36 protein-coding genes and 1 pseudogene are annotated in these 46,207 nt (G+C 47.9%); 20 read left to right on the top strand and 17 right to left on the bottom strand.

Annotation, left to right across the window (positions count from 1 at the left end; genetic code table 11):
• The coding region (locus ACOJS8_RS02315; RefSeq protein WP_420146913.1) for an IPT/TIG domain-containing protein at positions 1-1,534 on the top strand (1,534 nt) is incomplete at its 5' end.
• A 52-nt stretch (positions 1,535-1,586) separates the two neighbouring features.
• Here the strand turns inward: ACOJS8_RS02315 and ACOJS8_RS02310 are convergent.
• Positions 1,587-2,528, bottom strand: a complete 942-nt coding sequence (locus ACOJS8_RS02310; RefSeq protein WP_420146912.1) for an NAD(P)-dependent oxidoreductase — start codon at positions 2,526-2,528, stop codon at positions 1,587-1,589.
• Between the two features lie 155 nt (positions 2,529-2,683).
• Between ACOJS8_RS02310 and pdxA the strand changes: the two genes are divergently transcribed.
• From pdxA to ACOJS8_RS02295, 3 genes are all read left to right on the top strand, one after another.
• Positions 2,684-4,189 carry a 4-hydroxythreonine-4-phosphate dehydrogenase PdxA gene (pdxA, locus tag ACOJS8_RS02305; protein WP_420146911.1) on the top strand — a complete coding sequence of 502 codons (1,506 nt, stop codon included), beginning with the start codon at positions 2,684-2,686 and terminating at the stop codon, positions 4,187-4,189.
• A gap of 112 nt (positions 4,190-4,301) precedes the next feature.
• The gene (locus ACOJS8_RS02300; protein ID WP_420146910.1) at positions 4,302-5,189 is read left to right on the top strand and encodes a YicC/YloC family endoribonuclease; all 888 of its coding nucleotides are present in this window, start codon (positions 4,302-4,304) and stop codon (positions 5,187-5,189) included.
• 6 nt (positions 5,190-5,195) lie between these two features.
• Positions 5,196-5,831, top strand: coding sequence for a DNA-3-methyladenine glycosylase (locus ACOJS8_RS02295; RefSeq protein WP_420146909.1), 636 nt, complete (start codon positions 5,196-5,198; stop codon positions 5,829-5,831).
• A 62-nt stretch (positions 5,832-5,893) separates the two neighbouring features.
• On the opposite strand, the gene ACOJS8_RS02290 is transcribed toward ACOJS8_RS02295, so the two are convergent.
• Positions 5,894-7,738, bottom strand: a complete 1,845-nt coding sequence (locus ACOJS8_RS02290; protein ID WP_420146908.1) for a pseudouridine synthase — start codon at positions 7,736-7,738, stop codon at positions 5,894-5,896.
• 252 nt (positions 7,739-7,990) lie between these two features.
• On the opposite strand from ACOJS8_RS02290, the gene ACOJS8_RS02285 reads away from it, so the two are divergent.
• Both ACOJS8_RS02285 and ACOJS8_RS02280 read left to right on the top strand, forming a co-directional pair.
• A complete protein-coding gene (locus ACOJS8_RS02285; protein WP_420146907.1) occupies positions 7,991-10,000 on the top strand; it encodes an acetoacetate--CoA ligase in 2,010 nt (669 codons plus the stop codon).
• A gap of 285 nt (positions 10,001-10,285) precedes the next feature.
• A complete protein-coding gene (locus tag ACOJS8_RS02280) occupies positions 10,286-13,735 on the top strand; it encodes a pyruvate carboxylase (protein WP_420146906.1) in 3,450 nt (1,149 codons plus the stop codon).
• Between the two features lie 65 nt (positions 13,736-13,800).
• On the opposite strand, the gene ACOJS8_RS02275 is transcribed toward ACOJS8_RS02280, so the two are convergent.
• Together ACOJS8_RS02275 and ACOJS8_RS02270 are read right to left on the bottom strand one after the other, a co-directional pair.
• Positions 13,801-14,520 carry a sterol desaturase family protein gene (locus ACOJS8_RS02275; RefSeq protein WP_420146905.1) on the bottom strand — a complete coding sequence of 240 codons (720 nt, stop codon included), beginning with the start codon at positions 14,518-14,520 and terminating at the stop codon, positions 13,801-13,803.
• 69 nt (positions 14,521-14,589) lie between these two features.
• Positions 14,590-15,156, bottom strand: coding sequence for a Crp/Fnr family transcriptional regulator (locus ACOJS8_RS02270; protein WP_420146904.1), 567 nt, complete (start codon positions 15,154-15,156; stop codon positions 14,590-14,592).
• Between the two features lie 80 nt (positions 15,157-15,236).
• Between ACOJS8_RS02270 and ACOJS8_RS02265 the strand changes: the two genes are divergently transcribed.
• From ACOJS8_RS02265 to ACOJS8_RS02245, 5 genes are all read left to right on the top strand, one after another.
• On the top strand, positions 15,237-15,620 hold the full coding sequence (locus ACOJS8_RS02265) for a DUF4870 domain-containing protein (RefSeq protein WP_420146903.1): 384 nt from the start codon (positions 15,237-15,239) through the stop codon (positions 15,618-15,620).
• Positions 15,621-15,743: 123 nt separating this feature from the next.
• On the top strand, positions 15,744-16,067 hold the full coding sequence (locus ACOJS8_RS02260) for a DUF3467 domain-containing protein (protein ID WP_420146902.1): 324 nt from the start codon (positions 15,744-15,746) through the stop codon (positions 16,065-16,067).
• 166 nt (positions 16,068-16,233) lie between these two features.
• Positions 16,234-16,656 carry a 30S ribosomal protein S12 gene (gene rpsL / locus ACOJS8_RS02255; protein ID WP_171741633.1) on the top strand — a complete coding sequence of 141 codons (423 nt, stop codon included), beginning with the start codon at positions 16,234-16,236 and terminating at the stop codon, positions 16,654-16,656.
• Positions 16,657-16,786: 130 nt separating this feature from the next.
• On the top strand, positions 16,787-17,254 hold the full coding sequence (gene rpsG, locus ACOJS8_RS02250; protein ID WP_420146901.1) for a 30S ribosomal protein S7: 468 nt from the start codon (positions 16,787-16,789) through the stop codon (positions 17,252-17,254).
• Positions 17,255-17,343: 89 nt separating this feature from the next.
• A complete protein-coding gene (locus ACOJS8_RS02245; protein ID WP_420146900.1) occupies positions 17,344-18,213 on the top strand; it encodes an aldose 1-epimerase family protein in 870 nt (289 codons plus the stop codon).
• Between the two features lie 54 nt (positions 18,214-18,267).
• Here the strand turns inward: ACOJS8_RS02245 and ACOJS8_RS02240 are convergent, their stop codons facing one another.
• The 5 genes from ACOJS8_RS02240 to ACOJS8_RS02220 form a co-directional block, all read right to left on the bottom strand.
• Positions 18,268-19,830 carry a hypothetical protein gene (locus ACOJS8_RS02240; protein ID WP_420146899.1) on the bottom strand — a complete coding sequence of 521 codons (1,563 nt, stop codon included), beginning with the start codon at positions 19,828-19,830 and terminating at the stop codon, positions 18,268-18,270.
• Between the two features lie 314 nt (positions 19,831-20,144).
• Complete coding sequence (locus tag ACOJS8_RS02235; protein WP_420146898.1) at positions 20,145-20,813, bottom strand: OmpH family outer membrane protein; 669 nt, start codon at positions 20,811-20,813, stop codon at positions 20,145-20,147.
• Positions 20,810-21,403 (bottom strand): OmpH family outer membrane protein, encoded by a 594-nt coding sequence (locus ACOJS8_RS02230; protein WP_420146897.1) that lies wholly within the window; start codon positions 21,401-21,403, stop codon positions 20,810-20,812. Before ACOJS8_RS02230 ends, ACOJS8_RS02235 begins: the two co-directional genes overlap by 4 nt.
• Before the next feature lie 116 nt (positions 21,404-21,519).
• On the bottom strand, positions 21,520-24,111 hold the full coding sequence (gene bamA / locus ACOJS8_RS02225; RefSeq protein WP_420146896.1) for an outer membrane protein assembly factor BamA: 2,592 nt from the start codon (positions 24,109-24,111) through the stop codon (positions 21,520-21,522).
• A gap of 118 nt (positions 24,112-24,229) precedes the next feature.
• Positions 24,230-24,967, bottom strand: a complete 738-nt coding sequence (locus tag ACOJS8_RS02220; RefSeq protein ID WP_420146895.1) for an isoprenyl transferase — start codon at positions 24,965-24,967, stop codon at positions 24,230-24,232.
• 224 nt (positions 24,968-25,191) lie between these two features.
• Here ACOJS8_RS02220 and ACOJS8_RS02215 point away from each other — a divergent pair, with 224 nt between their 5' ends.
• The 3 genes from ACOJS8_RS02215 (at position 25,192) to ACOJS8_RS02205 (ending at position 28,176) form a co-directional block, all read left to right on the top strand.
• Positions 25,192-26,148, top strand: a complete 957-nt coding sequence (locus ACOJS8_RS02215; RefSeq protein WP_420146894.1) for a fasciclin domain-containing protein — start codon at positions 25,192-25,194, stop codon at positions 26,146-26,148.
• A gap of 93 nt (positions 26,149-26,241) precedes the next feature.
• Entirely contained in the window at positions 26,242-27,168 is a 927-nt protein-coding gene (locus tag ACOJS8_RS02210) for an FKBP-type peptidyl-prolyl cis-trans isomerase (protein WP_420146893.1), read from the top strand.
• A 90-nt stretch (positions 27,169-27,258) separates the two neighbouring features.
• On the top strand, positions 27,259-28,176 hold the full coding sequence (locus ACOJS8_RS02205; RefSeq protein WP_420146892.1) for an FKBP-type peptidyl-prolyl cis-trans isomerase: 918 nt from the start codon (positions 27,259-27,261) through the stop codon (positions 28,174-28,176).
• A gap of 61 nt (positions 28,177-28,237) precedes the next feature.
• Here the strand turns inward: ACOJS8_RS02205 and ACOJS8_RS02200 are convergent, their stop codons facing one another.
• The 6 genes from ACOJS8_RS02200 to ACOJS8_RS02175 all read right to left on the bottom strand — a co-directional run bounded on the left by ACOJS8_RS02200 (position 28,238) and on the right by ACOJS8_RS02175 (position 33,658).
• On the bottom strand, positions 28,238-29,032 hold the full coding sequence (locus ACOJS8_RS02200) for a 3-hydroxyacyl-CoA dehydrogenase (protein ID WP_420146891.1): 795 nt from the start codon (positions 29,030-29,032) through the stop codon (positions 28,238-28,240).
• 33 nt (positions 29,033-29,065) lie between these two features.
• A complete protein-coding gene (locus tag ACOJS8_RS02195) occupies positions 29,066-30,607 on the bottom strand; it encodes an FAD-dependent oxidoreductase (RefSeq protein ID WP_420146890.1) in 1,542 nt (513 codons plus the stop codon).
• 18 nt (positions 30,608-30,625) lie between these two features.
• Positions 30,626-31,318 carry a YjjG family noncanonical pyrimidine nucleotidase gene (locus tag ACOJS8_RS02190; RefSeq protein WP_420146889.1) on the bottom strand — a complete coding sequence of 231 codons (693 nt, stop codon included), beginning with the start codon at positions 31,316-31,318 and terminating at the stop codon, positions 30,626-30,628.
• Between the two features lie 79 nt (positions 31,319-31,397).
• Positions 31,398-31,703, bottom strand: coding sequence for a (2Fe-2S) ferredoxin domain-containing protein (locus tag ACOJS8_RS02185; RefSeq protein ID WP_420146888.1), 306 nt, complete (start codon positions 31,701-31,703; stop codon positions 31,398-31,400).
• 123 nt (positions 31,704-31,826) lie between these two features.
• Positions 31,827-32,594, bottom strand: coding sequence for a LytR/AlgR family response regulator transcription factor (locus ACOJS8_RS02180; RefSeq protein WP_420146887.1), 768 nt, complete (start codon positions 32,592-32,594; stop codon positions 31,827-31,829).
• On the bottom strand, positions 32,591-33,658 hold the full coding sequence (locus ACOJS8_RS02175; RefSeq protein ID WP_420146886.1) for a sensor histidine kinase: 1,068 nt from the start codon (positions 33,656-33,658) through the stop codon (positions 32,591-32,593). Before ACOJS8_RS02175 ends, ACOJS8_RS02180 begins: the two co-directional genes overlap by 4 nt.
• Positions 33,659-33,911: 253 nt before the next feature.
• Between ACOJS8_RS02175 and ACOJS8_RS02170 the strand changes: the two genes are divergently transcribed.
• From ACOJS8_RS02170 to ACOJS8_RS02155, 4 genes are all read left to right on the top strand, one after another.
• The gene (locus ACOJS8_RS02170; protein WP_420146885.1) at positions 33,912-36,545 is read left to right on the top strand and encodes a TonB-dependent receptor domain-containing protein; all 2,634 of its coding nucleotides are present in this window, start codon (positions 33,912-33,914) and stop codon (positions 36,543-36,545) included.
• A gap of 127 nt (positions 36,546-36,672) precedes the next feature.
• Positions 36,673-37,275 (top strand): YceI family protein, encoded by a 603-nt coding sequence (locus tag ACOJS8_RS02165; RefSeq protein ID WP_420146884.1) that lies wholly within the window; start codon positions 36,673-36,675, stop codon positions 37,273-37,275.
• Positions 37,276-37,377: 102 nt separating this feature from the next.
• Entirely contained in the window at positions 37,378-38,346 is a 969-nt protein-coding gene (locus ACOJS8_RS02160) for a sugar phosphate isomerase/epimerase family protein (protein ID WP_420146914.1), read from the top strand.
• 47 nt (positions 38,347-38,393) lie between these two features.
• On the top strand, positions 38,394-41,291 hold the full coding sequence (locus ACOJS8_RS02155; RefSeq protein WP_420146883.1) for a PQQ-dependent sugar dehydrogenase: 2,898 nt from the start codon (positions 38,394-38,396) through the stop codon (positions 41,289-41,291).
• 93 nt (positions 41,292-41,384) lie between these two features.
• On the opposite strand, the gene ACOJS8_RS02150 is transcribed toward ACOJS8_RS02155, so the two are convergent.
• A complete protein-coding gene (locus ACOJS8_RS02150; protein ID WP_420146882.1) occupies positions 41,385-42,425 on the bottom strand; it encodes a sugar phosphate isomerase/epimerase family protein in 1,041 nt (346 codons plus the stop codon).
• Positions 42,426-42,515: 90 nt separating this feature from the next.
• Positions 42,516-43,244, bottom strand: coding sequence for a 3-keto-disaccharide hydrolase (locus ACOJS8_RS02145; RefSeq protein ID WP_420146881.1), 729 nt, complete (start codon positions 43,242-43,244; stop codon positions 42,516-42,518).
• A gap of 230 nt (positions 43,245-43,474) precedes the next feature.
• Between ACOJS8_RS02145 and ACOJS8_RS02140 the strand changes: the two genes are divergently transcribed.
• Positions 43,475-45,832, top strand: coding sequence for a DUF7133 domain-containing protein (locus tag ACOJS8_RS02140; RefSeq protein WP_420146880.1), 2,358 nt, complete (start codon positions 43,475-43,477; stop codon positions 45,830-45,832).
• An 85-nt stretch (positions 45,833-45,917) separates the two neighbouring features.
• A pseudogene (locus ACOJS8_RS02135) lies at positions 45,918-46,207 on the top strand (hypothetical protein); the annotation flags it as partial.

The raw sequence follows: 46,207 nt of genomic DNA, 5'->3' as shown, positions 1-46,207 counted from the left end.
TATTCTCTTTCTTTTTTTACTTGGTGAATCAGGTTGTCGGCTTAAGAGCAACCCGCCTGAACTTACGGGTTTATCAGTAAGAGAGGCCAGTGTGGGGGATGAGCTTATCTTGACGGGACATCAGTTTGGTTCTAATCCTACCGTACTATTCGGCGTAAGCACGTCGGCAGTATCGGCGTCGGTTATCAGCAGTGATGATAAGACGATAAAAGTGAAAATACCTTACATTACTCCCGGTATTACACAAATTCGTGTCCAAAATGATCAGGGAATCACCGACCCACTCCCATTTACGGCCAGGCAACCAGGCCCTGTTGTAACAGACGTAGCGCCCAAAAATGGCCTGTCAGGTACGCCAGTTGTAATAACAGGAGATTTTCTTAATCAGATCAGACGAATAAGGTTTGCCGATATTGATGCGGTCATACAGGATAGCGTCGCTCAAAAATTAACCGTGCTCGTTCCACCTAACGTACCAAGAGGCCCAGTATTTCTAACCATAGAAACAAAAGGAGGCTTATATAATAGTGATTTCATAGTAGCCGGAACGCCCCAGATCACCAGTTTATCTCCTTTAAAAACAAAACCTGGAGCGCAGTTGATCATCAAAGGGACGAATCTGCTGGATGGACAGGTTCAGGTTAATGGAAAACCAACAGAAAAAGCTCAGACAACGATAACGGATACTGAGATCCGCACCATTATACCAGCCGAAGCCACGTCGGGCAAAGTAACGGTAACTGTTTTTGAAAAATTAATAGCTACCAGCACCGATACGCTTCAGATTTTTCAGGCTCCAATTATTGCCCGCGTGCTAGCTCAAGACGCCATAGGCGGTGACAAAGTAATTGTGGAAGGCCGCAATTTAGGGGCCGTCAGTAGCGTAACGATCGGTAATTTTATCGCTACGTTCCGGGTTATCAGCGATACTCAGCTCGAAGTTGTCGTGCCAACCCCAGCTTCGTCAGGCCCCGTTCGTGTTTCCGTCAGCAGCCTGGGAGGTAACTTCAGCAGTATAGACCCTTTGTTTGTTTACATAGCGCCGTCGGCCATTACGGTTGCGCCGACGCGGCAATTGCGTGGCCAGTTTGTTACCATTACGGGCAAAGACCTTTATCGCGTAACGGAAGTCCGATTCAATGGTATTTCAACCACATATCTTGACCGTACGGAAGGAAGCAAAATAGTGGTTGGCGTTCCCGAAAATGCAACCACCGGTCTGGTCTCAGTAGTCAATCGAGCAGGCATGGGTTCAACAACCGTTCCGCTGGTGATCGTTCAGCAGGCAACGGTCTCGTCCGTTCTCCCGACAAGAGCGCAAGTCGGCCAGCGCGTAGTCATTCAGGGAAATTATCTACAGGATGCAAAAATTTTCTTTTGGGGCGCGGCTTCTCCGGCCGTCGATGATGGCAAAAATACTGAAACAGAGCGGTGGGTCCGTGTCCCGGCAGATGCCCAGACAGGACCACTACGTATCACGAACCTGACCAATCTTACCACCGAAGCGACATCCTTCACGGTAATAAACCCTTGAAAAACAAGCATAGCGGTAACGCATCGTTAATCGGTACGTTTTGCTGAAAAGCTTATGCCTGATTTGCCAACTGCCTTACCAACACCTCATTGATACGTACATAGCTTTCGTGCGTCCAGCCCGCTACGTGTGGTGTCAGGATCACCCGGTCCGATTGGCGGAGGTAGTCGAAAGCGGTTTGCTGATCGGGGGTCAGTTTGGCAAGTTTTTCATTTTCCAGCACATCCAGACAGGCACCTCGCAGTTTTCCCTTTTCCAGCCCACGTACAATACTGGTCAGTGAAGCAATTTCGCCACGGGCGATATTGACCAGATAAAAGGGTTTCGACATTTCTTCGATGAACGTATCATCGACCATCATCCGCGTCTCATCGGTCAGAGGAATATGCAGGCTTACTACGTCAGCTTCAGCCATGATCTGTTCCATTGATGCTTCCGTAGCGAACGTATCGCCATAATTCGTCAGAAACTTATCGTAAGCCAGCACTTGGCAGCCAAATCCGCTGAGTCGGCGGGCGGTTGCTTTTCCATTGTTACCATAACCGATCAGACCTACCGTTAATGCGCCTAGTTCGTAGCCCCGGTTGCCTTCCCGATCCCAGATGCCCTGACGAACCTCCCGGTCAGCTTTCAGAATATTGGCCAGCAAAGCCAGCAGCATTCCGACAACGTGTTCGGCCACAGCATCCCGGTTCCCTTCGCCTGCATGAAACACACGAATGCCCCGTCTTTCTACGGCATCAAGATCAATTAAATCGAGCCCGGCTCCAGCCCGGCCAATAAATTGCAGGTTTGGAGCCATGGTTAGTAATTCTTCATCGACCGTTGTTTTACTCCGAATAATCAGTCCTTGGAAGGGAGTAAGCTGGTCCATTAACTGCGCTCGCGTGATTTTGGGCTGATAAACATAAGTAAAGCCTGCTTTGTCGAGCATGCCAAAGAGGGACGTATGCATCTCATCAGCAATTAGAATAGAGGGGTGATTCTGGGACATCCGTAGGTTTTCGTAACTTGCAGCTATATTAACTAATGAATAATGGGGAATGAACACTAGATAATGGCTAATGACGCTCTTAACTTCGATTCAACCCGTCTATATTCATTCTTCATAATCCAATATTCATTTTTTGGCGAAACTACAAAAAGTGCATGGAACAACGCCAACCCGACGAACCAAGTCAGCAAGATAATAGCCAGACAACTGGGGAAGTGGCCGACATACAGCCAGCTAACAACCGAACGCCCGACTCGCAACAACCGGCGAGCCAACCACCTGTGAACCAACCCGTTGCCCCTAAGCAAAACGCACCGCAACGTAACAACCGACAGGCTAGCACGCCGAATACGAACGTAGCAGAGGTTACGTCAGCAGAACAGCGACCGGAGGAGAATCAGCAAAACAATGAACGTAACAACGGACAGAAGGGAGGCAATCAGCGCGAGAATCGGCAGCAAAATAATGGGCAACGTCCTACCGAAGCGCGTCAGCGAGAAAATGGTCGCCCGGATCGCGAGCGTGCGAACAATGAGAACCGGACCCAACCACGTGAGTCTGTAGCGAATGAAGCAGCGGTCCGGGATGCAGGGCAGCCGAACAACCCTCCGGCCGAACAGCCCGGGCGTAGCGAAGATCGGTTGGTCATCGGTATTTCGCTGGGCGATTATAATGGCATCGGCCCTGAAGTAATTCTGAAGGCGTTGCAGTACAACCGTTTGCAGAAAATCTGTACGCCCGTCATTTATGGCTCAATGCGTATCCTAAACCGATACCGCAATCTGCTGAATATGAAGGACTGGAACCTCAACGGCGCTCAGAGTATCGGCCAGATCAGTCATAAATTAACGAACGTCATTACCTGCTGGCCTGACCAGAATCAGGAAATTCAGCCCGGACGCGTAACGCCCGAAGCAGGTCAGGCGGCTTTTGCCTGTTTACAACGAGCGGTTGACGATCTGAAAGCCGGAAAACTGGATGCGCTGGTAACAGCACCGATCAATAAATACAACATCCAGTCGGACGAGTTTAAATTCCCCGGGCATACCGAATATCTGGCTCAGGAGTTTGGCGTACCGGACAATCTGATGTTTATGGTGAGCGAAACGCTACGTGTTGGCGTTGTAACGGGGCATATTCCGCTGGGCCGCGTCCGGCAGAACGTAACACGGGAACGTATTGCGCAGAAACTAGGCCTGATGATGCAGTCGCTCCAGCAGGATTTCGGTATTGAAAAACCTAAAATTGCCGTTCTTGGCCTGAACCCGCACGCGGGCGAAGAAGGCTTGCTGGGCAATGAAGAAAATGATGTGATTAAGCCATTACTGAACGACTTACGTAGCAAAGGCCAATTGGTATTTGGCCCCTACCCTGCCGACGGTTTCTTTGGCACACGCAGCTATAAAAAATTTGATGCCGTGCTGGCTATGTATCACGATCAGGGACTGATTCCATTTAAGTCGATTGCGTTTGAGGAAGGCGTCAACTTCACAGCCGGTATGCCCGCCGTTAGAACCTCTCCCGACCACGGTACAGCTTATGACATAGCCGGAAAGGACATGGCCGACGAAACCTCCATGCTGCAAGCCATTTACACCGCTATCGACGTAGCACGTAACCGGAAAGAATATCTGGAACTGGAAGCGGGCGCCCTTCGATGAGTTGTAGCGTTATAAAGTTGTACAGTTATAAAGTTGGCTGACGCATCCAGCAACTGTACAACTCTGCAACTCTCTAACTCTACAACTCTCTAACTCTACAACTTCATTATACATGTTAAAATCAATGACTGGCTTCGGCAATGCTACAGTAGAAGCAGATGGCTTATCGGTAACGGCTGAAGTCAAAACGCTGAATTCTAAATTTTTAGATATTTACTGCCGTATTCCCCGCCAGTTTTCCGATAAAGAGATTGAACTACGTGCCCTGCTGACGCATCAGTTAGAACGGGGTAAGGTTGAGCTTTCGCTTAACCTCATCCGCACCAATGCCATTCGACCGGGCGTAACAATCAACCGCCCGCTGGTAGCTGCTTATGTCAACGACCTGAAAGAAACGGCAAATACCATGCTTATGAGTATTCCGGACGGCGAAGTGTTGCAGCTGGCCTTACAACAGCCTAATGCTTACCTCACCGAACCGGCTGATACGACGGCTGATACGTCCGACTGGACTACGGTTCAGGCGGCTGTGCAGGAAGCGATTCGGCGGTGTGATGCATTTCGGCGGCAGGACGGCGCTGTACTGGAAAGTAAATTTCAGGAATATATTCAGATCATTTCCGACCGATTGGTCGATGTAGAGGAACAGGATACCCGGCGAATACCCGCCGTCCGTGACCGGATGCGCAACTCCGTCAAAGAATTACTGGACAGCGAAACGTTCGATCAGAATCGCTTCGAACAGGAGCTCGTTTACTACGTTGAGAAGTTCGACATTTCAGAAGAAAAAGTGCGGCTCAAAAACCATCTTACCTACTTTCTGGAGGTGCTGGCTACGGAGGAAGCGAACGGCAAAAAGCTAAATTTTATCTCGCAGGAAATTGGTCGCGAAATTAACACCATCGGTTCTAAAGCTAACGACGCGGTGATTCAGCGCTACGTTGTGCAGATGAAAGACGAGCTGGAGAAGATAAAGGAACAAACCATGAACGTGATTTAAACAGTCATGTCCAGATTTCCGCTTAGCTTTTACGAACAACATGATACGCTGACGTTGGCCCAATTACTACTCGGCTGCGAGTTGGTGCATGATAGTGTGGAAGGTACAACAGCCGGTATAATCGTCGAGACGGAAGGCTACCTCACAGGCGATCCTGCCTGTCATGCTTACCGGCGACAGACAGTACGTAACGCTGCCATGTTTGGTCCGGCCGGAACACTTTATGTGTATCAGATTTATAATCACTACAATTGCATCAATTTGGTAACGGGCCCCGAAGGCGTGGGCGAAGCGGTATTGATTCGGGCATTAGAGCCAACCGAAGGATTGGAATTAATGGCTAACCGACGTAACGATGCGTTTAAAACGGGCTTTGAGCGTTATCGTAACAACACCATCGATGCTGAAACGGCCGATGGACAACGGAATCTGGCGAATGGGCCCGGTAAACTCACGATTGCCCTGGGAATTAACCGGCAAATTCACAACGCTACGTCTCTGGTGACGGGAGAGATTTACATACGCGGTCCTGTTTTGCACGACTTCGACATGGTTACGACCACACGGATCGGCATAACGCAAGGCGTTGATTTACCGTATCGCTACTATATAAAAGGGAATCGGTATGTGAGTAAGCGATAAAAACTGAAAGGGCGAAAACCAGTATTGGTTTTCGCCCTTTCAGTTTTAAAACCCAGTATGACTTAATTGAAGTATTTCAGCTTTACAACTTCTTTCGGGTCAAGGAAGCGCCATTTGCCACGGGGCAGTTCTTTCTTAGTCAAACCAGCATACGTAGTACGATCGAGCTTAGTTACTTCATAACCGAAGTGTTCGAATATTCGACGAACAATGCGGTTACGTCCTGAGTGAATTTCAATACCAATTACCTGTGCGTCGGGCGTAACAATACTCAACGCATCGGGTTTGATCGGTCCGTCTTCAAGTTCAATGCCTTTTTTGATAGCTTCGAAGTGCTCATCGGTAATCGGCTTGTCGATCTCGACCTGATAGATTTTGCGGATATTGTTCGAGGGATGCGTCAGTTTATCAGCCAGTTCGCCATCGTTCGTCAGCAGCAACAAGCCGGTCGTATTACGGTCTAAACGCCCGACCGGATACATCCGAAAATTACCCGCATCGGCCACCAGTTCCATTACGGTTTTACGTTCCTCCGGATCTTCCGTTGTCGTGATGTAATCTTTCGGCTTATTCAGCAGTACGTACACGAAACGTTCGGGATTGAGCACTTTCGTACCATATTTCACCCGATCGCCTTCCTTCACCTTATAGCCCATTTCGGTCACGACTTTGCCATTTACGGAAATATCGCCCCGGGCAATCAGTTCATCGGCTTCCCGACGCGAACACACCCCCGAATTGGCAATGTACCGGTTGAGCCGTGTTAATCCATCACTGGACGCTGTACGTTTGGGTTTATCAGAATCGCCTTCGTAATCGCTACGCTTCCCCTTCGGTGCACTCTTTTTAACAGAATCATAGCTGCGCGCGTCTTCCAGATTATAGTTTGGCGATTTGGTGTATTTACCCGTGCGCCGATCGCTGGAATCTTTACGTTGCTGACCTGAAAATTTGGATTCTCCTGACCAGCTCTCATCGCGTGACGTTTTACTTCGGAATTCCCGGCGACCTCCACTACGTGGCTCATCGTTGTTGTCAAATCGATTCTTATTTCGTTCGTCGGCCTCACGATTAAAGCCTCCAACTCGTTTGAAAGCGGGTTTGTCCCCTCTGTCGCTACGTTCTCCCGAAAAGCGCGATGGTCGTTCACTACGTTCGTCACGATCCCGACGGAAATTATTATCCGCAAATCGGTCGTTCCGGCCAGTGCGCTCCGAGCGGTTTTCTCCTCTATTGTACTGATCATTGGTCCGGGGACGATCTGCATTAAAACGAGGCCGATCCTCCCGGTTACTACGTTCTTCGGAACGGTCCCGATCAAAACGTGGGCGCTCGCTGTCATTACGTTTTGGAAAACGTTCCGATCGCTGGTTCGGCTCATTCCCGAACCGATCTACGTTACGGTCAAACCGATCATTGTTACGATTAAAACGGGACGATTCTTCGTTGCGCCCAAAACGATCGTCGCGACGGTAGCTCGGTGTTTCCGAACGGTCGCTCCGGTCAAAGCGAGGCCGCGAATCATCCTGACGGTTATCACGCCGATCACTGTTAAAACGAGGTCTATCGTTGCCTGAACGATTGTCCCGTTTGAAATCTGGCCTATCGTCGCGCTCAAAACGCGGACGACGTTCATCATTACTACGTTCGTTGTTCCGAAAACCACCTTCTCTATTAAAACGAGGGGGTCTGCTATCCCGATTTCCCGCGCCGGAATCCTCATCACGGCGGAACCGGTTGGGGACGTTACGCTGCTCTCCACGGCCAGCCGAATCATCGTTGCGGCTACGATTAAAACGTGGAGTTTCTGAGTTTCGGCCGTCATCCCGACGGTCGAAGGAACGACCCGTTCGCCGAAGCGGCTCACCATCACGGCGGGAGTCATTCTGTTCTGAATCCTGATTCATGGAAAAATACAGTAAGATGTACTTTTTTAGATAAAAATAGTGCTGATTGTCAGCGTTCTTATTGCTATAACGGTAAAGAGGGATGCAAAGGTAGAGTTTTCCAATGTAACCCCATTATATCTGTTTTATCGAAACGCATTTTGTTACAAAAACAATCCGCAGCGGCCTAAAGTCGTTAGTCGATAGTCAGGAGTCATCAGGCAACCTGTACACACTAACGACTTTTCATTATCGACTGTCGACTTAACAAATATGCCTCGCCCAACACTTGCCCCCCTTTACACACCCGACCGCCGTGCGGCTGATCAATCCTTACTGAGACAGTATCTTAACTGGCTTTTCGTCAAAAAAGGGTTGTATTTTCGCAATTATGACGATTTGTGGGATTGGTCGGTAACCGATCTGGAAGATTTCTGGGCGAGCATCTGGCAGTTTTTCGATGTACAAAGTCATACGCCGTATCAACAGGTTATCTATCGACCAGCGGATGAGGATATGATTGGTACAGAGTGGTTTATCGGATCAACGCTCAACTACGCCGAACACATTTTTCGCCATAAAACTGCCCAGTCGCGCAATAGTCCCGCCCTGCTTTTTGCCTCAGAACGGCAAGGTTTATCCATGCTATCGTGGACTACCCTGGAGCAACAGGTTGCTGCCGTAGCCGCGCATCTTCGGGAACAGGGCGTTGGTATAGGCGATCGGGTGGTGGCCGTACTGCCCAATATTCCAGAAGCTGTGGTGTCTTTCCTGGCCACCAATTCGATTGGTGCGGTTTGGTCAAGTTGTTCACCTGATTTTGGTACGTCCAGCATTGTTGACCGCTTCCAGCAGATAGAACCGAAGGTGTTAATTGTGGCCGATGGGTACACCTATAACGGAAAACCTGTCGATAAAACAGAAAGCCTAATGGAACTATGTGCGCAGTTACCAACCCTGAACCACGTAATCTGGATACCCTATCTAAGCCGTAATAGCGAGCCTGCCGGTATTGTTTTACAGACTAGTTTTCTCTGGCAGGACGTACTAAAAACGCCAGCGCCCGACGGCTTAACGTTTGAGCCGGTTCCGTTTGAGCATCCAATCTGGGTTTTGTACTCATCCGGAACAACCGGAAAGCCCAAAGCGATTACGCACAGTGTGGGTGGTTGCCTGCTTGAGCACATGAAAGTGCTCGCCCTCCATCAGGACGTACGCGCTGGCGAACGATATTTCTGGTACTCTACGACTGGCTGGATGATGTGGAATTTTGCCGTTGGCTCCTTGCTGGTCGGTGCTACGCTCGTTATTTATGACGGCTCAGCAGGATATCCTGATCTGAATGTACTCTGGAAACTTGCGGAGGAGGCACGTATTACGCATTTTGGGGGTGGAGCCGCCTTCTACATGGCATGTTTACGCGCTGGACTAAAGCCCAACGATCTGTTCAGATTGCCATCGTTACGTACCATTGGTTCAACGGGCTCACCGCTGCCTCCTGAAGGTTTCCGCTGGATCTATGACGATGTCAAATCGAATGTCTGGCTGATTTCGTTCAGCGGTGGTACAGATATATGCAGTGGTTTTGTTGGCGGGAATCCGCTGCTGCCTGTCTACGAAGGCGAAATTCAGTGTCGATTGCTGGGTAGCAACGTCGAAGCATTCGATGAAAAAGGTAAGCCCGTCCGGGGGGAATTGGGTGAGATGGTCATTCTGGACCCGATGCCTTCCATGCCGATTTATTTCTGGAATGACTCCGATAACAAACGCTACCGAAAAAGTTATTTTGACGAGTATCCGGGCGTCTGGCGGCATGGCGATTATATACGTATTACCGAACGTAACGGCGTTATTATCTACGGTCGATCCGACGCTACACTCAACCGGGATGGCGTCCGTATTGGAACTAGCGAAATTTATAGCGCCGTTGAGAGCCTCCCCGAAATTGCTGACAGTCTGGTGGTCGGTCTTGAACAACCGGGTGGCAAGTATTTTATGCCTCTGTTTGTCGTGCTGAAAAACGGCTATAAGCTGAACGACGAATTAATTTCTTCAATCAGACAGACGCTACGTAGTCAGTTTAGCCCCCGCCATGTTCCTGATGCCATTTATTCCATCACAGACGTTCCTTACACAATCAGCGGCAAAAAAGTAGAAACGCCAATTAAGAAAATACTGTCGGGCGTTGACGTGTCTTTGGCAACCAGCAAGGATACACTGCGTAATCCGGCTTCGCTAGACCAGTTCATTGAGTTTGCCAATCAGCATCTCAAACCCAATTAGCGAACGATTGCGAATTGGCGCTTTAGACGAACGCTACGCAATACGGTCACACATTTTAGACTTTTTTTTACAACAGTATTTAAACTAGTTTATTGCTGCTACTAATTTGCTGTACAGCCTGCCAAATTAACAGGACACAAATAGGTAATATACCCCTGTAATATTCCTCGAAAAAACTGCCTTTTCTATTGATTGTATTTTTGATGGCAACTTTTTCAAAATTTTCAACAATCTTGCTATGCTCTTTGGAGCGCTTATATCTCAAAGCAGCTTTTGTTGAAAATTATGAAAGAGTACATCCGACCAATTAAACGCTTACTTGTCGTAAACCGGGGTGAAATCGCTATCCGTATTATGCGGGCTGCCACCGAGTTAGGTATTACCACTGTTGCTGTTTACACGTATGAAGACCGTTACTCGCTTCACCGCTATAAAGCCGACGAAGCATATCAGATTGGTCGCGATGAAGACCCTTTAAAACCGTATCTGGACGTAGAGGGAATTATTCTACTCGCCAAGCGCCATAAAATCGATGCTATTCATCCGGGTTATGGTTTCTTATCGGAAAACGTAAAACTGGCTCGGCGGTGTCGGGAAGAGGGAATCATTTTTGTTGGCCCTTCTCCAGAAGCCATGGACGCTTTGGGTGATAAGGTACGGGCCAAAAACCTGGCAACAACCGCCGGTGTCCCCCTTATTCCGGATTCGCGGGAAGAAAATATGTCGCCGGAGTTTGCCCTGAGCGAAGCTGAACGTATCGGTTTCCCGGTCATGGTAAAAGCCGCAGCCGGTGGCGGAGGGCGCGGTATGCGCGTCGTTCGCAATACCGAAGATTTCCCGAAAGCCTTTACCGAAGCGAAAAACGAAGCACGTAACGCATTCGGCGACGACACGATTTTCCTCGAAAAATTCATCGAAGATCCCAAGCACATCGAAGTGCAGTTACTTGGTGATCAGCACGGTAACATCGTCCATCTTTACGAGCGTGACTGTTCCGTACAGCGCCGTTTCCAGAAAGTGGTGGAAGTAGCCCCGTCGTTTGGATTGCGGCAGGAAACTAAAAATAAACTGTACGATTACGCGCTTCAACTAGGCCGGGCCGTAAAATATTCGAATGCTGGAACGGTGGAGTTTCTGGTCGATAAGAACGAGAATATCTATTTCATTGAAGTAAATCCCCGGATTCAGGTTGAGCACACCATTACGGAAGAAGTGACGGGCATTGATATTGTCAGAACGCAGATTCTGATTGCGATGGGGTATCAGCTTTCCGACAACGGCATTTACATCAACCATCAGGACGAGATTCCGCTCAACGGCTACGCAATTCAGTGCCGTATTACGACAGAAGACCCGGCAAACGGATTTAAACCTGATTTTGGAACCATTACCGCTTACCGGAACGCAGCCGGCTTCGGTATTCGGCTTGATGAGGGTAGCAGCTACGCGGGCATGAAAATCTCGCCCTATTTCGACTCAATGATCGTGAAGGTATCAGCGCGGGGACGTACGCTCAAAGGCGCTACGCAACGCCTGATGCGGGCTCTGGTCGAGTTCCGGATTCGGGGCGTAAAAACCAACATCGGTTTCCTCCAGAACGTAATCAGCCATCCTATTTTCCAGCGGGGCGAAGCGCGCGTATCCTTTATTGAAACGCATCCTGAACTCTTCGACTTCCGCAAACCACAGGATCGTTCGACGCGCGTACTAAATTACCTCGCCGACGTAATTGTCAATGGCAATCCTGAAGTCAAAAAGAAAGACGATTCAAAAGTATTTCGCACGCCTGTCGTACCACCTTTCGATACGTACAGCCCTTATCCAACAGGAAGCCGTGACAGGCTCAAAGAGTTGGGCCGCGACAAGTTTGTCCAGTGGACACGCGACCAAAAATGCGTTTTGTATACGGACACTACGTTTCGGGATGGGCATCAATCGCTGCTGGCAACCCGGGTTCGGACGCAGGACTTACAGAAAGTAGCGGAAGGATTTGCTAAAAATCATCCAGAATTATTTTCGATGGAAGTATGGGGTGGCGCTACGTTCGACGTATCGATGCGTTTCCTCTACGAAAGTCCGTGGAAGCGCCTGGCGGCCTTGCGCGAAGCGATGCCGAACATGCTTCTGCAAATGCTTTTCCGTGGTTCAAACGCGGTGGGTTACTCAGCGTATCCGGATAATCTGATCGAAAAGTTTGTGGAGAAGTCGTGGGAAACCGGGATTGATGTGTTCCGGATTTTCGATTCGCTGAACTGGGTAGAAGCCATGAAAGTGAGCATGAAGGCCGTCCGCGAACGTACCGATGCACTTTGCGAAGCCGCCATCTGCTACACAGGTGATGTACTCTCCCCGAACCAGCACAAATACACGCTTCAGTACTATCTGGACATGGCTCGTCAGCTCGAAGATGAGGGCGCTCATTTGCTGGCGATTAAAGACATGGCCGGTTTACTGAAACCCTTAGCTGCCGAAGTGCTGGTCAGTGAGTTGAAAAAAGCGGTAAGCATTCCGATTCACCTACATACGCACGATACGGCTGGTATTCAGGCCGCTACGTATCTGAAAGCGATTGATTCCGGTGTCGATATCGTTGATTGTGCATTGGGCGCTTTGTCGGGCTTAACATCTCAACCGAATTTCAACTCTGTAGTGGCTATGATGGAAGGGCACGAGCGAGAGTGCTCCATGAATTTGCCATCGCTGAATGCGTATTCAAATTATTGGGAAGATGTCCGGGAGTATTACTATCCGTTCGAATCCGGAATGAAAGCGGGAAGCGCGGAAGTCTACGAAAACGAAATTCCGGGTGGTCAGTATTCGAATCTGAAACCACAGGCGATTGCTACGGGACTGGGCGACAAATTCGAGACGCTGAAGAAAAACTACTCGGTAGCCAACCAGTTATTCGGCGACATCGTGAAAGTGACCCCTTCCTCAAAAGTTGTTGGTGATATGGCCATTTTCATGACAGCCAACAACCTCACCGCCGACGACGTATTGACAAAAGGCGAATCATTATCCTTCCCTGAATCCGTAAAAGAGTTGATGAAAGGGATTCTGGGACAACCCGTTGGTGGTTTTCCGAAAGAGATTCAGGACGTAGTGTTGAAAGGTGAAGAACCCATTACGGGCCGCCCGAATGAGCATCTAAAACCGATTGACTTCGACGCTGATTTCAATACGTTTCAGGAAAAATATCCACACAGCGACGGCTTCGTCGATTATTTGTCGTATCAAATGTATCCGAAGGTATACGACGAGTACTACAAGGCGAACGAGCAGTATGGAAACGTCAGCATCATTCCAACCCCGGCCTTTTTCTACGGCCTCAAGGAGAACGAAGAAATTCTGATCAACATCGAAGAAGGAAAAAATATCCTCGTGCGCTTGCTGTTCAAGTCGGAACCGGATGAGTTTGGGATGCGTACCATTACGTTCGAGCTGAACGGGCAAAGCCGCCAGGTTCGAGTTCGCGACCGGGCGTCGAAGGTGGAGAAGGCCATGAACGCCAAAGTTGGTAAAGACGGTGACGTAGGGGCTCCATTGCAGGGTCGTTTGACGAAAATACTGGTAAAAGAGGGCGATGCGGTCAAGAAAAATCAGCCTTTGTTCGTTATTGAGGCTATGAAAATGGAAAGTATCGTAGCGGCTCCCAAAGAAGGTAAGATTACTAAAATCGTACTAAAAGAAGGAACTCTGGTTGAGCAGGACGACTGGGTTATCGAATTATCGTAGGTACCAAATCCGTGCTACGTAGTGGAAGCAGGGAGATCAGCCAGTCTGGTTTCCCTGCTTTGTTTTTATTCCCGATGCACATCCTTAAACCGTAACATATCGCCTAATCGCTGCTCTTTCTCGTTATCAAACCCGCAGATCGACCTGAACTCTTTGGGGTTTCGATACGTCCCGAACAGCATATCCCACCAAACAATGTCGCCGTAGTTATGGCTGTGTTTTTCGTATTCATGGTGAATCCGATGCATTTCCGGGCGCTGAAAAATGTAGCCGACCCACTGGGGCGTTTTCACGTTGGTATGATAAAAGAATTCGCCCAACGCCGTACAGAGTGTATAGATCGCGCCAGCTTCCGCATTCAGTCCCAGCAACGTATAAACCAATAGACTGCCGATTATTGAATTAACCGTCATTTCGAGCGGATGCTTGTAGAAGGACGTAATGACCTCCAGGCGCTGCGGACTGTGGTGAATCTGATGAAAATGCGTCCATAGAAAATCAACCGTGTGCCGCCAGCGGTGCCACCAATAAAAGAGGAACGTAGCAATTACGTATGCGATGATTCCGCCTGCTACGTTGCTGAGATGAGCAGAAAGATGGAAAACGGAATAAGCTGAGAGCCATTTTTCCCAGGTAAAACCAGCTACCACCACCACAACTAGTTGGACAAAGTTGATGGCCAGCACGCGGATAGTCCAGGTTGGTACGCTGGGGAGTTTCCAGCCGGGAATCAATCGTTCGAGAAGAAAACAGAAGGCGAAAACGCTGAAGATGACAGGCAGCATAACGATCGGGTTTAGGTGAAATACTATCCCGAAGGAACGAGCGAATTTTGGCTAAAACATTGACGAATATCAATTTCGCTGGCCTCGCAAACGACTTAGCGTTTCGGCTGAAATTCCCAAATGCGACGCAATGTATTTGAGCGGCACGCGGCCGAAAATATCCGGAAAATCGGTAAGAAGTTGCTGGTAGCGTTCTGGGGCCGTTTGCATGCGCAGATTCTGGGAGCGCAGTTCACTCAATACGTAGTACTTTTCGGTAATCAGTCGCCCAATGGTGTTGAACTCAGGAAAATCCTGGTAAAGCTGCTGAAGCTGCACATAACTTATCGACCAGAGAATGCTCTCTTCCAGTAACTCAATGTATTCATAGGCCGGTTGACGCCTATAAAAGCTGGCGATAGAAATAATAAAATCATCCTCGCGCATAAACCACGAGGTTACTTCCCGCCCATCTTTGAGATAATATCCCCGTACTACGCCCTTTTCAACAAAATAAATACGATCCGAAACCTGACCCGGCTGGAGCAGCCACTGCTTTCGCGGGAACGTATCACAACGTAGTGCGTTTATCAAGGCGTTTCTCAGGCCATCGGAGAGAGGTTGCAACGTTTGAACTACGTTCAGTAAATATTCCATACCTGCGTCAATTTATTACGTTAACCTTGTGTTAATCAAAATTTTACGCCAATTTACCTTACAAAACACATCCGTCTTTTATGGAAAACCAACCTCCTCCTTACAACCCTGCTCCTATTCCGATGAGTGAGTCAGACGCTCGTATGTGGGCGATGCTGGCGCACTTAAGTGCCTTAAGTGGCTTGGTGACTGGCATTGGCAGTCTTGTAGCGCCTATTATTATTTGGCAAATTCAAAAAGACAAATCAGCGTTCGTTGATTATCACGGCAAAGAAGCAGTCAACTTTCAGATTACGATGGCCATTGCCTTCGCCATCTCTTTCCTGTTGATGTTCATTATAATCGGAGTATTCCTTATTTCTATAGTCGGCATAGTGTGGCTCATTTTCACTATTATTGCCGCCATAAAAGCCAATAATGGAGAATATTACCGCTATCCGTTAACCATCCGGTTCATCAAATAAGGTGAGCAAATAGATGGTTTGTTGTGTACTCTTCATTGTTGATACCTAAAATCAATCGATCAATCGGTAATTATTGCCCGCCAGTTGGTGTTGGTTAGCAGTAATTGCAAACGTTTTATTTGTATGAGTTCACAACAACAAAATGCTGAAGGCTCAATCGACGTTGAGTTGAGTGAAGAGATTGCCGAAGGTGTGTATGCCAATCTGGCAATGATTGCTCATTCCAACAGCGAATTTATTCTGGATTTTATTCGGCTGATGCCCGGTGTTCCTAAGGCCAAGGTAAAAGCCCGCATTATTCTGACTCCTGAACATACCAAGCGATTACTTGACGCTCTTCGCGAAAATATAAGCCGATATGAAGAAGCGTATGGCGGTATCAACGAACCTAATGATACGTTTCGATTTCCAGGTGGAGGGTTTAGTGGGCCTGTGGGACAGGCATAAATGTAGTTATAAAGTTATAGGGTTGTAAAGTTATTAGTTGGCTGACGCGACAGCAATCTGTGCATCAGCCAACTATATAACTTTACAACCCTATAACTTTATAACTTTTTTCGTATCTTTGCACCTCAAAATTCGGGAAGACTGTTTTTTTGTAAACAAAATTCAAATGCCTACTATACAACAACTAGTGCGTAAAGGCCGCGAGAAGCTTGAATTCAAGTCGAAATCGCCCGCTCTTGACGCCTGCCCACAACGTCGGGGCGTGTGCACACGGGTGTACACCACGACACCGAAGAAGCCAAACTCGGCTCTTCGTAAAGTTGCCCGAGTTCGTTTAACGAACGGCCGGGAAGTGAACGCCTATATTCCGGGCGAAGGTCATAACTTACAGGAACACTCAATTGTACTGATCCGCGGTGGTCGTGTAAAAGACTTACCAGGGGTACGTTATCACATTGTTCGGGGTGCGCTCGATACGGCTGGTGTAAACGGTCGTCTGCAAAGCCGCTCGAAATACGGTGCTAAGCGTCCGAAACCAGGTCAGGCTCCTGCAGGTAAAGGCGCTCCGGCAAAAGGTAAAAAGAAGTAATATAATTTAGATTTATGATTGCGGATATAGGATGTAACAATCGAAATCGACAATTATAAATCATTAATCAAATCAGAACTGGACGTTGGAAGGGCTTCGTTCAGAGTAAGATCAAAAATCTGAAGCAAACATGAGAAAGGCGAAACCGCCCAAGCGTTACGTATTACCGGATCCTAAATTTAAAGAGATCCTCGTAACCAAATTTGTAAATAACTTGATGTACGAAGGCAAAAAGAGCCTGGCGTACTCCATTTTCTATGACGCGCTCGACGTAGTGTCAAAACGTACGAACGACAACGGTCTGGATACATGGAAAAAGGCATTGAATAACGTAATGCCATCAGTTGAAGTAAAAAGCCGTCGCGTCGGTGGAGCTACCTTCCAGGTACCAACCGAAGTACGGGCAGATCGGAAAGTTGCGGTAGGCATGAAATGGCTTATCCGATACGCTCGTTCGCGTGGTGAGAAAACAATGGTAGACCGGTTAGCAGCGGAGATCATCGCAGCCTCGAAAGGAGAAGGTGCCGCTGTGAAAAAGAAAGACGATACGCACCGTATGGCAGAAGCCAACAAGGCGTTCTCGCACTTCCGGTTCTAAACCAATTTTATGTGATGAGGCTACTCCCGATAGCCTCTAAATTTACAAAAGCCACCTAACATTAGGTGGCTTTTGTTATTTTTGGCGCTATGACTACTCTAGAAAACGACTTCCTGCGTGTTTCGATTCGTCCTAAAGGTGCAGAATTAACGTCCCTTCTTCATAAGCCGAGCGGTATTGAACACCTTTGGCAGGCAAACCCGACTGTATGGGGATGGCATGCACCTAACTTGTTTCCAGTTGTGGGTGGCTGCCTGAACAATCAGCTTTTAATTAACGGCAAAACATACCCTATCGAGCGTCACGGTTTTGCCCGTCAATCTTTTTTTGAAACAACGGAGTCGACATTAACCCACGCTATCCTCTCGCTACGTTCCAGCGCCGTAACGCGCGTACATTTTCCTTATAAATTTGAATTTCAAATTATCTACGAACTCGATGGCCCCCGCCTGAACGTTACGTATCGGGTTGTTAATACAGACGAGCAAACCGTTTTCTTTTCTGTGGGCGCTCATCCGGCCTTTGCCGTCCCTTTCTACGTGAATGAAAATTACGAGGACTACTTTATTGAGTTTGAGAAAGAAGAGCCACTGGAAACCCATATGCTCTCGTCGGGAGGCTATTTTACGGGAGAAACGAAAGTTATATCGACAGAAGGAACCAACCTACCTCTAACGAAACATTTATTCGATCAGGATGCGCTCGTCTTTAAGAATCTGGCTTCTCGACGCGTAGCCATTCGAAGCAATCGGCACGACCATGCTGTTGTAGTTAACTATGCGGCATTTTCCTACTTAGGTTTATGGGCGAAGCCGGGAGCTGATTTCGTGTGTATTGAGCCCTGGTTAGGTTGTGCTGATAGTGAAGGAAGCCCTAAACCAATCGAGCAAAAAGAAGCAATCCAGCAAGTAGAGGCCGGAGATGTATTTGAAGCCTCGTTTTCAATTGAAGTAAGTTAGGAGATAAATTAACGTCGATCGGTATAGAACATATACCGATCGATTGTTGTCAGACTACTGCGTCTCTTCTAATGGCGTAAAATCTTTAAACGTACGCTTAATAGCTTTATCGGTTGCTTCTTTTTTGCTTTGCCAGTTCGCATCCAGTTCCAGCGCAACCAGGCCGCTGAGGCTCATTACATTCCGAAATTCATCCATTTTTTTAATGAATTCGTTGCTACGTCGAGCCGACTTTAATGAGAATTCGCGGGCAAATATGTCACCCTTGTTTTGCAATTCGGCTTTTTTACCCAATACGTAGTTATAGCGATCCAGTAAGTCTTTCATGGACTTACCGATAACTTCGGTTGCTTCGAGCGTCCCCATGGTCAGAACAGCCGTACCGCCAACAGCCGAAATTAATCGTTGTGAATCGGGATTTCCATTTGTAATAGCAGGTGATACACCGGTTATTGCGCCCAATGAGGCATTAGCGACTGAGCGATTACGTTTACCGCCTTTCGCTTTTTTATAATCACGTTTAAGCTGCTCTTCTTTTTCGCCTAACTGTTCTACCAAACCCCAGGCCTGCACTAGTAGCTGACGATACTGAACGTAATAATATCGGTCTTTTTCAGCTTCGTTCACGGCATTCAGTATTGTGAATGATATACGGCGCTCAGCCCGGTTCTGCGACTTGTCCAAGACATAAAAGGTTACCTGAGCACGTAATGAATCATACGGATCTTTTACGAAATCATAGCCTGGCTGCCAGATAAATTCATATTGGTTATTTGTATTTTTAACGAGGGCACTTTTTGGAATTTGCTGATTATCAGACAGAAACCCAAACGTTGATACGTCATCTTCTCCATTCTGATCACTCAGGTAAAATTTCAGATTTAACGTCGCATTCTCTTTCAGCTTGTAGTATTTCTCATCTGGAATAACTGTAATTTCAGGCGGCAGGTCCATCTGTGTGACCTCCACCTTTAAGCGCCCTTTCGTACGGGTTTTAGCAGGCTGGTCTTCTACCCAGAATTCAATATACTGAGGTGTCTGCTTTACTTTATTAAACTGATTTTGCGATAACGTCCAGGTAAACTCCCCTTGCGAAGACAGTTTACTTCCTTCCGGCATTTGGTCGGCGATGGGAATAAACACAATTGGATCACTGTCATCATCGTGAGCTTCCAGCTTATAGGTATTCTGCGTACGATAACTAACGTAGAAAGGCCGCAATTCACCTATTACGGGTGGTCGGTTCACATGCGTTACCTTAAAATCGATGGTATGTGTTGCTGTCTGACCACGCTGGTTACGAACTTCAAAACGCACTGGATATACTTTTGATGTCTGAATTCGGTCGGCTAAATCAAATCCGGGCGTCCAGCTAAAATGACCCAGTGAATCAAGACGCATACCCTCGGGCTTATCCGAACCAAAAGAGAACCGTAACGTATCAGTCGATGGCGCCGTAGTTTTCAGATCAATCTGTACAGTACTGCCTTCAGGGATAACGTTCCAGTTGGTGTGCGTAGGAAATATAAATTGTATTGGCTTAGAATCCTGCGCATAGGTGCTAATAACAGAAAAAGTTAAAAGCATCCATACTAGTATACCGACAGTTCGGTTCATAAGCGACATCAGGAGGTGGTCTGTTTTGAAAAACGTAAAATTAATGCCGAACATTTTGTAAGATTAAATCTATCTGACTGTTTTGATATTTTTCTGAGAAAAAATCCGGTAGTATCTGTATATAATTATGTTTTTCTAAGATTAGCGCTGTCTTTTATAATTTACTTTGTTAATGATGGTATTTACTTAAGTTAGCCAATACCCTGAATACATACTGACTTATTGTTGGTATTTAGCTTTAAGCGCAAAAGAAAAAAAAGTCGCTTCCTGGCTTCAGGAAGCGACTGTACAGAAACCATTTTATATCTGGTTACTTATTTTTTAGGCGTTGCTGCGCTCGTAGAAGCTGGCTTGGTAGCGGCTGGCGTGCTACCACCCGTGGCAGCAGGTTTATTAGCTGCGGCTGCTTTAGCAGGATCAATACCCAACTTTTTCAATACTAGCTCGGTAATATTGTTTTCTTCAGGTGCTACCAGCAAAATTGGGATGGTATTAGCACCAGCATCCAGATTGAATACGTACTGATAGCCACTCTCTTTGGCAACAGCATCAATCGCTTTCTGGATTTTTTGCACCACTGGATTTACCAACTGCTGGTATTTCGCCTGCAGCGATTGTTCAGCCGTCCGGCCAAACTCCTGAATGCGGGCCTGGAGACCCTGCAATTCCGTTTCCCGATCTTTACGGATTACATCCGACATCTGGGCGGCTCCTTTTTCGTAGGCACCGTACTTATCCTCCAACTCCTTCTGCATCCGTTTCAGTTCGTTTTCCGACTGCGTACGCTGAATAGTTAACTGGTTTTGGATGTCTTTCGCTTCAGGAGTTTGCGACAGAACGTAATCAATGTTCGTATAGCCTAACTTCAGGGGGCCAGCTGCTGCGGTAGTCGTAGCAGGTGCTGCAGTTGGGGCTTGTGCCTGTGCGTTTAAACCGCCCATAAGTAAGGCTGCTGCAAACGCCATGACGAGATTTTTCTTCATTTCGGATTAATTGTTTGTATTACTTGATTTGTGGTTGATTTATTTGTTGGATTACCATTTGTGGCTGTTGGTTTAGTCTCCAGTCCCAATTCTTCCATTACATAGTCGGAATAATCGTGTCTGGGATTTGTGTAGATCATTGTAAAGTCAGATGCTTTGTCGAAAATAAAATCAAGTTTCCTCTGAAGGGCGACTTTTTCTACGGCCCGATTGACTATATCCATCGGGACCTTCATCAACTCTTTCTTTTTTTCGTACAAAAGCCCCTGATAACCGAATACTTTGTTGTTGTACTCACGCGCTTCCCGTTCTCTGTCACTGATCGCACGCTGGCGATCACGCTTCATGTCTTCGGTCAATAGAATTTCTTCAGCCTGGTACGCTTTTTGCAATTTGTCAATTTCAACGTACTTGTCCTGAATATCTTTCGACCATTTGTCGGCAAATTTGTCGATCTCAGTTAATGCCTTCTGATATTCAGGCATCTTACTCAGTATGAACTCCGTATCTACATACCCAAACTTCTGCGCCTGCGCAGGAATCGTTAGCCAAACGGAGGACAAAAGTACGAAAAATAAGGCTTTTTTCATTGCGTGGCCCGTCATTTTTGCAGGAAGTGATTGATTTTCAGGAACGGTAGAAGAAGCCTACAAGAATTTCGGGCTCATATAGACTTCTTCATTAAAACGTTTACCGCCCTTAAATCTTATCTGATCTGTTGTCCAATTGTGAAGTGGAACTGGCCTGATGCTTTGTCTTTTACACCTGGAATTGTATCGAAGCCGTAACCGTAGTCAATACCGATCAAACCAAAGGCTGGCATAAAGATACGGGCACCAAAGCCCATCGAGCGTTTCAGGTCAAATGGATTATATTGTTTATAGCTTCCCCAGTTATTTCCGGCTTCCAAAAAGGTCAACACGAAGATGGTCGCCGATGGATTCAGTGAAACCGGGTAGCGTAATTCAGCAACGAATTTGTTGTAAACGACGCCCCCCTGGCTACGCGTAGTAGCATCAGACACACGGTTGTAATCAGCAGTATAGACGCTACGATCGTCGTAGCCGCGCAAACCAATAATATCCTGTGCCAGCGCAAATTGTCCCTGACCTGCCAGACCAGAGCCGCCCAGTACAAACCGTTCAAAAGGACCGATGTTGGTGCGTTTGTTATAACTACCCAGAAAACCCATGTGCGCGCGTGCATTCAACACCAGCTTACCGAATACTGTCTGAAACCAACTCGCGTCGAACATCCATTTGTGATATTCAACCCATTTGTACCGCTCTTCTGGCTTTGTCGTTTCCGTAGTCGTTTTAAACGCCGAATAAGGTGGTGTAAAGGAGCCGCTCAGCGAGAAAGACGATCCATTACGTGGAAACTGCGGATTGTCAATACTGTTACGTGCTAAAGTCGTATTGAACGTAATGTTGTTCGAGATACCGTCTTTATAACCAATGTAAAACAAATCAAGGTTATTCAGGTCATAGCGTTGATACGTCAGTGAGTTTGTCAGCGAGAAATAATCGTCAGGGACTTTTAACTGACGACCTAATCCAATTGTCACCGCGGTATTTGTGTAGGAGCCAGTAGGCGTACGTCCTTTCAAGCTCTGATAAATACTGTATGGGTTCAGCGGATCATAAAAGGTCTTGTAAACCGTATGGCTGGCACTTACTGATAATGCGTTTGGTTTGCGCCCACCCAACCAGGGCTCGGTAAACGACAGCGAATACACCTGATACTGACTTCCGTTAGCCTGGAAACGTAGCTGTACCCGTTGACCATCGCCTGCAGGAAGGGGCTTCCAGGCACCAAGATTGGGAATGTTACGTGCCGAGAAGTTATTAAACGTGAGACCGAGGGTTCCGACGAAGCCTACGTAACCACCCCAGCCACCCGATAATTCAATCTGGTCTGATGGCTTCTCTTCAACCGAATACTCAATATCTACCGTACCGTCGTTTTGAGGCACTGGGTTGATACCAATTTTTTCAGGGTCAAAATAACCAATGGTAGCCAATTCGCGCTGGGTACGTATTAAGGCCGTTTTGCTAAATTTCTGCCCTGGTAGCGTGCGTATAGTACGCATCACTACGTGGTCGCTGGTTTTGGTATTGCCGTTCAGGATGACTCGATTGATTGTTGCTTGCTTTCCTTCAGAAATCCGTATTTCCAGGTCGATCGAATCACCTTCTACAGCTCGCTCAATCGGCTGGGCATTATAATAGAGGTAACCATCGTCCATATAAAGTGAACTAAGATCCTGACCAGGGTTACCGTTCATTCGCTTCTCCAGATCTTCCGGATTGTAAACGTCTCCTTTGGTAATACCCAATACTTGCCGAAGTTGCTCTGTTTTGTACAGGTAATTGCCCGAAAAGTCGACGTTACGATAGAAATATTTGCGGCCCTCGTTCAGTTTTATATTCAGACTAATCGTCCGGCCACCGTTATTGATTATCGTATCGTGCTCAATGGCGGCATCCCGGTAACCAAGTTTGTTATAATACTCGACTAGCTTCTGCTTGTCTTCTTCGTATTTTTTCGGCACAAATTTAGAAGGTGTAAACAGTCGCCCGAAGCGCATTTCTTTCGTGCCCTTCATTTTCATACGTACCGCCGACTCATCCACTTCTTCAAGGCCGTCAAAATTGATTTTAGCAATTTTGATTTTCTGCCCTTTATCGACTGATACACGCATCGTAGCATTGTTACGGGCACTGTCGGGTATAGTTGTAATTTTAACTTTCGTATTAAGATATCCTTTATCGACAAAGAATTTGCGGACGGCCATCTGGGTGTTTTTCGTAATCGTGTTCGTTACAATTTTACCCAGATTGAGCTTTACTTTATCTTTCAGATTATCCTGCTCACCTTTTTTTACACCGACGAAATTAACCCGGTATAAACGAGGCCGCTCCTGTGCATGGAATGTAAGACTTACTTTTCCTTCTCCGGCATGCGTGGCAAACAGTTCAACGTTATCCAGAAGACCCGATTCCATCAGTTTACGTACTGATGAGCCAATTGCTTCGCCCGGAATACGAATTTTATCCCCCACTTTCAGTCCTGCCAGCGATACCAGTGAGTTTGGGTCAAGGTAGCGGGTACCCGTCATGGTCAAGCCCGCAATTTCGTACTCTTTAGGACTGGCGTAATTTAACAAATCGTCACTACCGGCTGGCGTTTCGGTGGGCACCCCTACTCCAACGCGTACCTGCGCCCGCAGTTGGGCTGGTACAAAACTGATGAGCAGACAAATTGCTCCCAATATGACTTTTATACGGTGTTCCAAGTGCTGTTACGTATTATGTTGTTGATTGTCAGGATTCATTTAGAGAGATTAAGGTTGTAATGAGCGTAACTATTTAACAACGTATCGCTCATTAGCACCTTTGGGCTGAATCCTCTTTTCATTTGACTAATTGTTCACTGGTTTTTCCAAACCGGCGTTCGCGTTGCTGATAGTTCAGAATGGCTTCGTGTAAATGATTCTTGCGGAAATCGGGCCAGAGCACTTCGGGCATATAAAACTCAGCATACGCCAACTGCCATAGCATAAAATTGCTGATACGCATCTCGCCACTGGTCCGTATCATGAGCTCAGGCTCAGGCATACCACCTGTAGCCAGGTGCTGGCTAAATACCGACTCATCGATCTGATCGGGGGTAAGTTCCCCGTCCCGTACTTTCATAGACAGTTGGCGGGTTGCCTCCAGAATATCCCATCGACCACTGTAACTGAGGGCCAAAACAAGTGTCAGCCCCGTGTTGCTCTGTGTCTCGCGCATAGCTTCCGCTAGTTCGCGCTGGCAATCGCTGGGTAAACTTTGGGTATGACCAATCGTTGTCAGCCGTACGTTATTATCCATTAACGTTTTGATTTCACCCCGGATGGTATGCACCAGCAATGTCATCAATGCATCTACTTCAAACTTCGGGCGATTCCAATTTTCCGTCGAAAACGCATACAGTGTCAGATACTTCACACCTAACTCGGCGCATCCTTCCGTCACCTCTCTCACAGCCTTAATCGCATTTCGGTGACCAAATACCCGAGCCGCTCCCTGCCGCTTGGCCCAGCGTCCGTTTCCATCCATGATAACGGCTATATGCTGAGGCAGATTGCTCGGGTCAATGTGTTCCTTCATCCCAGTAGGGGAGTTTTAACAAGAATTAACAAGACCGCGAAGATACGCAAATTTAGTCGGTAAGTAGGTACAACTGAGTTGGATTCCGTACTAAAGGTTAGATATAGTCAGAGCAGTTCGCCAGCGGAACATCATTGCGTTTTACATCTTGTATCTTTGCCCACTGGAATCATAAATTAACCTTACGTTACGTTTTGAGGGTATACCTCAATTTATTACGTTGTATGATGGCTTTTCTTTCGCGGCTTCCGGGCTGGATTTTTATACTTGTTTTACCGCTGCTGGTAGTATTGGGGTGTACAAAGAACGATAATAAGGTGGCAGCCCCCCCAACTATTCCGGATCGAATTCTGGAAGATAGCCAGTTAAGCTTATTTCGGGCAGCCGTTGCCTATGCAGACGTAAGCGATGCCTTAAAAGGCGGCAATCTGACCCTATTTGCTCCAACTGACTCGGCTTTTCAGGCATCGGGCCTTGCTGGCGCAGGGGCCCTTACTTCCATGTCAAGAGAACAGGTGCGGTCGTTGGTTCTTTATCATGTTTTATATGGCTCGGTGGCATCGGCCCCGATTCCTTCGGGCTGTAATCCAGTGGAGACCGTTAGTAAAGGCATTGCCTTTGTCAACAAAAGCAGCGATGGCACTACGTACATCAACAACGCCAGATTGATACAAACCGACCTGGCTTTAGCGAACGGCTACATTCATAAAATTAACCGTGTACTGACACCCGCCACCGGCGATTTGTTAACAGCTCTCCAGAGCAACCCAAATCTGACGTTTTTATCAGCAGCCATTAAACGTATCAGCAGTAATACCACTTTATTAGCTACGCTGAAAAATGCGCTCTCTACAGCTAACGTAACGATATTTGCTCCAAATGACGATGCTTTTAAAGCCGATAGCCGCTATAACAACCTAAGTGCTATCGAATCGGCAGATCCGCAGACACTGGCCAATATTCTGTTATACCACGTTACGTCGGGCGTATTGTTTTCTAATCAACTTCAGACAGGATCACTCACATCATTATATAGCGGCAATAGATTTTCAGTGACGGTTACGTCAGGACAAGTAACCGTTAAAGGCAACAAAAACGCAACAGCCGCTACGATTAAACAGGCTGATCTGACGGCCAATAATGGTGTGATCCACGTAGTTGATAAGCTATTGCAGCCCTGACTTATTTATTCGACAGCGTTAGTATTCAAACCATTTGCCACCGTTAAAGGTCTCTAATCGTAACTTCAGTAACGATCAGCTTACTCTATTTTCATGCACAAGCTTCATTTGATTGCCTTCTTACTGCTTGTTAGCGGGATGATCTCCTGCCAGACCGATATTGATGCTGATGCTAAAATCCAACTGGACAAAGAAAGCGCCGATATATCGACATATGCGAGCAGCAAAGGGCTTTCAGGCAATACAACATCTTCGGGGCTTTACTACGTTATCAACAAAACCGATTCGTCAACAACGGTAAAACCAGCTTATGGAACAGAGCTTGAGTTTAATTATAAGATGTATGTGCTGCTTGGACCGAGCAATACCACCGCTGTAAGTGGTGTTACGGATCGGCTCGTCGATTCAACGTATGCCGATTCCGCTGCCGTTTTTTACCCGTTTTTTGAAAATTCGCTGAGGAAGGGACTGGAAGAAGGGCTTCTGCTGATGAACGAAGGCGACAGTGCTACGTTCCTGATGCCTTCTACATTAGCATTTGGCAACGTAAAGTTTGATACTTACAATATTCCCGCTAATTCGCCGGTTCGGTATGATGTGAAGCTGCATCGGGTACGTACTGAAGATCAACAGATTAACGATTATATTGCCATCAATAAGCTAGTCCCAACCGAAACCACGTCAAGTGGTCTGCGTTTCATTAAGACGGTTAGTAATTCATCAGGCGCTACCCCAACAGCGAATCAGACGTTAACAATTAATTACAAAGGCAAACTTTTACGTACCGTATCCGCTTTTGATAGTACGACCACAGGAACGTATTCAACCTCTCTAGGAAAGTCGCCGTTGGCTGGATTTAATGAGGGATTGGCTAAGCTTAAAGTAGGAGAAAAAGCGACTCTGATTTTCCCATCCAGCTTGGGGTATAAAACTACTGGCAACGTTAATAGCGATGGGACTTATATAGTCCCCCCCTATGCACCACTTCGATTTGATATAGAGTTGATATCAGCACAATAGGACATTAATCCCAAATTATTCCGTTCATATTCCAACGACCTGCCACATTAAAGGATCAATATGCGTATTACTAGTTGTTTCTCTATTTTCATGCATAAACTTCATCTATTCATTTTCAGCGCGTTAGTACTTGGTACGGTTACCGCTTGCACAAGCTCAATCGACCCTGGTGCCGACCCGAATGCCGTTTACCAGTCAAATCTGGCCGATATTAATACCTACGCAACCAGCAAAGGACTTTCAGGTAGCTCAACCAATACGGGCTTATATTATGCGTTAACTAAACCTGGTGCTTCATCGGCTGTTGCGGCCGCTGTAGGCCAGGAAGTTGAGTTTAATTACACAATGTATGTGCTGTCGCGAAGTGGTAGTGGCGTAACAGAAAAGAAACTGGATTCACTCTATACGACAACCCCCGTTTATTACCTGTTATCTCCTTATTCAACTCAATCAAGCTTTGTTCCCTTATTACCCGGCTTGCAGGAAGGTTTATTAAAAATGCGGGAAGGTGACCAGGCTACGCTTTTGCTCCCGTCAATCCTGGCATTCGGCGACCAGGTCAGCGCCAACGGCCAAATTCCGGCTAATTCGCCTATTCGGTTCGATGTAACGCTAAAACGAGCCCGGACAGAAGATCAGCAGATTAATGAATACATGACAACCAATCAGTTAACGCCCACTGAAGTTACGACCACCGGCTTACGTTTCATTAAAACGGTTAGCAACCCGACGGGCGCTTCCCCAACGGCTAATCAGACCCTTGTCGTGAAATACAAAGGAAAGTTATTACGGTCTGCTTCTGCCTTCGACAGCACGGGCACGGGCTCTGCTAACTTTACACTCGGCAGGTCTATAGCTGGTTTTGACGAAGGGCTGAAAAAACTCAAAGTAGGTGAAAAAGCAACAATTATTCTTCCGTCAGCGATTGGTTATGGGCAAACTGGCTATCAAATAATTCCGCCTTATGCACCGCTACGATTTGATATAGAATTGGTTTCTGTGCAATAGGATCTCACAGTCATACAAAAAAGAGTCGCCCGGTTGAGCGACTCTTTTTTGTATATATTCCTTACTTCGGAGCCATACGTATCGCGCCATCGAGTCGGATTACTTCTCCATTCAGCATTGGATTTTCGATGATGCTTTTAGCCAGCATGGCGTATTCTGCTGGTCTACCCAAACGTGATGGGAAAGGAACCTGCTGCCCCAACGACAAGCGAGCCTCTTCGGGCAACCCGGCGAGCAAAGGCGTTTCGAACAAGCCCGGTGCAATGGTCATCACACGAATACCCGATCGGGCAAGGTCGCGGGCGATGGGCAAGGTCATTCCAACAATTCCCCCTTTCGATGCCGAATACGCTGCCTGCCCAATCTGCCCGTCGTAAGCCGCTACGGATGCTGTGTTTATAATTACCCCGCGCTCACCTTCGAATGATCCATCGCCACGGTTGGGGTCATTGTGTTCCATAGCCAGCGCTGCCAATCGAATTACGTTGAACGTACCAATGAGGTTTATCGACACCACTTTTTGAAAAACCGCCAGCGAATGCGCTCCGTAAACGCCATCGACTTTCCCAACTGTTTTTCGGGCTTCAGCCACACCCGCACAATTGACGTTAATGTGCAGACCACCAAAAGTTTCAACGGCCAGATTGATAGCCGCCTGAACATCGGCCTCATCCGTTACGTTCGCTTTAACGAATCGAACGCTTGCGCCCAGCTCATCGGCCAGTACGGTGCCGCGCTCGTGGTTCATATCAAGAATCACTACGTTGGCGCCATTCGCCACTAACATCCGAGTGGTTGCTTCGCCCAATCCGGAAGCTCCTCCCGAAACAATAGCCGTTGAATTTGTAATTTGCATAGGTTAGGTTGGTTTACGTGCATCACGTAGCACTCACCTGATCAGGCGTTGCAATTTCGATACGTCGATGTCCTGAACAGCTTTTTTGTCGTCGATAGCCAGGCAGGCGGCCTGTGCTGCCGATTGGCCCAAAACCATAAAAACGGGCTCCATCCGGATGGAGCCATAGGCAATGTGACTGGCCGATAAACAGACCGGAATCAATAAATTCTGAATACTGCCCCGCTTGGGAATCAGCGCCCGATAACTAACTGGATAGGGAGGAAAACCGCCTACCTGCACGTCGCCCTCGTTACGGACGACCCCATCAACAACGAGCCGCTGGCAATTGTGCGAATCCATAGTGTAAGCAGCCATTCCTACGGCATCCGGAACCGTAACTTTTCCTTCGCAATTTGCCTGTGTCATTACGTATTCGCCGACCAGACGGCGCCCTTCCCGAATATATAGCTGGGGCGAAAAGTGATTATTATCGACGTATTCGTCTTTCGGGTAGCCCCATTGCAGCATTTCGTCGCGCAGGTGTTTGGGCATGCGCGCATCGTGGCCGATGAAGTAGAAAAAGCCTTTTGTGTACAGCTCATGCTCGCGGATGATTTCGGCCCGGCGGGCATAATCTGCATTAGGATACTCGTAATTCGCGCCGATCATATCGGTCGATAGCCCTCCGCAGTTGTTGATATCGGTTTTCCGATTCGGCATCATCACAAAATGCATCAGATTCCAGGTTAGCTCCGTCGGCATTTTTTTGGCGATCTGACGTAGCAGTAACTCATACTTTGTAGAGTCGTACCCTTCCGGGCGCGTAATGGGAATCCGGTTGGCAGGATCGTTGGTAAAGCAGAGCCGATAGTTATACGCCTGCACGGCCTTATCAGCCGAACCGTTCGGCGCCAGTTTGGCCGTACTGACACCCCACACCAAACCACTTTCCGGTTTTCCGGGCACTACGTACGGGTCAACGCCATCGGGAAACTGATGCTTATCGCGAAACTGTACACCGTTCAGCGGCTCGTTGTACTGGCTGGATGCTTCCCGCCCGATGGTATACGTAACGCCTGCTTTGGCCATCAGATCGCCTTCGTACGAACAATCGATAAACTGCTTTGCCCGAATCACTCGATTTTTCAGGTTGGTACCTGAAGAAGGTTCCAACGTAATGGCCTGAATTCGATTATTTTGGGCTTGTACGGATGCTAGCCGATAATTGAACCAAACCGTTACGTTCGCTTCTTTAACGTACTGGTTAAAAACAGCTTCGGCAACGTGTGGCTCGAACGTCCATTGTTCCGGCTGCCCATAATGCCGACCGATACGTCGGTAGAAGTCGCGGGAAAGGCCTGTAATCGCCTGTTTGTTACCAATATCCGTAGCGCCTAACCCACCCGACGACATACCGCCAAGATGCTTCCCCGGCTCGATCAGTACTACCGACTTGCCGGATTTCTTCGCAGAATAAGCCGCAATAACACCCGCCGACGTACCGCCATAGATGCATATATCTACCGTGATAGACTGGCCGTACAGGCAAAAGGGAACAAGAACCAAAAGGAAAACCTGGGAAAGTCGGTTCATATTGACTACCTAATCCGTTTATAAAATCGCCATTAATTCTTTCCAGTGACGAATATCGTAAGTAGGTGTATCGTCCACAAGTTGGCCTTGAGGATTATAAAAGATAGTATCTAGGCCTACACTCTTAGCACCCAGAATATCCGCTTCGTAGTTGTCACCAATCATGATGCTATCGGCAGCCGACGTACCACTGATTTCCATAGCGTACTGAAATACAAGTGGATTAGGTTTTTTCGCATTTGCATTTTCGCTGGTGATAACATGTGTGAAATAATGGGCAATTCCTGAACTGTCCATCTTTATCGCCTGAATTTCGGCAAAGCCGTTGGTGATAATATGCATGGTGTAGCGGCCGTGCAGATAGTCCAGAATTTCGCGGGCCGACTCCAGCAGGTGAGCCTTTCGGGGAAGTAGTTTCAGATACTCGACATTCAGATCCGCGTGAACTGCCGCTTCGTCGACGCCCAACGCTCGAAACACCAGTGGGAAGCGGTGTTGCCGAATATAGGTGTGCTCAATCAGATTCTTGTCGTAATCAGCCCAAAGCTTTCGGTTAATATCAATAAAGTGTCGGCTAAACGCTTCAGCAGAAGGAATCCCAACATCAGCCAGCCGGAACGTATCGAACAACTCAACCAGACATTCCGCCGAGTTCCGGTCGAAATCCCAAAGAGTGTGGTCGAGATCGAAAAAGAGGTGTTTATATCGCATAAAGTTTTAGAGTCGTAAAGTTGTAGAGTTCTACGGATAAATAGCACCATAGTACTCCAAACTTTACGACTCTACACGGTTAAAACTCAAGTTTCAACCGCTCTACAGGCTGATTGTTTACCAGATGGCTGTCAACGATTTCGTCTACATCCGAGAGTTGAACATTGCCGTAGTACGTCCCTTCAGGATACACCACTAAAGCCGGTCCAAAAGCGCAGGCATCCAGGCAACCCGTCCGTTGAGCGCGCATCTCCCGTTGTAAACCTCGCTGAACAAGAGCCGCTTTGAAGGCTTCGACCAGCTCATTCCCGTGCACTTCACCGCAGGATTTCTTGGGTGCTGGTTTCTGATTATTGCAGATAAAAACGTGTTTTTTGTATTTCATAGGTTTCGTAGAATTCATTATCAAAGGTACGTAACGAACCCTATGTACTGGTCACTAGTTTACGGTTGAGCCGCACTTTTTATAAAGTTGATGCCAGAATACGGTCGGTTCCAATCCTCTGTATCAAAGCCAGCGGGCAATAAACTCACCGAATACATCTTTGTATTGATCACTGACAGGAATAGTGGTGGTGCTGATCTGAACGGAATTTCGGGTAACAGCACTGATGTGATCGAGCGCAATAATAAACGATCGATGGACACGCATGAACCGGCGGGAAGGTAGTTTCTCCTCCAGTGTTTTTAAGCTCGTTAACGATAAGAGCGGCTTCGCTGGATCACTCTGCCGATATACTTTAACGTAGTCTTTCAACCCTTCAATGTATAGAATGTCGTTATGAGCCACGCGCACCAATTGATACTCAACTTTGAGGAATAAATAGTCGTCGGTCACATCTGCGGTGGCAACGGCTGGCAGCGGTTGGGGCGCGACTGTAGATTCGGGACGCTGAATTAGCTCAAAATAATTTCTTGCTTTACTGGCCGCCCGCAGAAATTCTTCGTAGTTAAACGGTTTTAGCAAATAATCCAGCGCATCGACCCGAAAACCATCCAGCGCAAACTGGTCGAATGCCGTTGTAAAAATGATCCGGGTATTATGTGTTCCGCGGTTGCTACGTTCCAGTACACGCGCCAGTTCCAGCCCCGTTAAATCCGGCATCTGAATGTCCAGAAAAATAACGTCGACCTGGTGTTGCAACAGATGTTGTAACGCTTCAACAGCGCTACTGAACCGACCAGCCAATTGCAGAAACGGCGTTTTTTCAATAAAAGCACAAACCAGCCCAAGCGCCAGCGGTTCATCATCTACAGCGATGGAGGTAAGTGTCATGATACGTTCAATGTTAAATGAACACGATATTCACCGGCCGAATTATGATCGTCTATCGATAGTACGTATTGGTTTGGGTAAAGCAAATCGAGCCGCCGACGCGTATTGGTCAGTCCTATTCCGTTCCCAACTTCGAGCGATGCCGTTTTTTGAGGAAACAACGTATTACTAACGTCCATAAGCAACTGGTGTTCTTTCTGCTGAATACGAATACGAATCCCGCTTGGCTCCAGTGTACTAACCCCATGTTTAAAGGCATTTTCGACGAACGGCAGAAAAATCATCGGAGCAATCGCCTGATCCCGCAGGGGCGATGGCGTATCTAACGTAACGGTCACTTTATCCGTCAGCCGAAGCTGCATAAGCTGAATATAATCGCTCAGGAAGGCCAGCTCCTTACTCAGCAACGTAGTACCTGACTGGGTTTCGTAGAGGACGTAGCGCATCATGCGTGAAAGCCGGTGCAGGGCTTCTCTCGCCGTTTCTACATCGATCAGGGTTAAGGCATAAATGTTGTTGAGGGTATTGAAAAAGAAATGCGGATTGATCTGTGCTTTCAGAAACGACAATTCGGATGTTGTTTTTGCCTGCTCCAGCGTAGTACGCAGATTTGCTTCATCCTGCCATTTCTGCAGCATGGCTATACTGGTGCTTATGCCCATCACGAGCAGAATAGTGAATAATGTCGGCTGCACCCATCCGTAAAATCGTGGACGCCCATCTCCCTTCGGATGAAACGTATGGTACATCTGTATCGACAGGTCAAGCCCAATCTCGATAAACCAAATGACAGCCATCACGGCACTAATAATTCCGATCAGCGTAAATATGTATCCGCTGGTTTGGCCACGCAACAGCAGGCGGGGTACCATCCAGTAAGCGTTCAGATAAAATACACCGACCATCAGCCCGAAAAAAATGACCTGTCGCACCCAGAACAAGCGCGGAAACTGCATTTCTGAATTAATGGACTGATAAAAGAAAAGCAGATAGCCCATCAGAATCCAGCCCAGCACGTGAATTAGCAGGGTAACGTAGCGACGGGAGAAAAGAGTAGAAGCCATTGTCGTCGGGAAAGCTACAAGTTTAGAACAAAAAGTAACGTTTTGCCGGGCTAATCGCCACATATACAGAGTTCCCCGATGGTTTGGCCATTTTAACCGACGAATGTCTTTTCGGGCAACGGTACGTACTAAACCAAGCGTTCATCGGCTGAAATCGGCATTCCGCCGACATTTTCCGTCCTTCGGTCTATTGCATTTTTTGGATCAAATAAAGGATTGTTGCTTTGTTTCACAATCTGTAATCTTGCTGAAGATGTTCAAGAATTTTATACGTCTATTATTAACCATCGGACTCTGGAGTGGTTTCACGCAGGTCCAGTCAACATACGCTCAATTTGGCCCTCCGGGTGGTGGTCCAGGCGGTCCCGGCCGATTTGGCAACCAGGAACTTGGCCGAAAAAAATCTGAATTTACAGGCGTTGCGGAGGATACGCCCAAAGGCAACGGCAAAATAACGGGTCTCCTGATCGATTCGTTATCGGGCAAACCCGTTGAGTTTGCAACAATCGCCCTGATCAATACAGCAACCAACAAACCTATTGACGGTACTACGTCGGATGCAAAAGGAAATTTTACCCTGAGTAAACTTGCCCCTGGCGACTACCGGCTTCAATATTCGTTTATTGGCTACAAAAACCAGGATTCAAAGCCCTTCACGATTGCCAAAGGCACTACGTTGAATATGGGCTCCATTAAGTTCTCACCCGATATACGGACGCTCGGCGAGGTAGTGGTAACGGGGCAGGCTGCCGTAATCGAAGAAAAGGTAGACCGACTCGTTTTTAACGCCGATAAAGACATGACGGCCAAAGGCGGAGACGCTTCGGACGTACTGAAACGGGTACCGATGCTGTCGGTAGATCTGGATGGCAACGTATCGCTACGGGGTAGCCAGAATATTCGGGTACTGATCAACAATAAACCGTCCACAATTGTCGCGGCCAGCGTAGCAGATGCGTTAAAGCAATTGCCCGCCGATATGATCAAGTCGGTAGAGGTGATTACGAGCCCATCGGCCAAATACGATGCCGAAGGAGCCGCCGGGATTATCAACATCATTACTAAAAAGAATACGCTGCATGGCCTGACACTGAACGTAGACGCAGGCGTCGGTTTACGCGCTTCCAACCTTGGTTTGAATGGTTCGTTCCGGCAGGGAAAACTGGGTATTACGTTGGGGGGCTTTGGCCGGGCAATGTACAACCGGGCCTCTTCAACCTTGGATCAGACGACGTTGGTTGGCTCGCAAGAGCGACGTACCAGCCAGCAGGGGACGGCCTTCGACAAACCTGTATTTGGTCAGTATACGCTCGGCTTCGATTACGATCTGGCGAAAGATCAGTCGCTCTCGGCGAATGTTCGGTTTGGTACCCGCAACTTTATTCAGCAGCAGACGCAGCTTACTAATTCGTTTATTGGCGACTCGTTGCTAAGCCTGACCAATCGCGATGTAAACCGAAAAGATTTGTCGAACTCGGTGGATATGAACCTGGATTATGTCAGCACGTTCAAGCCGCAACAGGAGTGGAGCATTTCGACCCAATACAGCCGCACCGGACTGACAAACAATTTTTTCGCCGATATTCTTAACCAGTCCGATATTCTAACGGCTCGTCAGCAGAACATCAACAACAACACCAACCAGGAATTCACCATTCAGACGGATTATCAGACGCCTATTAAAAAGAACCAGTTGCTGGAATTTGGTGGAAAAGCAATCATGCGTAAAGTGGACAGCCGCTATCAGTATCTGGTGGGAGGCAGCACAGGCGACTTGAACTTCGATCCGACCAATCCGTCAGGAACGCTGGCTTACGATCAGAACATCGGCGCGGGCTACATTTCATATACCTACATAACGCCGAGCAAGTACACATTTAAGGTTGGTACTCGCTACGAATACACCGACATATCGGCCCGGCAATCAACAGAGTCGCGCCCTAATATGGAGCTGAACATTCCGAACTATAGCAATCTGGTACCGAGCATTAACGTATCAAAAAGCCTGAAAGCAGGCACTACACTGAAAGCCGCTTACAACCGCCGTATCCAGCGCCCCGGTCTGCAACAGTTGAACCCGAACCCGAACGCGGCCAATCCGCAGATGATTATGGTCGGAAATCCAACGCTACGTCCCGAACTGACCGACAATTTCGAAGTGAGTCTGAGTTCTACGATCAAGAAAACGTATCTGAACACGGCCTTATTTGCCCGGCTGACCGACAATGCGATAACCCAGATTCGTATTCCATCCGATACGTTAGTAGGTGGTATTATTACTACGTTCCAGAACATTGGTATCCAGCGCACGTACGGAGCGAACGTATTCTTCAACACGAATCTGACGCCCAAGTGGAGCATCAATGGTGGCCTGGACGGCTACTACCAGTACATGCAGGGCCTAACACCGAACGCGGAAGGTCAGTCGATAACGATTGAGCGAACGGGCTTCAGCCTTGGTGGTCGATTAATGAGTCAGTTGCAACTGGATAAAGGCTGGAGTGCGCAGGTATTTAGTTTCTTCCGGGGGCCAACTCCGCAGTTACAGGGTACGATGGGTAGCTTCTACATGTATTCGCTGGGGGTTAGGAAAGATCTTGCCAGCAAACGGGGTAGTATTGGTCTTGCCGCCGAAAACTTCGTAACCAATGGTGTAACCATGCGCACAACGCTCAATTCGCCACTGCTTTCGCAGGTAAGTGTTACGAATCTGTACAACGCCAACGTAAAATTGACGTTCACGTACCGTATCGGCAAAATGACGTTCGAAGAAAATCGCCGGAAATCTCGCTCTGTTAATAACGATGACGTAAAAAGCGGTGAAGACGGTGGTGGCGGAGGTCAGCAACCAGCAGCCCCTTCTGGTGGTGGCGGACGCCCAAGATAATATCGGGGAAGGTGTGGCCACAAATTCTATTGTTCAAATTAATAAGCGCTTAGTGGCCAGTCTCTTAAAATAATATAAATTCGTAACAAACAAGGACTATTTCCAACCAACAATTCTGCAAAAATCCATGAAATCAATCGTATTCGCCGTTGCCGCTTTACTTGCGGGTTCTATTACGTACGGCCAAAGCACCTGGGCACTCGATAAAGCGCACTCTAAAGTTGGCTTCACCGTTACACACATGCTTTTATCGGAAGTGGATGGGCATTTCAAAGCATTTGACGCCAAAATCACCTCATCTAAACCTGATCTTTCCGACGCTGTATTCGAATTTACGGGTGATGTAAACAGCATCGACACCGGCAATGAAAAGCGGGATAGTGACCTGAAAAGCGATAAATTTTTTGATGCCGCTAATTACCCTACGTTAACGTTCAAAAGTACATCATTTAAAAAAGAAGCGGACAAAAAATACAAAGTAACGGGCGATCTGACGATGCATGGTGTTACGAAACCTGTTACGTTAGACGTGGTCATGAACGGGCCAATAACGAACGAAAGTCCTCGCGGAAAACAGGAAAAGGTAGGCTTTAAAATGACCAGTACGCTGAAACGCTCGGATTTCAAGGTTGGTACCATTCCAGTAGCTGTCGTTAGCGAAGAAGTGGAAATTAAGGCCAATGGCGAGTTTACGAAGCAAGCCAGCGCAACCGCAGACGCTAAGAAATAACGTAATCTCCTGCTTCTGTGGACTCAGCAAACCCTGTTTTTTCTAGCCAGTAGCTGAGTCCACAGAATCTTCCTTCAGGTACTTTTCATAACCCAATCTATGATGAATTCGAGAAGGCGTTTCCTGCAGGATGCAGGCACGCTCGCGCTCGGGAGCCTGGCGCTCCCTCAACTTACCCGTGCCACCAGCTTACTCCCGGCAGTTGCCGTTCCTCCCATTGGCATTCAACTTTTCACGCTTTTCCGGCAGATGAACGAAGACCCCAAGGGTATGCTGGAGAAAGTAGCGGCTGTAGGCTACAAAGAAGTGGAGTCGGCTTTCAGCACACGGGGCGGCTATTACGGCTACAAAGCGACCGAATTTAAAAAGCTGGTGACCGATCTGGGTATGACCTGGCGGGCACATCACGCCATGGGCGCACCGTTCCAACCCCGTCCAACGCCCCGTCCCGCTGCCGAAGCAGGTGCCGGATCGGCCCCATCGGGAACGCAGAGGCCCGCGATGGACTTCTCCAAAATGCCACCCATGCTGAGTTTACGCGATAATTACCAGCAGTTGGTCGACGAAGCGGCCGAGGGCGGGCTTACCTATCTGGTTTGTGCCAGTACACCCGTTGCTACGATGGATGAAATCAGGAAGTCAATCGAAGTATTTCAGAAAACAGGCGAAGCCGCTAAAAAAGCCGGGATCGGTTTTGCGTACCATAACCATTCGACGGAATTTGATCCTGTTGATGGAGGCAAGACACCGTATGAACTGATTCTGTCGCAGACAGACAAAGAACTGGTTAAAATGGAGTTGGATCTGGCCTGGGCCACCAAAGCCGGGAAAGATCCCGTCGCGTTATTTAATGAGCAACCGGGTCGCTTTCCGCTTTGGCACATCAAAGACATTAAAGGCGATAATAAAACGATTACCGAAGTCGGCAATGGCGTAGTAGATTTTAAACGCGCTTTCGCTGCGGCAAAAACAGCTGGCCTAAAATACTTCTTTGTCGAGCAGGATATGGCTCCCGAAGGCCTTGAAAGTATTACCACAAGTTATAAGAATCTCACTAAAATTCTGGCCTGATACGTAGCGCCAATTGGCGCTACGTGCCTATCTCTTTTCTACCAACTATGCGGTCTAAATTTTTATCGCAGTCATTTTCGTTTTGCCTGAATACGACAATCGTACTGAGTTTGGCTTCCTTCGTCGTTCAGGATCAGCCGGGAAAGCCGGATGAAACCCGGTTCACGCCTGTTGTGATTGCCGAAGACCTGGATGAGCCGATGGTGTTTGACGTATTGAAAGACGGAACGGCATACATTATTGAGCGTAAGGGAGCACTCAAAAAATATGATCCCATTACGAAAACCGTCGACCTGATTACAACGATCCCGGTTAATACAAAATACACATCCGCTGAAGGCAAAGTCTCTGAAGCCGAAGAAGGGTTGATGGGGTTATCGCTCGATCCGAAGTTTGATCAGAACCACTGGATGTATTTGTACTACGCCCACCCAACGGAAAAGAAGCACATTCTAACTCGCTGGGAACTACGGGACAGTAAACTTCAGAATGAAAAGGTCATGCTGGAAGTGCCCACCCAACGCGAAGTCTGCTGCCATACCGGCGGTGGAATGACTTGGGACAGAGCCGGTAATCTGTACCTTACGGTGGGGAATAACACCGGCAATCAGCAGGCGGCACAAACCGATGAACGGCCGGGACGTAGCAGTTGGGACGATCAGGGCCATGCTGGAAACACAAACGATTTGCGCGGTAAAATTCTACGGATTCATCCTGAAGCCAACGGTACATACACCATCCCTGAAGGCAACTTGTTTCCGAAAGGGACCGAAAACGGGGACGCCCGCCGAACCCGTCCTGAAATTTATTCGATGGGGCATCGTAACCCCTGGCGGATTTCAATTGATAGCAAAACTGGTTATCTGTATTGGGGCGAAGTAGGTCCTGATGCCACAAAAGATTCGGAGATCGGCCCGCGTGGGTATGATGAATTGAATCAGGGACGGAAACCCGGTAATTTCGGCTGGCCGTGGTTTGTCGGCAATAATTACGCCTTTCCGGTTTATGACTACGAAAACAAGAAGCCGCTTGAGACTAAAGACCCAAAGCATATTGTTAACACCTCGCCTAACAACACCGGTTTAAAAGAATTACCACCAACGGCACCTTCGTTCATTTACTATCCGTACGCGGTTTCGGAAGAGTTTCCGCTGGTTGGCACGGGTTCACGTTCGGCAACGGGTGGTCCAATCTATCACCAGTCCGATTTCAACGGCGCCAAACGCCCCTGGCCTGCTTATTATGAAGGCAAATGGCTGGCGACGGATTTCTCGCGTGGCTGGATCATGGCCATTACCATGGACGCCGATGGAAATTATAAATCAATGGAACGGGTATTGCCTGGCTATCATCCTGTTGAACCGATCGATATGAAGTTTGGCCCCGAGGGTGATCTCTACGTTCTTGAATACGGTAGCAACTGGTTCAGAAAGAGCGATAACGCCAAACTCGTCCGTATTGAATATAATGGTGGCAACCGCAAGCCAATCGTACAGGCATCCGCCAGCAAACAGGGCGGTACGGTGCCGCTGCAACTCACGTTACAATCGGATGGTAGCAAGGATAACGACGGCGACAAGCTAACGTATCAATGGAAAGTTACATCGCCGGGCGTAACACCACGCACCTTTACGACGGCCAATCCATCCGTTACGTTCGACAAAGCAGGTGTGTATACCGCTACCCTAACCGTATCTGATCCGAAAGGAGCATCGAACAGCCAGTCTGTAAAAATTATTGCGGGTAACGCTCCGCCCAAGATTTCGGTCAATCTGGCCAGTAACCAAACCTTCTTTTTTCCCGACCAGCCGATTCAGTACACCGTTCAGGTCGACGATCAGGAAGATGGCAGCCTCACCGATAAAAAAATAAGCCCGGCGCGGGTGGCGATGAGCATTGATTACACGTCGGAAGGTTTCGATTATGCTGAGGTTATTCAGGGGCAACGTAGCGTTGATGCTTCAACACAATACGCTGTGGCTCAATCAATTATCAACCAGAGCGATTGTAAAGTCTGCCATCAGATCAGCACCAAATCAGTAGGTCCGGCTTTTACGGCGATTGCCACGAAATACAACGGCGACGGTGGCGCTCACGACCGATTGGTCGCTAAAATTCGGCAGGGTGGTGTTGGCGTTTGGGGCGACGTAGCGATGCCAGGCCATCCGGCGATGTCGGTAGCTGATGCCAGCTCATTGGTTCAGTACATTCTGCACATCAACGATAAAACGCTTAGTAGTCTTCCGCTGCAGGGAAAATATACGCTCAAATTACCCGAGGGGGATAACGGCAGGGGCTCTGTTCTAGTCCGGGCAGCCTACACCGACCGGGGCGCATCTGTGGGTTCCGCGAAAGTTCCGGCACAAACCTACGAACAGATGCTGGTGCTACGTAGTCCTCAACTCGAAGCATCGTCAGCACAGGTTATACATGGTGCCGATGTCAAAGCTAAAGGCATGGGCAAGGGCGAAAACGTTATTCCCTATGCCAATGCGTACATTGGTTTCCAGAAACTGGACTTGACCGGCATCAAACAACTGGAACTGACGGCAGCCGCCCAACGACGTGAAGGCGCAGCAGGTGGCTTAATTGAAGTTCATATCGATTCGCCCACCGGTCCGGTCATTGGTGAGTCAATGGTTGAATTGGCTCCCGAAGTCGATATGGCGAAGCTGATGGCTCAGATGGAATCGGGGCCTAAATCCACTACTGGAACGATAGGTGGTACGGCAGCGGCTTCAACTAGCAAACCAGGTGCAGCACCAGCTCAAAGAAATCCGTTTGCTCGTCCGCCTGTATTTCTGTCCCTGAAACCGACAGAAGGCCTGCATGACGTGTATTTCGTCTTTAAAAATGCCGATGCGAAATCAATTCAGCCGCTGATGAGCTTGTCTACAATTAAGTTCATGGATAAGGTAAAAGAGGTGGCTAAGGCGAAAGAATAAATAATACCTGAATATGCAGAAAGGGACTTTGCTCAAAAGCAGGCAAAGTCCCTTTCTGCATATTCAGGAATTTCTATTTCAAGCGATCGCAAATTAGCTCAGAATGTTCCGGCAAAAGTTTACGCACTTCTTCACTTCGGCTACCGAGGTAGAACCCGATGGAACCTGATATTCCAGCTCGACGGTAGCCGGGAAGGTGTATTTCTGTTCGCGCATGAGTGTCAATACGTCCGTCAGGGGTGTATCGCCCTGGCCCCAGGGCAAATTACCTTTTCCATGCGCGGGAGTCTGTCGATCTTTAATGTGCATACTGGAAATCCGACTGTGTTTCTGGCGAATTAGGCCCAGCGGATCAGGCTGACCAGCCGCTACGTAGTGTCCCAGGTCGAAATTCATGGCATTTCCCGGCGATTGCACCAGTGCTGTATCCCAAAAGGTTGGCGTTTGCTGCTCATGGCCATGGTAGCCTACTCGTATCCCATGTTTTTCAGCCATTTTACCTAATTTGAGTGTATGCGCGTCGTTTGCCGGATGTTCCAGCGTAACCTGATTTGCTCCCAGCGTTTTAGCCGCCCGCATACCGTAGTCGATCTCGGCATCCGAGTTCTGCATCCCAAACGCGTCGGGCTTAAATCCGTAGATGGTCACACCAGCCTGATTGTACATCTTGCGTACCTGTTCAAACTTACTCATCGACGCCGACTGACGCCACTTAGCCACTTCTGCACGGTACGATTTTGTCTGTGCTTCCATTTCGGCTAGTTGTTTCTGCTCATCGTCGGTCAACGTCTGATTTTCGCGTCGCTTTCTCATTAGCGGAAACATAGTCCGCATGTCAACCGAGTTTTTAGGAGCACCAGCAAAGGTTTCAGCGGGCCCACCCATCAACTCAATGGCACTGATACCACTGTCCAATATGTATTGCAGAGTCGCTTCGGCGCTTTGATCGGGCATATCCCGATATGAATACGTAATAACCCCAATCTGCACGCCCTTGACCAACGAATTAGGCTTTTCGCCCAGACTACGTATCAGAGCAGGCATTCCAAATACTTTGCTGCTGCCTACTACTGCACCTGCAATTAAAGCAGTTGTGGCTCCCAGAAACCGACGACGCGTTTGATGATCTTTCATGATTTTAAGTAGTTAAGGGCTTTACGTATTGAATAGTACCGAAGCGGTTAATTTACGACTAATCAACCTTTAAATCTTCCGGAGATTATTCTAAAGCGTTCGTATTTTAATATTCCGAAACCAGACGCTGGTATTCCAGTCTTGCAAGCCAATATGCCCGCTGTATTTACCTTTACCAAAAGGCGTATCTTTCAGTTTGCTGTTTGCGATGCGCTGCTTCCAATCGGCGCTGGTCAGATCATGCTCCTGAACCACGTAGCCATTCATCGTGACGGTTAGTTTATTCTTTTTCAGCATGACGTTTACCTTATTCCAGCTTCCCAGAGGCTGTGGTTCCTGCATGCGCACATCCGCTATACCGAATATGTCGCCGGAACTGTGTGGATGTTCCACGGCTTTTTGGTAAAGTGCATCGTCGCCTACCTGCACTTCCATAGCCGTACTGTAAATTTTGGGATACTGTGGTGCTTCCTGCGCAAAGAAGAAGAACCCACTGTTGGTATTCTTTTCGATTTTGAATTCGGCTTTAAACTCAAAATCGCCGGAAAAAACTGCGTCAGTTATTAAATCCCCACTGTCACGCGGCTTATCGGTAGCTGTCTTTGGCACGTCCAGATGCAGTACGCCCTGCTCGATTCTCCAGGACGAGGGTGCGCCTTTACCATTATATCGGTGCCAGCCGTTAAGATTCTGACCATTGAAAAGCAATTTCCAGCCTTCTTTTTTTTCCTGCGCTGATAACGTATTTAGTGCCTGTGCTTGTAAGTCTGCACAGGTAATACCTGCGAGTAAAATAAATGCCGCTATTTTGACAAACATAATGGTACAGTGATTGAATGTATAAAAGATTACACAAGCAATAAACTCCTCATTACGTAGCGTAAAGTTGTAATCGGCTCACAAGGCTACCTGCTCCAATGATACGCGCTTCCCTGCCTAAAAACACATTTCTAATACGTATCAATTTTCATGGATCAGGATTCAGTATCAGTAGCCTTGCCATGACTTTATAGGTATTACTGAACCTATTCCTTTTTCTGTGCTCTCTTATGAAAAACCATGTCTGGCTCGGAAGCCTGTTTACGATATCGGCACTGGTCGTTACGTGTACGTCCTCTAAAACAACCCATCAGCAGACCACACAGACTGAGCAAAAAATGGCCTCATCTGACGCTGATTATGGAACAAAACCCGTTGTTAACCCGATTGCCAATCCAGCCCACCTAACTCCGGAACAAAGTTTACGTTTGTTTCGAGTGCCAAAGGGGTATCATATGAAACTGGTAGCCAGCGAACCTATGGTGCGCGAGCCTGTAGCTATTGCCTGGGATGGTAATGCCCGCATGTACGTAACGGAAATGGACACGTACATGCAGGATGCCGATGCTACAGGAGAACATGAGCCAATCAGCCGGATTATGCTGCTGGAAGACACCAATGGTGATGGTAAAATGGATAAGAGTTCGGTTTTTATAGATAAGCTGATGCTCCCCCGTATGATTCTATGCGTCAATCATGAGCTTATTGTCAATGAAACCGATACGTATGACCTTTGGAGTTATAAAGACACTAACGGCGATGGTGTGGCCGATGACAAAAAGCGCATTTATCACGTCGATCGGAAAGCGCCTGGTAATCTGGAACACCAACGTAGCGGCTTAGACTGGAATCTGGACAACTGGATTTACGTAACAGTCGATCCAGTACGTTTCCGATACACCAACGGTACAATCCGCATGGATTCGCTGCCAAGTGGCTCCAACGGTCAGTGGGGCTTAACACACGACAACTATGGCCGCTTGTTTTTTAGCCGTGGTGGTGGCGAAAACGCAGGTTCAGGCTTCCAGATTAATCCCAAATACGGTGCGCTTGAATTTGCTGATGCGTATGATGAAGCTACGTTTAGCCCGGTCTGGTCGATCATTGCTAACCCCGATGCACAGGGAGGTCCGAAGCGATTACGTCCCGACAGTACGTTGAACCATTTTACAGCAGGTTGTGGTCAATCCATCTATCGGGGCGACAAATTACCGGCCGATCTGGCAGGCGATTACCTGATTTGTGAGCCTGTAGCCCGTATCGTAAGGCGTGCCCATGTTGTGAATAATCAGGGAAAAACGCAGCTCGAAAACGTGTATAAAGAGCAGGAATTTATTGCCTCATCCGACTTTAATTTCCGCCCCGTCAATACGTATACGGGTCCCGACGGCAACCTGTATATCATTGACATGAACCGGGGTATTATTCAGGAATCGCAATGGACACCTAAAGGGAGCTGGATTCGCCCACAGATTGAGCGGCTGGGGCTGGACAAACACATTCAGCACGGACGTATCTGGCGGCTCGTTCAGGATGGCGTAAAACCTGGCCCCAATCCAAAAATGCTCGATGAACCAGCCAGCAAGCTCGTTACGTATCTGGATCATTCGAACGGTTGGTGGCGTGATAATGCGCAGAAGCAATTAGTCGTTTTAGGCGACAAATCGGTTGTTCCGATTCTGAAACAAATTGCGGTTGGCCAACAGGCCAGTTTACCAAAGAAACCCAGCGCTTTAGCCCGAATTCACGCGCTCTGGACGCTGGAAGGATTAGAAGCTATCGATCGGGCAACGCTGGCTCAGGCCCAGGAAGACGAAGATGCACAGGTGCGCCGAACGGCTATCTGGATTAGCGAACCGTATCTGAAGAAGAATGATGAAGCAATGATTAATCAGGTGGCTTCCTTGCAAAACGATCCGAGCATTGATGTGCGGGTGCAGCTACTGGAATCATTACATACCAGTACGTCTCCAAAAGCCAAAACGGTTATTCAGGAATTACTCGCTCAAAACGCATCCAACGCCATGCTTACATCCGTTGAAGCGAGTATTCAGAAAAACAATGACTTCAAACTATTTGGCAGCAGATTGGGCCGTTTTTCAGCTGCCGAACGAGGTTCTATTCTGAAAGGAGCCGAAATATTTAAGTCACTTTGTTCATCCTGCCACGGAACCGATGGAAAAGGGCTGGCTAGTCAGGTTGCGCCACCCATTGCCGGCTCGAAACATTTGGCAGATAACGGAATGATACTCAAGATTTTGCTACAAGGCTTATCGGGTCCGATTGACGGCAAGACCTATCCCACGATTATGCCGTCGATGGCTGATAATACTGACGAATGGATTGCCTCGGTAGCGAGTTATATCCGTTACGAATTTGCTACGTCGGGTTTTCCACCCGCTGCCGCCCGGCCAGCCAGTCAAACGGCAACGGGCGCATCGACAGCTCAGGCCGCTCGTCCACCGGCTGGTGGCTTCCGGCGGTTTCAGCCCATCATCAAAACCGAGGAAGTCGCCAGACTCCGCCAGGAAACAGCTCAGCGTACTACGCCCTGGACACTGGATGAGTTAGAGAAATCCAGCCAGTAACCTGTAAATAACATTTTGAAATACCTTTTACTGTACGTAGATTTAATCTGATAATCAGCGCATTCTTAAACCAACCTCTACCAACATGAAGAAATTATATGCCGTATTGACTGCTGGCTTGGCCGGGCTATTATTACTCGCCACTACTACGCGTTCGATTCGTAATCAGTATGGATTTGAAACAGGAAATCCAGGCATTAAATCGATCAATGCGCTGGCGTTTGGTCCAGATGGTGTGTTATTTATCGGTGATGGACGTAGCGCATCCGTTTTTGCTATCGATACGAAAGATGTTAATGCTGTAGAAAAGGCCGCTCAGGTCGAAATAAAAAGTATTGACCAGAAGATTGCAGCTCTTTTAGGCACTGAGGTTAA

Source organism: Spirosoma sp. (assembly GCF_048594605.1).
GTDB lineage: Bacteria > Bacteroidota > Bacteroidia > Cytophagales > Spirosomataceae > Spirosoma.
This window is presented reverse-complemented; position numbering and strand designations above follow the sequence as displayed.

What these genes read in the sequence shown, in the direction of transcription:
- ACOJS8_RS02185 (WP_420146888.1), bottom strand. Translation starts at nt 31,703, where the DNA reads ATGAAATACAAAAAACACGTTTTTATCTGCAATAATCAGAAACCAGCA.
- ACOJS8_RS02195 (WP_420146890.1), bottom strand. Translation starts at nt 30,607, where the DNA reads ATGAACCGACTTTCCCAGGTTTTCCTTTTGGTTCTTGTTCCCTTTTGC.
- ACOJS8_RS02245 (WP_420146900.1), top strand. Translation starts at nt 17,344, where the DNA reads ATGACTACTCTAGAAAACGACTTCCTGCGTGTTTCGATTCGTCCTAAA.
- ACOJS8_RS02310 (WP_420146912.1), bottom strand. Translation starts at nt 2,528, where the DNA reads ATGTCCCAGAATCACCCCTCTATTCTAATTGCTGATGAGATGCATACG.
- ACOJS8_RS02290 (WP_420146908.1), bottom strand. Translation starts at nt 7,738, where the DNA reads ATGAATCAGGATTCAGAACAGAATGACTCCCGCCGTGATGGTGAGCCG.
- ACOJS8_RS02190 (WP_420146889.1), bottom strand. Translation starts at nt 31,318, where the DNA reads ATGCGATATAAACACCTCTTTTTCGATCTCGACCACACTCTTTGGGAT.
- ACOJS8_RS02240 (WP_420146899.1), bottom strand. Translation starts at nt 19,830, where the DNA reads ATGAACCGAACTGTCGGTATACTAGTATGGATGCTTTTAACTTTTTCT.
- ACOJS8_RS02230 (WP_420146897.1), bottom strand. Translation starts at nt 21,403, where the DNA reads ATGAAAAAAGCCTTATTTTTCGTACTTTTGTCCTCCGTTTGGCTAACG.
- ACOJS8_RS02260 (WP_420146902.1), top strand. Translation starts at nt 15,744, where the DNA reads ATGAGTTCACAACAACAAAATGCTGAAGGCTCAATCGACGTTGAGTTG.
- ACOJS8_RS02210 (WP_420146893.1), top strand. Translation starts at nt 26,242, where the DNA reads ATGCACAAGCTTCATTTGATTGCCTTCTTACTGCTTGTTAGCGGGATG.
- ACOJS8_RS02270 (WP_420146904.1), bottom strand. Translation starts at nt 15,156, where the DNA reads ATGGAATATTTACTGAACGTAGTTCAAACGTTGCAACCTCTCTCCGAT.
- ACOJS8_RS02285 (WP_420146907.1), top strand. Translation starts at nt 7,991, where the DNA reads ATGCCTCGCCCAACACTTGCCCCCCTTTACACACCCGACCGCCGTGCG.
- ACOJS8_RS02200 (WP_420146891.1), bottom strand. Translation starts at nt 29,032, where the DNA reads ATGCAAATTACAAATTCAACGGCTATTGTTTCGGGAGGAGCTTCCGGA.
- ACOJS8_RS02155 (WP_420146883.1), top strand. Translation starts at nt 38,394, where the DNA reads ATGCGGTCTAAATTTTTATCGCAGTCATTTTCGTTTTGCCTGAATACG.
- ACOJS8_RS02140 (WP_420146880.1), top strand. Translation starts at nt 43,475, where the DNA reads ATGAAAAACCATGTCTGGCTCGGAAGCCTGTTTACGATATCGGCACTG.
- ACOJS8_RS02300 (WP_420146910.1), top strand. Translation starts at nt 4,302, where the DNA reads ATGTTAAAATCAATGACTGGCTTCGGCAATGCTACAGTAGAAGCAGAT.
- ACOJS8_RS02295 (WP_420146909.1), top strand. Translation starts at nt 5,196, where the DNA reads ATGTCCAGATTTCCGCTTAGCTTTTACGAACAACATGATACGCTGACG.
- rpsL (WP_171741633.1), top strand. Translation starts at nt 16,234, where the DNA reads ATGCCTACTATACAACAACTAGTGCGTAAAGGCCGCGAGAAGCTTGAA.
- ACOJS8_RS02205 (WP_420146892.1), top strand. Translation starts at nt 27,259, where the DNA reads ATGCATAAACTTCATCTATTCATTTTCAGCGCGTTAGTACTTGGTACG.
- ACOJS8_RS02160 (WP_420146914.1), top strand. Translation starts at nt 37,378, where the DNA reads ATGAATTCGAGAAGGCGTTTCCTGCAGGATGCAGGCACGCTCGCGCTC.
- rpsG (WP_420146901.1), top strand. Translation starts at nt 16,787, where the DNA reads ATGAGAAAGGCGAAACCGCCCAAGCGTTACGTATTACCGGATCCTAAA.
- ACOJS8_RS02275 (WP_420146905.1), bottom strand. Translation starts at nt 14,520, where the DNA reads ATGCTGCCTGTCATCTTCAGCGTTTTCGCCTTCTGTTTTCTTCTCGAA.
- ACOJS8_RS02170 (WP_420146885.1), top strand. Translation starts at nt 33,912, where the DNA reads ATGTTCAAGAATTTTATACGTCTATTATTAACCATCGGACTCTGGAGT.
- ACOJS8_RS02265 (WP_420146903.1), top strand. Translation starts at nt 15,237, where the DNA reads ATGGAAAACCAACCTCCTCCTTACAACCCTGCTCCTATTCCGATGAGT.
- ACOJS8_RS02175 (WP_420146886.1), bottom strand. Translation starts at nt 33,658, where the DNA reads ATGGCTTCTACTCTTTTCTCCCGTCGCTACGTTACCCTGCTAATTCAC.
- ACOJS8_RS02235 (WP_420146898.1), bottom strand. Translation starts at nt 20,813, where the DNA reads ATGAAGAAAAATCTCGTCATGGCGTTTGCAGCAGCCTTACTTATGGGC.
- ACOJS8_RS02145 (WP_420146881.1), bottom strand. Translation starts at nt 43,244, where the DNA reads ATGTTTGTCAAAATAGCGGCATTTATTTTACTCGCAGGTATTACCTGT.
- ACOJS8_RS02220 (WP_420146895.1), bottom strand. Translation starts at nt 24,967, where the DNA reads ATGAAGGAACACATTGACCCGAGCAATCTGCCTCAGCATATAGCCGTT.
- ACOJS8_RS02215 (WP_420146894.1), top strand. Translation starts at nt 25,192, where the DNA reads ATGATGGCTTTTCTTTCGCGGCTTCCGGGCTGGATTTTTATACTTGTT.
- ACOJS8_RS02280 (WP_420146906.1), top strand. Translation starts at nt 10,286, where the DNA reads ATGAAAGAGTACATCCGACCAATTAAACGCTTACTTGTCGTAAACCGG.
- ACOJS8_RS02150 (WP_420146882.1), bottom strand. Translation starts at nt 42,425, where the DNA reads ATGAAAGATCATCAAACGCGTCGTCGGTTTCTGGGAGCCACAACTGCT.
- pdxA (WP_420146911.1), top strand. Translation starts at nt 2,684, where the DNA reads ATGGAACAACGCCAACCCGACGAACCAAGTCAGCAAGATAATAGCCAG.
- ACOJS8_RS02165 (WP_420146884.1), top strand. Translation starts at nt 36,673, where the DNA reads ATGAAATCAATCGTATTCGCCGTTGCCGCTTTACTTGCGGGTTCTATT.
- ACOJS8_RS02180 (WP_420146887.1), bottom strand. Translation starts at nt 32,594, where the DNA reads ATGACACTTACCTCCATCGCTGTAGATGATGAACCGCTGGCGCTTGGG.